General features: G+C 76.1%; 59 protein-coding genes (1 of these 59 only partly in view). 26 read left to right on the forward strand and 33 right to left on the reverse strand.

The genetic code is table 11. From position 1 onward, the window contains the following. From ACR80Q_RS06640 to ACR80Q_RS06665, 6 genes are all read right to left on the reverse strand, one after another. On the reverse strand, positions 1 to 1,711 hold a 1,711-nt coding region (locus ACR80Q_RS06640; protein ID WP_435376808.1), incomplete at its 3' end, for an HNH endonuclease signature motif containing protein. Positions 1,712 to 1,766: 55 nt separating this feature from the next. After that, on the reverse strand, positions 1,767 to 2,306 hold the full coding sequence (locus ACR80Q_RS06645; RefSeq protein ID WP_435376809.1) for a pyridoxamine 5'-phosphate oxidase family protein: 540 nt from the start codon (positions 2,304 to 2,306) through the stop codon (positions 1,767 to 1,769). 9 nt (positions 2,307 to 2,315) lie between these two features. After that, the gene (gene paaZ, locus ACR80Q_RS06650) at positions 2,316 to 4,346 is read right to left on the reverse strand and encodes a phenylacetic acid degradation bifunctional protein PaaZ (protein WP_435376810.1); all 2,031 of its coding nucleotides are present in this window, start codon (positions 4,344 to 4,346) and stop codon (positions 2,316 to 2,318) included. A gap of 61 nt (positions 4,347 to 4,407) precedes the next feature. Continuing rightward, positions 4,408 to 5,610, reverse strand: a complete 1,203-nt coding sequence (gene pcaF / locus ACR80Q_RS06655) for a 3-oxoadipyl-CoA thiolase (protein WP_435376811.1) — start codon at positions 5,608 to 5,610, stop codon at positions 4,408 to 4,410. Then, positions 5,607 to 7,619 carry a 3-hydroxyacyl-CoA dehydrogenase gene (locus ACR80Q_RS06660; RefSeq protein WP_435376812.1) on the reverse strand — a complete coding sequence of 671 codons (2,013 nt, stop codon included), beginning with the start codon at positions 7,617 to 7,619 and terminating at the stop codon, positions 5,607 to 5,609. Before ACR80Q_RS06660 ends, pcaF begins: the two co-directional genes overlap by 4 nt. Before the next feature lie 102 nt (positions 7,620 to 7,721). Further along, entirely contained in the window at positions 7,722 to 8,330 is a 609-nt protein-coding gene (locus tag ACR80Q_RS06665) for a TetR/AcrR family transcriptional regulator (protein ID WP_435376813.1), read from the reverse strand. A gap of 246 nt (positions 8,331 to 8,576) precedes the next feature. Between ACR80Q_RS06665 and paaA the strand changes: the two genes are divergently transcribed. From paaA to ACR80Q_RS06700, 7 genes are all read left to right on the forward strand, one after another. After that, complete coding sequence (paaA, locus tag ACR80Q_RS06670) at positions 8,577 to 9,602, forward strand: 1,2-phenylacetyl-CoA epoxidase subunit PaaA (protein ID WP_435376814.1); 1,026 nt, start codon at positions 8,577 to 8,579, stop codon at positions 9,600 to 9,602. Then, the gene (gene paaB, locus ACR80Q_RS06675; protein ID WP_435376815.1) at positions 9,599 to 9,898 is read left to right on the forward strand and encodes a 1,2-phenylacetyl-CoA epoxidase subunit PaaB; all 300 of its coding nucleotides are present in this window, start codon (positions 9,599 to 9,601) and stop codon (positions 9,896 to 9,898) included. Before paaA ends, paaB begins: the two co-directional genes overlap by 4 nt. Next, positions 9,895 to 10,716, forward strand: a complete 822-nt coding sequence (gene paaC / locus ACR80Q_RS06680; protein WP_435376816.1) for a 1,2-phenylacetyl-CoA epoxidase subunit PaaC — start codon at positions 9,895 to 9,897, stop codon at positions 10,714 to 10,716. Before paaB ends, paaC begins: the two co-directional genes overlap by 4 nt. 11 nt (positions 10,717 to 10,727) lie before the next feature. Continuing rightward, a complete protein-coding gene (gene paaD / locus ACR80Q_RS06685; RefSeq protein WP_435376817.1) occupies positions 10,728 to 11,258 on the forward strand; it encodes a 1,2-phenylacetyl-CoA epoxidase subunit PaaD in 531 nt (176 codons plus the stop codon). A gap of 4 nt (positions 11,259 to 11,262) precedes the next feature. Then, on the forward strand, positions 11,263 to 12,390 hold the full coding sequence (locus ACR80Q_RS06690; RefSeq protein ID WP_435376818.1) for a 2Fe-2S iron-sulfur cluster-binding protein: 1,128 nt from the start codon (positions 11,263 to 11,265) through the stop codon (positions 12,388 to 12,390). Between the two features lie 45 nt (positions 12,391 to 12,435). Further along, complete coding sequence (locus ACR80Q_RS06695; protein ID WP_435376819.1) at positions 12,436 to 12,603, forward strand: hypothetical protein; 168 nt, start codon at positions 12,436 to 12,438, stop codon at positions 12,601 to 12,603. Between the two features lie 70 nt (positions 12,604 to 12,673). Then, positions 12,674 to 15,253: a beta-glucosidase gene (locus ACR80Q_RS06700; RefSeq protein ID WP_435376820.1), complete on the forward strand. Its 2,580-nt coding sequence runs from the start codon at positions 12,674 to 12,676 to the stop codon at positions 15,251 to 15,253. A 106-nt stretch (positions 15,254 to 15,359) separates the two neighbouring features. Here ACR80Q_RS06700 and ACR80Q_RS06705 read toward each other — a convergent pair whose 3' ends face one another. The 8 genes from ACR80Q_RS06705 to ACR80Q_RS06740 form a co-directional block, all read right to left on the reverse strand. Continuing rightward, positions 15,360 to 15,536, reverse strand: coding sequence for a CsbD family protein (locus ACR80Q_RS06705; RefSeq protein WP_435376821.1), 177 nt, complete (start codon positions 15,534 to 15,536; stop codon positions 15,360 to 15,362). A gap of 106 nt (positions 15,537 to 15,642) precedes the next feature. Beyond that, positions 15,643 to 16,215, reverse strand: a complete 573-nt coding sequence (locus tag ACR80Q_RS06710; RefSeq protein WP_435376822.1) for a hypothetical protein — start codon at positions 16,213 to 16,215, stop codon at positions 15,643 to 15,645. After that, positions 16,212 to 16,919: a hypothetical protein gene (locus tag ACR80Q_RS06715; protein WP_435376823.1), complete on the reverse strand. Its 708-nt coding sequence runs from the start codon at positions 16,917 to 16,919 to the stop codon at positions 16,212 to 16,214. The genes ACR80Q_RS06710 and ACR80Q_RS06715 overlap by 4 nt, the downstream gene beginning before the upstream one ends. Then, the gene (locus tag ACR80Q_RS06720) at positions 16,916 to 17,278 is read right to left on the reverse strand and encodes an Asp23/Gls24 family envelope stress response protein (RefSeq protein ID WP_435376824.1); all 363 of its coding nucleotides are present in this window, start codon (positions 17,276 to 17,278) and stop codon (positions 16,916 to 16,918) included. The genes ACR80Q_RS06715 and ACR80Q_RS06720 overlap by 4 nt, the downstream gene beginning before the upstream one ends. Further along, on the reverse strand, positions 17,271 to 17,450 hold the full coding sequence (locus ACR80Q_RS06725) for a DUF2273 domain-containing protein (RefSeq protein ID WP_435376825.1): 180 nt from the start codon (positions 17,448 to 17,450) through the stop codon (positions 17,271 to 17,273). Before ACR80Q_RS06725 ends, ACR80Q_RS06720 begins: the two co-directional genes overlap by 8 nt. 58 nt (positions 17,451 to 17,508) lie before the next feature. Then, complete coding sequence (locus tag ACR80Q_RS06730) at positions 17,509 to 17,847, reverse strand: hypothetical protein (RefSeq protein WP_435376826.1); 339 nt, start codon at positions 17,845 to 17,847, stop codon at positions 17,509 to 17,511. Then, complete coding sequence (locus tag ACR80Q_RS06735) at positions 17,844 to 18,164, reverse strand: Asp23/Gls24 family envelope stress response protein (RefSeq protein WP_435376827.1); 321 nt, start codon at positions 18,162 to 18,164, stop codon at positions 17,844 to 17,846. The genes ACR80Q_RS06730 and ACR80Q_RS06735 overlap by 4 nt, the downstream gene beginning before the upstream one ends. Next, complete coding sequence (locus ACR80Q_RS06740) at positions 18,161 to 18,643, reverse strand: Asp23/Gls24 family envelope stress response protein (RefSeq protein WP_435376828.1); 483 nt, start codon at positions 18,641 to 18,643, stop codon at positions 18,161 to 18,163. Before ACR80Q_RS06740 ends, ACR80Q_RS06735 begins: the two co-directional genes overlap by 4 nt. Before the next feature lie 192 nt (positions 18,644 to 18,835). Here ACR80Q_RS06740 and ACR80Q_RS06745 point away from each other — a divergent pair, with 192 nt between their 5' ends. From ACR80Q_RS06745 to ACR80Q_RS06755, 3 genes are read left to right on the forward strand one after another with little or no spacing between them, the layout of a single operon-like run. Then, a complete protein-coding gene (locus ACR80Q_RS06745; RefSeq protein WP_435376829.1) occupies positions 18,836 to 19,438 on the forward strand; it encodes an RNA polymerase sigma factor in 603 nt (200 codons plus the stop codon). Then, on the forward strand, positions 19,426 to 19,872 hold the full coding sequence (locus ACR80Q_RS06750; protein ID WP_435376830.1) for a hypothetical protein: 447 nt from the start codon (positions 19,426 to 19,428) through the stop codon (positions 19,870 to 19,872). The genes ACR80Q_RS06745 and ACR80Q_RS06750 overlap by 13 nt, the downstream gene beginning before the upstream one ends. Before the next feature lie 52 nt (positions 19,873 to 19,924). Then, positions 19,925 to 20,608 (forward strand): TIGR00266 family protein, encoded by a 684-nt coding sequence (locus ACR80Q_RS06755; protein WP_435376831.1) that lies wholly within the window; start codon positions 19,925 to 19,927, stop codon positions 20,606 to 20,608. A 102-nt stretch (positions 20,609 to 20,710) separates the two neighbouring features. Here the strand turns inward: ACR80Q_RS06755 and ACR80Q_RS06760 are convergent, their stop codons facing one another. Beyond that, positions 20,711 to 22,201: a DEAD/DEAH box helicase gene (locus ACR80Q_RS06760; protein ID WP_435376832.1), complete on the reverse strand. Its 1,491-nt coding sequence runs from the start codon at positions 22,199 to 22,201 to the stop codon at positions 20,711 to 20,713. A gap of 215 nt (positions 22,202 to 22,416) precedes the next feature. Between ACR80Q_RS06760 and ACR80Q_RS06765 the strand changes: the two genes are divergently transcribed. Together ACR80Q_RS06765 and ACR80Q_RS06770 are read left to right on the forward strand one after the other, a co-directional pair. Continuing rightward, positions 22,417 to 23,490, forward strand: a complete 1,074-nt coding sequence (locus ACR80Q_RS06765) for an FUSC family protein (RefSeq protein ID WP_435376833.1) — start codon at positions 22,417 to 22,419, stop codon at positions 23,488 to 23,490. Continuing rightward, positions 23,487 to 24,275, forward strand: coding sequence for a RibD family protein (locus tag ACR80Q_RS06770; protein WP_435376834.1), 789 nt, complete (start codon positions 23,487 to 23,489; stop codon positions 24,273 to 24,275). The genes ACR80Q_RS06765 and ACR80Q_RS06770 overlap by 4 nt, the downstream gene beginning before the upstream one ends. Here the strand turns inward: ACR80Q_RS06770 and ACR80Q_RS06775 are convergent. From ACR80Q_RS06775 to ACR80Q_RS06795, 5 genes are read right to left on the reverse strand one after another with little or no spacing between them, the layout of a single operon-like run. Next, positions 24,165 to 25,178, reverse strand: coding sequence for a lysylphosphatidylglycerol synthase domain-containing protein (locus ACR80Q_RS06775; protein ID WP_435376835.1), 1,014 nt, complete (start codon positions 25,176 to 25,178; stop codon positions 24,165 to 24,167). The two genes, ACR80Q_RS06770 and ACR80Q_RS06775, sit on opposite strands and share 111 nt — an antisense overlap. Beyond that, positions 25,175 to 26,029: a methyltransferase domain-containing protein gene (locus ACR80Q_RS06780; RefSeq protein WP_435376836.1), complete on the reverse strand. Its 855-nt coding sequence runs from the start codon at positions 26,027 to 26,029 to the stop codon at positions 25,175 to 25,177. Before ACR80Q_RS06780 ends, ACR80Q_RS06775 begins: the two co-directional genes overlap by 4 nt. Further along, positions 26,026 to 27,141 (reverse strand): glycosyltransferase family 4 protein, encoded by a 1,116-nt coding sequence (locus ACR80Q_RS06785; protein WP_435376837.1) that lies wholly within the window; start codon positions 27,139 to 27,141, stop codon positions 26,026 to 26,028. Before ACR80Q_RS06785 ends, ACR80Q_RS06780 begins: the two co-directional genes overlap by 4 nt. Then, the gene (locus ACR80Q_RS06790; RefSeq protein ID WP_435376838.1) at positions 27,132 to 27,602 is read right to left on the reverse strand and encodes a 6-pyruvoyl trahydropterin synthase family protein; all 471 of its coding nucleotides are present in this window, start codon (positions 27,600 to 27,602) and stop codon (positions 27,132 to 27,134) included. Before ACR80Q_RS06790 ends, ACR80Q_RS06785 begins: the two co-directional genes overlap by 10 nt. Further along, on the reverse strand, positions 27,599 to 28,669 hold the full coding sequence (locus ACR80Q_RS06795) for a zinc-dependent alcohol dehydrogenase (RefSeq protein ID WP_435376839.1): 1,071 nt from the start codon (positions 28,667 to 28,669) through the stop codon (positions 27,599 to 27,601). The genes ACR80Q_RS06790 and ACR80Q_RS06795 overlap by 4 nt, the downstream gene beginning before the upstream one ends. Between ACR80Q_RS06795 and ACR80Q_RS06800 the strand changes: the two genes are divergently transcribed. After that, a complete protein-coding gene (locus ACR80Q_RS06800; protein WP_435376840.1) occupies positions 28,649 to 29,218 on the forward strand; it encodes a CDP-alcohol phosphatidyltransferase family protein in 570 nt (189 codons plus the stop codon). The genes ACR80Q_RS06795 and ACR80Q_RS06800 overlap by 21 nt on opposite strands. Continuing rightward, a complete protein-coding gene (locus ACR80Q_RS06805; protein WP_435376841.1) occupies positions 29,215 to 29,379 on the forward strand; it encodes a hypothetical protein in 165 nt (54 codons plus the stop codon). The genes ACR80Q_RS06800 and ACR80Q_RS06805 overlap by 4 nt, the downstream gene beginning before the upstream one ends. Positions 29,380 to 29,415: 36 nt before the next feature. On the opposite strand, the gene ACR80Q_RS06810 is transcribed toward ACR80Q_RS06805, so the two are convergent. Next, positions 29,416 to 29,895, reverse strand: coding sequence for a DUF2231 domain-containing protein (locus tag ACR80Q_RS06810; RefSeq protein ID WP_435376842.1), 480 nt, complete (start codon positions 29,893 to 29,895; stop codon positions 29,416 to 29,418). Between the two features lie 21 nt (positions 29,896 to 29,916). Then, the gene (locus ACR80Q_RS06815) at positions 29,917 to 30,708 is read right to left on the reverse strand and encodes an MOSC domain-containing protein (RefSeq protein ID WP_435376843.1); all 792 of its coding nucleotides are present in this window, start codon (positions 30,706 to 30,708) and stop codon (positions 29,917 to 29,919) included. 98 nt (positions 30,709 to 30,806) lie between these two features. On the opposite strand from ACR80Q_RS06815, the gene ACR80Q_RS06820 reads away from it, so the two are divergent. Then, the gene (locus tag ACR80Q_RS06820) at positions 30,807 to 31,934 is read left to right on the forward strand and encodes a GGDEF domain-containing protein (RefSeq protein WP_435376844.1); all 1,128 of its coding nucleotides are present in this window, start codon (positions 30,807 to 30,809) and stop codon (positions 31,932 to 31,934) included. 64 nt (positions 31,935 to 31,998) lie between these two features. Here the strand turns inward: ACR80Q_RS06820 and ACR80Q_RS06825 are convergent, their stop codons facing one another. After that, a complete protein-coding gene (locus tag ACR80Q_RS06825) occupies positions 31,999 to 32,532 on the reverse strand; it encodes an MOSC domain-containing protein (RefSeq protein ID WP_435376845.1) in 534 nt (177 codons plus the stop codon). A 48-nt stretch (positions 32,533 to 32,580) separates the two neighbouring features. Here ACR80Q_RS06825 and ACR80Q_RS06830 point away from each other — a divergent pair, with 48 nt between their 5' ends. Then, positions 32,581 to 33,525, forward strand: coding sequence for a helix-turn-helix transcriptional regulator (locus tag ACR80Q_RS06830; protein WP_435376846.1), 945 nt, complete (start codon positions 32,581 to 32,583; stop codon positions 33,523 to 33,525). Then, positions 33,522 to 34,517: a helix-turn-helix transcriptional regulator gene (locus ACR80Q_RS06835; RefSeq protein WP_435376847.1), complete on the forward strand. Its 996-nt coding sequence runs from the start codon at positions 33,522 to 33,524 to the stop codon at positions 34,515 to 34,517. Before ACR80Q_RS06830 ends, ACR80Q_RS06835 begins: the two co-directional genes overlap by 4 nt. 53 nt (positions 34,518 to 34,570) lie before the next feature. Here ACR80Q_RS06835 and ACR80Q_RS06840 read toward each other — a convergent pair whose 3' ends face one another. Both ACR80Q_RS06840 and ACR80Q_RS06845 read right to left on the reverse strand, forming a co-directional pair. Next, the gene (locus ACR80Q_RS06840; protein WP_435376848.1) at positions 34,571 to 35,377 is read right to left on the reverse strand and encodes an N-formylglutamate amidohydrolase; all 807 of its coding nucleotides are present in this window, start codon (positions 35,375 to 35,377) and stop codon (positions 34,571 to 34,573) included. A gap of 85 nt (positions 35,378 to 35,462) precedes the next feature. Next, the gene (locus ACR80Q_RS06845; protein ID WP_435376849.1) at positions 35,463 to 36,119 is read right to left on the reverse strand and encodes a nucleoside/nucleotide kinase family protein; all 657 of its coding nucleotides are present in this window, start codon (positions 36,117 to 36,119) and stop codon (positions 35,463 to 35,465) included. 104 nt (positions 36,120 to 36,223) lie between these two features. Here ACR80Q_RS06845 and ACR80Q_RS06850 point away from each other — a divergent pair, with 104 nt between their 5' ends. Together ACR80Q_RS06850 and ACR80Q_RS06855 are read left to right on the forward strand one after the other, a co-directional pair. Then, positions 36,224 to 36,523 carry a putative quinol monooxygenase gene (locus tag ACR80Q_RS06850; protein ID WP_435376850.1) on the forward strand — a complete coding sequence of 100 codons (300 nt, stop codon included), beginning with the start codon at positions 36,224 to 36,226 and terminating at the stop codon, positions 36,521 to 36,523. A gap of 98 nt (positions 36,524 to 36,621) precedes the next feature. Next, positions 36,622 to 37,437, forward strand: a complete 816-nt coding sequence (locus ACR80Q_RS06855; RefSeq protein WP_435376851.1) for a maleylpyruvate isomerase N-terminal domain-containing protein — start codon at positions 36,622 to 36,624, stop codon at positions 37,435 to 37,437. Here ACR80Q_RS06855 and ACR80Q_RS06860 read toward each other — a convergent pair. The 6 genes from ACR80Q_RS06860 to ACR80Q_RS06885 form a co-directional block, all read right to left on the reverse strand. Next, positions 37,397 to 37,819: a GntR family transcriptional regulator gene (locus ACR80Q_RS06860; RefSeq protein ID WP_435376852.1), complete on the reverse strand. Its 423-nt coding sequence runs from the start codon at positions 37,817 to 37,819 to the stop codon at positions 37,397 to 37,399. The genes ACR80Q_RS06855 and ACR80Q_RS06860 overlap by 41 nt on opposite strands. Beyond that, positions 37,816 to 38,862, reverse strand: coding sequence for a hypothetical protein (locus tag ACR80Q_RS06865; protein WP_435376853.1), 1,047 nt, complete (start codon positions 38,860 to 38,862; stop codon positions 37,816 to 37,818). Before ACR80Q_RS06865 ends, ACR80Q_RS06860 begins: the two co-directional genes overlap by 4 nt. Positions 38,863 to 39,314: 452 nt before the next feature. Beyond that, positions 39,315 to 40,976 (reverse strand): MFS transporter, encoded by a 1,662-nt coding sequence (locus tag ACR80Q_RS06870; RefSeq protein ID WP_435376854.1) that lies wholly within the window; start codon positions 40,974 to 40,976, stop codon positions 39,315 to 39,317. A gap of 132 nt (positions 40,977 to 41,108) precedes the next feature. Further along, positions 41,109 to 42,950: a serine/threonine-protein kinase gene (locus ACR80Q_RS06875; protein ID WP_435376855.1), complete on the reverse strand. Its 1,842-nt coding sequence runs from the start codon at positions 42,948 to 42,950 to the stop codon at positions 41,109 to 41,111. A 92-nt stretch (positions 42,951 to 43,042) separates the two neighbouring features. Then, positions 43,043 to 43,354 carry a hypothetical protein gene (locus tag ACR80Q_RS06880; RefSeq protein ID WP_435376856.1) on the reverse strand — a complete coding sequence of 104 codons (312 nt, stop codon included), beginning with the start codon at positions 43,352 to 43,354 and terminating at the stop codon, positions 43,043 to 43,045. A 93-nt stretch (positions 43,355 to 43,447) separates the two neighbouring features. After that, complete coding sequence (locus ACR80Q_RS06885) at positions 43,448 to 43,573, reverse strand: hypothetical protein (RefSeq protein WP_435376857.1); 126 nt, start codon at positions 43,571 to 43,573, stop codon at positions 43,448 to 43,450. Between the two features lie 210 nt (positions 43,574 to 43,783). Here ACR80Q_RS06885 and ACR80Q_RS06890 point away from each other — a divergent pair, with 210 nt between their 5' ends. From ACR80Q_RS06890 to ACR80Q_RS06900, 3 genes are all read left to right on the forward strand, one after another. Further along, positions 43,784 to 45,241, forward strand: coding sequence for a S8 family serine peptidase (locus tag ACR80Q_RS06890; RefSeq protein WP_435376858.1), 1,458 nt, complete (start codon positions 43,784 to 43,786; stop codon positions 45,239 to 45,241). A gap of 70 nt (positions 45,242 to 45,311) precedes the next feature. Continuing rightward, complete coding sequence (locus ACR80Q_RS06895) at positions 45,312 to 47,822, forward strand: putative bifunctional diguanylate cyclase/phosphodiesterase (protein WP_435376859.1); 2,511 nt, start codon at positions 45,312 to 45,314, stop codon at positions 47,820 to 47,822. Between the two features lie 62 nt (positions 47,823 to 47,884). Next, on the forward strand, positions 47,885 to 48,565 hold the full coding sequence (locus ACR80Q_RS06900) for a cyclase family protein (protein ID WP_435376860.1): 681 nt from the start codon (positions 47,885 to 47,887) through the stop codon (positions 48,563 to 48,565). Between the two features lie 15 nt (positions 48,566 to 48,580). On the opposite strand, the gene glsA is transcribed toward ACR80Q_RS06900, so the two are convergent. After that, complete coding sequence (gene glsA / locus ACR80Q_RS06905; RefSeq protein ID WP_435376861.1) at positions 48,581 to 50,005, reverse strand: glutaminase A; 1,425 nt, start codon at positions 50,003 to 50,005, stop codon at positions 48,581 to 48,583. A 150-nt stretch (positions 50,006 to 50,155) separates the two neighbouring features. On the opposite strand from glsA, the gene ACR80Q_RS06910 reads away from it, so the two are divergent. Together ACR80Q_RS06910 and ACR80Q_RS06915 are read left to right on the forward strand one after the other, a co-directional pair. Continuing rightward, positions 50,156 to 50,884, forward strand: a complete 729-nt coding sequence (locus ACR80Q_RS06910) for an arsenate reductase/protein-tyrosine-phosphatase family protein (protein ID WP_435376862.1) — start codon at positions 50,156 to 50,158, stop codon at positions 50,882 to 50,884. After that, positions 50,881 to 51,591, forward strand: coding sequence for an arsenate reductase ArsC (locus ACR80Q_RS06915; protein ID WP_435376863.1), 711 nt, complete (start codon positions 50,881 to 50,883; stop codon positions 51,589 to 51,591). The genes ACR80Q_RS06910 and ACR80Q_RS06915 overlap by 4 nt, the downstream gene beginning before the upstream one ends. A 30-nt stretch (positions 51,592 to 51,621) precedes the next feature. On the opposite strand, the gene ACR80Q_RS06920 is transcribed toward ACR80Q_RS06915, so the two are convergent. Continuing rightward, entirely contained in the window at positions 51,622 to 52,692 is a 1,071-nt protein-coding gene (locus ACR80Q_RS06920; RefSeq protein WP_435376864.1) for an ArsO family NAD(P)H-dependent flavin-containing monooxygenase, read from the reverse strand. Between the two features lie 45 nt (positions 52,693 to 52,737). Between ACR80Q_RS06920 and ACR80Q_RS06925 the strand changes: the two genes are divergently transcribed. Continuing rightward, entirely contained in the window at positions 52,738 to 53,508 is a 771-nt protein-coding gene (locus tag ACR80Q_RS06925; RefSeq protein ID WP_435376865.1) for a hypothetical protein, read from the forward strand. Positions 53,509 to 53,593: 85 nt separating this feature from the next. After that, positions 53,594 to 55,140: the 5' portion of an HNH endonuclease signature motif containing protein gene (locus ACR80Q_RS06930; protein ID WP_435376866.1), read on the forward strand. It continues 124 nt past the right edge of the window; only the first 1,547 of its 1,671 coding nucleotides appear in the window; the start codon lies at positions 53,594 to 53,596; the stop codon falls past the right edge of the window.

Consider the following 55,140-nt stretch of genomic DNA (forward strand, 5'->3'; position numbering starts at 1 on the left):
GGTCGTGGGGCTGGTCGTCGGGCGGGTCCTTGGGGTCCTCGGGGTCGTCGTCCGGGGTGGGGTCGTGGTGGAGGCGGGTGAGGAGGTCGTGGGTGTGGTGGTGGGGGGCTCGTCGGGGGCGTTGGAGGGGGTCGATTCGGGTGGGTGGGATGGCTTCGGGGATGCCGTCGGGGCTCATCTGGATGGTCCAGGTGCCGTCGTGGACGGCGGTGTGGTGGGAGCCGCAGAGCTGGCAGGTGTTGGCCAGGGTGGTGGGGCCGCCGTCGGCCCAGTGGACGATGTGGTGGGCGTCGCAGTGCGCGGGTGGGGCGCCGCAGCCGGGGATGATGCAGCCGCGGTCGCGGGCGGCCAGGGCCCGGCGCAGGTGGACGTCGGCCAGGCGGGCGGTGCGGCCCAGGTCCAGCAGCTGCGAGCCCAGTGGTTGGCCGTCGCGGTCCCAGACCACGCGTTGCAGGACGGCGTCGCACGCGATCCGCCGGACCGTGTGGGGGTCCAGCCGCGTCCCGGCCTCCGTCCACGCCCGACCCACGAACGCCGGACCACTGGCTGCCGGACCACTGGCTGCCGGACCACTGGCTGCCGGACCACTGGCTGCCTGGTCACTGGTGAGGCCGGTGAGCTGTTCGGTGGTGGTGTGGACCACGACGCGGGGCCGCTCGCCGCGGACCGGGCCCGCGACGCCGAGGGCGGTGTCGGCGACCTGGACCAGGGCGTCCGCGCGCCGTTCCCGGGCCTGGCGTGGGTCCCGGACGCCGTCCTGGCTCGGCGTCGGGGCGGAGGCGGCGTCGACCGCGGCCCGCAGGGTCGCCCCGGCGGCGGGGTCCAGCGCGAAGCGACCCAGCAGCATCCCGGTGGAGTCGGTGGTCCAGTCCAGGAACCGGCGCTCGTGGGAGCAGGGGTCGAACCGCTCGGCCACCTCCGGCGCGAGCTCGCGCAGCAGGACCGCCGCGTCCTGCTTCAACGTCAGGGCGTGCCGCGACGGCGCCAGGCCCGCGAAGAACCCGGCGATGGTGACCCGGTCGGTGTCCTGCGTGCGCAGGTGGACCGGGATCTGGTCCAGGCACTGGACCGCGACGTCCACGTGCTCCCGGGTGATGTCCCCGACCGCGAGCAGGGGCTCCATCTCCCGCAACGACCCCGACGGGCCCAACGCCCGCGCCGCGGCCACGTCCGCCCGCGCCTGCCGCGGCGTCACCGGGGCACTGGTCCGCAGGAACGACTCCGTCGAGGACCCGATCCCCGACCGCGACCCCCACCGACCACCCACCCGCGAGCAACCAACACACAGACCGTCCACCCGTGCCGACCCCGAACGCCCGTTGGCTGCTCCGGTCGTCGGCTCGTCCGCGCGACGCCGGTCGACCTCCGCGACCGCCCGCAGGAACACCGCGTCCAACCCCGACCGCAACCGCGCCAACCCCCCGCTCAGCTGCAGCAGGTCCACCTCCGACACCCGCCACGCGACGTCCGCGGCCAGCGCCTCGTGCAACGCCGCGACCTCCGCCGCCAGAGCCACCACCCGCTCCGCCACCCCCGACCCACCCACCCCCGAACCCGCCCCCGCCCCGGCCGCCCCCGCCCCGGCCGCCCCGGCCGCCCCGGCCGCCTCCGGCCCAGCCGCCTCCGACGGGCCGGCCGCCGGCTCACCCAGGCACGGCACCCCGAGCAGCGACTCATCCGTCACCTGCTCGCCGGCCACCCCCGAGGACATGACCCGAAGCTACGCACCACCCCGGACACAACCCCTGCGTCGAGGGGGGGCGGACTCAGATCCCCGGCAGCCCGTCCACGCTCGTCGCGTTCTTCGTCCGGCGGTACTCCGCGAGCCCGTCGGGGCCCTTCTTCTGTGCGTGCGCGCGGAGCAGGTCCCGCTCGCCCGTCACCTGCATCACCGGCACACCCCACCCGCAGGCGTCGCTGATGCGGGTCACCGCGACGTCCACCACGGCTCGCGTCCCCGGGTGCGCCGGGAGCCGGGCCGTCACCTCGTCGAAGACCGCCTCGCCCGGCAGCACGACGGTGCCGCGGCCGTGCAGCCTGACGATCCGCGGGTGGGCGCCGAACGAGGCGAACATCAGGCAGACGCGGCCGTTCTCGCGCAGGTGCGCGATGGTCTCGACCCCGCTGCCCGTGTAGTCCACCCACGCCACCCGGTGCGGCCCGAGGACGACGAGGCTGTCGTGCCCGCGCGGCGACACGTTGACGTGCCCGTCGGGCGCCAGCGGTGCCGTGGCGACGAACCACATCGGCTGGGCGCCGATCCACGTCGTCAGGCGGTCGTCGAGGGCCTCGAACACCTTCGCCATGGCGCGAGCCTAGGCGTCGTCCCCTGCCGGCTGCTTGAGCACCATGGTCAGCAGGGTGTAGGTCGCGCACATCTCGTCGCGGTCGTTGGTGACGGAGGCGTCGAAGCGGACCTCGCCGTAGTCGGTGTGCTCGCGCGGGTTGAGCGCCTTGCAGGTCAGCGCGACCCGGATCCGGTCGCCGACCCGCACCGGGGTGGTGAAGCGCAGGTTCTCCAGGCCGGTGTTGGCCAGCACCGGTCCGGGTGCGGGGTCGACGAACAGCCCGGCCGCCCGGGACAGCACCCAGTACCCGTGCGCGACGATCCCGCCGAAGATCGGGTTGGCGGCGGCGGCCGCGGGGTCGGTGTGGGCGTAGAAGGTGTCGCCGCTCATGGCGGCGAACCCGCTGATGTCCTCGGCGGTCACCTCGTGCCAGTCGCTGGTGAACCCGTCGCCCACCTGCAGCTCCGACATCGACAGCCGGAACGGGTGCGGGCCGTCGGTGCGCCGCCGCGAGCCCGGCACCCACTGCCCGGTGACCGCGGTCAGCATGTCGGGGCTGCCCTGGACCGCGGTGCGCTGCATGTGGTGGAAGATCCCGCGCACGCCGCCGAGCTCCTCGCCGCCGCCGGCCCGGCCGGGACCGCCGTGGACCAGGTGGGGCAACGGCGCGCCGTGCCCGGTCGACTCCTGGGCGTCGTCGCGGTCCAGGACGTGGATGCGGCCGTGGAACGGCGCCGCGCCGAGCACGACCTGACGGACGAACCCGGGGTCGTGGCTGACGACGCTGGCCACGAGCGACCCCCGGCCCAGCGCCAGCAGGTCGACGACCTCCTCGGCGCTGTCGTAGGCCATGAGTGACGCGACGGGCCCGAACGGCTCGACGTCGTGGACGGGGGCGAAGCGGGCGTCGTCGACGGCGAGCAGGACCGGGGCGAGGAACGCGCCGTGCTCGTAGCCCTCGACGACGGTGTCCAGCGACCCCGTCACCATCCGACCGCCTGCGGCGATGGCCCGGACGGCGTCGCGCACGGCGTCGCGCTGCTCGTGGTCGACCAGCGCCCCGACCCGGGTGGCGGGGTCGCGGGGGTCGCCGACCGTGGCCGTGGACAGGCGCGCGGCCAGTGCCTCGGTCACGTGGCCCAGGAGCGACGACGGGACGAACGCGCGCCGGATCGCGGTGCACTTCTGCCCGGCCTTGGCCGTCATCTCGCGCGCGACCTCCTTCACGAACAGGTCGAACTCCGGGCTGCCGGCGACGGCGTCGGGACCCAGCACCGCGGCGTTGAGCGAGTCGGCCTCGGCGGTGTAGCGCACCCCGCGCCGGACGACGGCCGGGTGGGCGCGCAGCAGCGCCGCGGTGTCGGCGGACCCCGTGAAGCCCAGCAGGTCCTGGGAGTCCAACGCGTCCAGCAGCCCCTCGTGGCCGCCGACCAGCAGCTGCAGCGCGCCCTCGGGCAGGATCCCGGTGCCGATCGCGAGCCGGACCATGCGCTCGGTGACGTACGCGGTCTGCTCCGCGGGCTTGACGATGGACGGGACGCCCGCGATCAGGGCCGGCGCCAGCTTCTCCAGCGCTCCCCAGACGGGGAAGTTGTAGGCGTTGACCTGCACCGCGACGCCCCGCAGCGGGGTCCAGACGTGCTGGGCCAGGAACGTGCCGCCACGGCTGACGCGCTCCACCGGACCGTCGGTGGCGACGACGTCGTTGGGCAGGTTCTTGCGCGCGGTCGACGACATCCCGAGCATCGTGATGATGCCGCCGTCGACGTCGATCGCGGTGTCGCGCGCGGTCGAGCCGGTCGCGTAGGACAGCTCGTACAGCTCGTCGGTGTGCTGCTTGAGCGCCAGCGCCAGCTCCTTCACGAGCATGGCGCGCTCGTGGAACGTCAGGGCCCGCAGCGCGGGACCGCCGACGGTGCGTGCGTGGGCGACGGCGTCCGCGGCGGGCGCCGGCGCCGTGGAGATGCGGGCGACCTCCTCACCGGTGGCGGCGTCCAGCAGCGGGGCGCCGCCGTCGGTCGGGGTGCGCCAGGATCCGGCGACGTAGCTCTCGAGCATCGTTGCTCCTCGGTGCGGTGGGACGGGAGGTGGGGCAGGACAGGAGGACGGGGCGCCGACCTCAGCGTTCGAGCAGCAGGGCGACGCCCTGGCCGACCCCGACGCACATGGTGACGACGGCCCGACGGGAGTCGCGCTCGGCGAGCGCGCGGGCCGCGGTCAGGGTCAGCCGGGCCCCGCTCATGCCGAGCGGGTGCCCCAGCGCGATGGCCCCGCCGTGCGGGTTGACGTGCTCCGCGTCATCGGGCAGACCGAGGCCGCGCAGCACCGCGAGCGCCTGCGACGCGAAGGCCTCGTTCAGCTCGACGAGGTCCACGTCGGCGACCGTCAGGCCGGACCGGCCGAGCAGCTTCTGCACCGCGGGGACCGGGCCGATCCCCATCACCCGGGGCGGGACGCCGGCGCTCGCGGCGCCGGTGACCCGGGCCAGCGGCGTCAGGCCGTACCGCTCGACCGCGTCGGAGGAGGCCAGCAGCAGGGCCGCGGCGCCGTCGTTGACCCCGGAGGCGTTGCCGGCGGTGACGCTGCCCCCGGCACGGAACGCGGGCCGCAGCTTCGCGAGGGTCTCGGCGGTCGTGGCGGCGCGGGGGTGCTCGTCGGTGTCGACGACGACCGGGTCGCCTCGCCGCTGCGGCACCGGGACCGGGACGATCTCGCCCGCGAACCAGCCGTCGGCCTGCGCGGCGGCCGCGCGCTGCTGGCTGCGCAGCGCGAACGCGTCCTGGTCCTCGCGGGAGACGCCGTGGTCCTCGGCGACGTTCTCGGCCGTCTCGCCCATGGCCTCGGTGCCGTGCTGCTCGGCCAGGCGGTCGTTGACGAAGCGCCAGCCGATCGTGGTGTCGTGTATCTCGGCGCGGCGGTCGAAGGCGGTCTCGGCCTTGCCCATGACGAACGGGGCGCGCGACATCGACTCGACCCCGCCGACGACGACCAGGTCGGCCTCGCCGGCGCGGATCTGCCGCGCCCCGGTGGCGACGGCGTCGGCCCCGGAGGCGCACAATCGGTTGACGGTGATGCCGGGCGTGGTCACCGGCAGCCCCGACAGCAGGACCGCCATCCGGGCCACGTCACGGTTGTCCTCGCCGGCCTGGTTGGCGCAGCCGAGCACGACCTCGTCGACGGCGTCCCAGTCGGCGCCGGGCTGGCGCTCGCGCAGGGCGCTGATGACGTGCGCGGCCAGGTCGTCGGGGCGGACCGACGCGAGCGCGCCGCCGTACCGACCGATCGGGGTCCGGACGCCGTCGACCAGGAACGCCTCGCTCATGACTGCTCCTCCACCGGTGCTGCTGCTTCTGCTGGTCCTGCCGGGGCCCGTCCGAGGGTCTTCGTCCGACCCCGTACCTCGGCGACGAGGCTGCCGTCCTCGCGGGTGACGGTGATGTCGTACAGCCCGTTGCGCCGGCCCCCGCCGTAGCGGGCGCGCTCCACGGCCGTCGCGGTGAGGACGTCGCCGAGGCGGCCCGCCGTCAGCCACAAGACGTCGAGCCCGGCGCCGACCGTCAACGGGCCGTGGCTGTTGCAGGCGACCGCCAGGGCGGTGTCGGCGACCAGGCAGACCACACCGCCGTGGACGATGTCGAAGCCGTTGAGCATGGCCTCGGTCACCGTCGCCCGGACCTCGCCCCGGCCCTCGCCCGCGCTCACCAGCTCGATCCCGAACCCGGCCGACACCCGGTCCCGGGCCAGCATCGCCCGGGCCCGCAGGGTGGGGCTGACCCGGTAGCGGCCGGTCGGCTCGGCGGTGTGCAACGCGTCGAGCACGCCGACCACCCAGCCCTCGCCGAGCGAGCGGCCCCAGGCCAGCGGGCCCTGGGGGTGACCGGCGCCGTGCTCCATCGCGAGGTCCACGTCCGGCCCGGTCGCCACCCCGGCCTCGACGGTGTCGTGCCCGGCGTTGACGAGGGCCGCGGCGGTGCGGGCCACGACCAGGCCGGGCGAGTCCGGCAGCGGGGAGACCGCGACGCCTGCCGGCGCCAACGCTGCGGCCAGGGCCTCGAGCGAGCCGGGTGGGCAGCCGGGGGAGGCGACCGCCCCGACCCGGGTGCACGTGGCCTGGTCGCGGACGGCGTCGACGAGCACGGTCGGTCGCCTGGTCGCGGCCTCCACCTGGGCCGCGGTCCGTCCGTCCGTCAGCCGGACGTCGAGGTCGTGACCGGCAGGAGGTGCCGGGGCGTCGGAACCCTCGGCGCGTGAGAGGAGGACGGTCAGGCCGGGGCCTGGCCGCCACCGGACCGCGGTCGCCGCGCCGGGACCGGCCACGTCGCTGTGTCCGCGCGGGTCGCTCGGCTCGTTCGCGTCGTTCGCGTCGTTCGCGTCGTTAGCGTCGACGGTGGCGGGCTCGGGGGCCGGCTGGTCGTCGTCGTGGCGGTAGAAGCCGCGACCGCTCTTGCGGCCCAGGTCGCCGCGCGCGACTAGGGCGTCCTGCACCGGCGACGGCGCGTACCGGGGGTCGTCGCCCATGGCCTGCCACACGCTGCGGTTGACGGCCGCGTTGACGTCCTGGCCGATCAGGTCGGTGAGCTCCAGCGGCCCCATGGGGAACCCGCCCGCCTCACGGAGCAGCGAGTCCACCGTGGCCGCGGTCAGCGTGCCGGGTCCGGGGCCACCGCCGGCGGCCTCGGCGCCGTGGGTGGCCAGCAGCCGGAACGCCTCGCCGTAGAACGGGCGGGCCACCCGGTTGACGACGAACCCGGGGGTCGAGGTGCACGCCACCGGCACCTTGCCCCAGCGTCGGGCCAGGTCGGCGAGCGCGGCCACGACCGCCGGGTCGGTGCGGTCGCCGTGGACGACCTCGACCAGGCGCATCAGCGGGGCCGGGTTGAAGAAGTGCAGACCCGCCACGCGACCGGGGCGGGCCAGCGGGGCGGCCAGGTCCGTGACCGACAGGGACGAGGTGTTGGACGCCAGGACCGCCTCGGGGCCGACGACGGCCTCCAGGGCGTGCAGCAGCTCGTGCTTGACCGCGAGGTCCTCCACGACGGCTTCGACGACCAGGCCGCAACCGGCCAGCTCCTCGGTCGAGGACACCGCCCGCAGCCGTGACGCGACGGCCTCGGCCTGCTCGCGGGTGGTACGGCCCTTGTCGGCGGAGCGCAGCAGCCGGGCGGTCACCTGCTCGACGGCCTGCGCCGCGGCCCCGGGGCGGACGTCCAGCAGCAGGGTGGGGTGCCCGGCGGTCGCGGCGACCTGGGCGATCCCCGCGCCCATCGTGCCGGCGCCGACCACCCCCACGACCGTCCCCGGGGGCAGGGCCGGGGGTGCGGTCGAGGTCACGGCGTCCTCCTGGGGGTGGTCGGGTCGGCGGGCGGGCGTAATTCCTGAACGCATGGTCGGGAAGGCAGTCAACGCCCACCGGCCGCAGGCGTCAAGCGACCCTCAGTCCCGCGCGCGCAGCCCGTCGACCAGCATCCGCGCCAGCGTGTCCGCGATCTGGGCGCCGTCGATGTCCCCACCCGGCCGGTACCACTCGGTGACGGAGTTGACCGCCCCGAACACCAGGCGCGTCACCAGCCCGGGGTCCACCGAGGGGTCGAGGTCGCCGTCCGCGACGGCCTTGGAGGTGAGGGCGGCGGTGCGGGCGTCCAGCTCGCGACGCCGCTCCAGCGCCCACAGCTCGGTCGCGGTGTTGCCCCGTACCCGCAGCAGCAGCGTCACGTAGGGCAGGTTGTCGACCAGGACCTGCACGCTGCGCCGGACCACGCACTCCAGCCGCTCGACGGCCGGGCCGTCGTGCTCCTCGGCCTCCGCGACGGCGTCGTCGAGCAGGTCGATGCCGCGCGAGACGGCCAGCCGGAGGAACTCCTCCTTGCCGGCCACGTGGTGGTAGAGCGCGGCCTTGGTCAGGCCGGTGGCGCGCGCGAGGTCCTCCATGGACGTCGCGTCGTAGCCGCGGTCGATGAACTGCGTCGCCACCAGCTCGACGAGCTCGTCGAGGCTGTGCCGTGCAGGTCGTCCGCGACCGCGTGTCGGATCCGTGGTCGTCATGCGCCCTCCCTTGGCTGACGGTAGCCCGCGAGGAGCGCCCCTGCCCATGGTCAGCGCCCGAGTCGCGGTGTTCGTCCCCGACTCGTCGGGGTTCGGGGCGCCGTCGGGGTGGTCGTGCCGCCGCCGCTGCGGCCGGGTCGCTGAGCGCTACCGTCACGAGCAGGCCGTCCTGTCGCCCTTGACAGCAGGGCCGCGCCGACGGACCATAATTACCGAACGAGCGGTCGGTTAATGAGGAGGACGATGATGACCACCACCACCACCGACACCGGTCTGAGCGCGCAGGAGCAGGCGCGGTTCGACGCGGTCGTCGCCGAGGACGGACGCATCGAGCCCCGCGACGCCATGCCGGAGGGGTACCGCAAGACCCTGGTCCGGCAGATCGCCCAGCACGCCCACTCCGAGATCATCGGCATGCAGCCCGAGGGCAACTGGATCACCCGGGCCCCGAGCCTGCGCCGCAAGGCCATTCTCTACGCGAAGGTGCAGGACGAGGCCGGCCACGGGTTGTACCTGTACTCCGCCGCGGAGACGCTGGGTGCCGACCGCGCCGACCTGCTGGACGCGCTGCACGAGGGTCGTCAGAAGTACTCCACGATCTTCAACTACCCCACGCTGACCTGGGCGGACACCGTCGCCATCGGCTGGCTCGTGGACGGTGCCGCGATCATGAACCAGGTGCCGCTGTCGCGGTGCTCCTACGGCCCCTACGCCCGGGCGATGATCCGGGTCTGCAAGGAGGAGTCGTTCCACCAGCGACAGGGCTTCGAGGGCATGCTCACCCTCGCCCGCGGCACCGAGGCGCAGAAGGCGATGGCCCAGGACGCCCTGGACCGGTACTGGTGGCCCTCGCTCATGATGTTCGGCCCGCCCGACGACGCGTCGCCCAACAGCGCGCAGTCGATGGCCTGGGGCATCAAGCGGTTCAGCAACGACGAGCTGCGCCAGCGCTTCGTCGACGCGACCGCGCCGCAGGCGGACTTCCTGGGCCTGACCATCCCCGACCCGGAGCTGCGCTGGAACGCCGAGACCGGCCACTACGACTTCGGCACGCCGGACTGGGACGAGTTCATGCGCGTGGTCAAGGGCGACGGCCCGTGCAACCGCCAGCGCGTCGAGTTCCGCAAGGCCGCCCACGAGGAGGGCGCCTGGGTCCGCGAGGCCGCCGCCGCGCACGCCGCCAAGCGCGCCGCCGTGCCGACGCGACGCGCCGTCGCGACGGAGCACCCGACCCAGGTCGTGGCGGCCGCAGGGACGGGTCGGGTCGCATGAGCGGTGTCGCACCGGCCGACCGCGAGCCGCTGTGGGAGGTGTTCGTCCGCAGCCGCCGCGGGCTGTCCCACACCCACGCCGGCAGCCTGCACGCGCCCGACGCGCACATGGCCCTGCGAAACGCACGCGACGTCTACACCCGCCGCCAGGAGGGCGTCAGCATCTGGGTGGTCCGCTCCGAGGACGTCACCGCCAGCAGCCCGGACGAGAAGGACGCGTTCTTCGACCCGTCCGGCGACAAGCCCTACCGGCACCCGACCTTCTACGTGGTCCCCGACGAGGTGCAGAACCTGTGAGCGGTGACGTCGTGCCGCCGGCTGTGGCCGCGGGAGACCGGGACGCCGTCGAGACGTCGGACCTGGCCACGTCGGACCTGGCCACCTACACCCTGCGCCTCGGCGACGACGCGCTCGTCCTGGCCCAGCGGCTGGGGGAGTGGGCCGCTCGCGGGCCGACGCTGGAGGAGGACGTCGCCCTGCTCAACATCGGGCTCGACCTGCTGGGCCAGGCCCGCACCCTGCTCGCGCGGGCCGGCGAGCTGGACGGCACCGGCCGGTCCGAGGACGACCTCGCCTACCACCGTGACGAGCGCGAGTTCCTCAACGCGCAGGTGATGGAGCTGCCCAACGGCGACTTCGGCCGCACGCTGGCCCGGCAGCTGCTGGTCAGCGCCTACCAGGTGCCGATGTACGCCGCGCTCGCGGGCTCCGCCGACGAGACCCTCGCCGCCGTGGCGAGCAAGGCCGTCAAGGAGTCCCGCTACCACCTGGACCACGCCGCGAGCTGGGTGGTGCGCCTGGGCGACGGCACCGAGGAGTCCCGGGCCCGCGTCAGCGCCGGCCTGGGCGAGGTGTGGCCCTACGCCGCCGAGCTGTTCGAGCGCGACGACCTGCTGGACCGCTGCGTCGCGGCCGGGGTCGCGCCGGACCCGGGACCGCTGCGACGGCAGTGGGACACCACGGTCGACGCGGTCCTGGCCGACGCCGGTCTCCAGCGCCCGAGGACGACCTGGGCGCCGACGGGCGGGCGTCGGGGCCTGCACACCGAGCACATGGGGTACCTGCTGGCCGAGCTTCAGCACGTGGCCCGCTCCCACCCCGGCGCCAGCTGGTAGGCCCGCGACCCATGGGTACGACGCTGGACCGCGACGAGGCGCTCCGGGTCCTGGAGCAGGTCACCGACCCGGAGATCCCGGTGCTGACGATCGCGGACCTGGGCATCCTGCGTGACGTCCGGGTCGACGCCGACGGCACGGTCCACGTCGACATCACCCCGACCTACTCCGGCTGCCCCGCCATGGACGAGATCCGCGCCGACGTCGGGGCCGCCCTGGCGCGGGCCGGCGTCGAGGTCGTCGACGTCCGCCTGGTGCACCACCCCGCGTGGACCACCGACTGGCTCAGCGAGGACGGTCGCCGCAAGCTGACCGAGTACGGGATCGCCCCACCCGGGCCGCGGCCGGCGGGCGGGCCGGTCCCGCTCGAGCTGGGCTACCGCCCCGGGCTCGAGGGCACCGACGGCACCCCCGCCCCGGCCTGCCCGCTGTGCGGCTCGACCCGCACCGAGGAGCTGGCCCGCTTCGCCTCGACGGCCTGCAAGTCGCTGTGGCGGTGCACCGACTGCCGTGAGCCGTTCGACCACTTCAAGGAGTTCTGACCGCGTGAGCACCAGCACCCCGAGCCCTCCCGGCACGACGAGCGGGGCGTCCCCCGAGCCCACGACCCCGACCCCCGCGGGCTTCCACCCGTTGCGGGTGACGCGCGTGGAGCCCCTGACCGACGAGGCCGTCGCGGTGTCGTTCGCCGTGCCGCCCGAGCTGCGCCCGGTGTTCGCGGCCCGGCCCGGTCAGCACGTGACGGTCCGGGCGGAGCTGGACGGCGTCGACGTCCGCCGCACCTACTCCCTGTGCGGCGAGCCCGGTGCGGAGGAGATCACCGTCGGGGTCAAGGCCATCCAGGACGGCGCGTTCAGCGGGTACGCGACCCGACGGCTGGCCCCGGGCGACGTGCTGGACGTCGGCGCGCCCGGCGGCAGCTTCGGCCTGGACGTCGACCCCGCCCGCACCCGCCACGTGGCGGGAGTCGTCGCCGGCAGCGGCGTCACCCCGGTGCTCGGCATCGCCCGCGCGGTCCTCGCCGCCGAACCGGCCAGCCGCGTCACCCTGCTGCTCGGCAACCGCTCGGCCCGTGACGTGATGTTCGCCGAGGACCTGTTCGACCTGCGCGACCGCTACGGCGCCCGGTTCCGGATGCTGCACGTGCTCTCGCGCGAGGAGCAGGAGTCCGAGCTGCTCAGCGGCCGCATCGACCGGGACCGGCTCGTCGCCATCGCCGGAGCCCTGCTGGACGTCGACGACGTCGACGAGTGGTTCCTCTGCGGCCCGCTGGAGATGGTGACCACGGCCCGGGACACCCTGGTGGAGGACCTGGGCGTGGACCGCGGCTGCGTGCACGTCGAGCTGTTCCACGCCGAGCCGGTCGCCCGCCGGCCCCGGCCGGCCACGGCGGCGGCCACCACGACCACCGAGGTGACGCTCAACGGGCGGCGCAGCACCGTCGAGGTGGACGGCGGCGCGGACACCGTGCTCGACGCGGTCCTGCGGGTCCGCAGCGACGCCCCCTACGCCTGCCGCGGTGGGGTGTGCGGCACCTGCCGGGCCCGGGTGGTCGACGGCGAGGTCGAGATGGACGTCAACTACGCGCTGGAGCCCGACGAGCTGGCCCGTGGCCTGCGGCTGATGTGCCAGTCCCGGCCCACCACCCCGACCCTGTCCGTGGAGTTCGTCTGACGGCACGGCAGGTGTGACGCCCCGGGATCCGGGTACCACCACCCCATGGGTTTCCTGAGCAAGGCGCTGAAGAGCGGTATCGCCGTCAAGGTCGTCAACGAGGCACGCAAGCCGCACAACCAGCAGAAGATCAAGGACGCCGTGTCCTCCTTCCGCAACAAGGGCGGTGGCCCGAACGGGACGACGGGCCGTCCCACCACGCCCCCTCGCTGACCGGACGAACCTCCGCCTCCCCGGTCGACGGGGGTTAGCCACCGCCGACCGGGAGCGGTAGACATCAGGCATGAGCGACACCAGGACCACCGACGGCCCCGACCCCCTCGACCCCGAGAGCGGGAACACCAGCACCCGGGTCGGTCCTGACGAGTACGCGGGCATCCTCGTGCCGGACCCGCAGCCGGAGGACCTGCCCGACGACCCGGACGTCGAGGAGCTGCTGGGCCGCCTCGACCTCCGCCAGCAGGTGCGTCTGCTCACCGGGGCCGACTTCTGGGCGCTGCACCCCGAGCCCGCGGTCGGTCTGCGGCGCATGGTCACCTCCGACGGACCCGCAGGCGTGCGCGGCGAGGCGTGGGACGAGCGCGACCCCTCGGCGAACACGCCGTCCCCGACGGCCCTGGCCGCGACCTGGGACCCGGCCCGGATCGAACGGATCGGTCGGCTGCTGGCCGCCGAGGCCCGCAGCAAGGGCGTCGACGTCCTGCTCGCACCGACCATCAACCTGCACCGCACCCCGTTCGGCGGCCGGCACTTCGAGTGCCTCAGCGAGGACCCCCTGCTCACGGCGGTCATCGCCACCGCCTACGTCCGTGGGGTGCAGTCCCAGGGCGTGGCCGCGACGATCAAGCACTTCGTGGCCAACGACTCCGAGACCGACCGGTTCAGCGTCGACGTCACCGTCGACGAGCGCACGCTCCGCGAGCTGTACCTGGCGCCGTTCGAGCAGGTGCTGGCCGACGCCGCCCCCTGGGCCGTGATGGCCGCCTACAACGGCGTCGGCGGCCGCACCATGACCGAGAGCCCCCTGCTGACCGAGGTCCTCAAGGGCGAGTGGGGCTTCGACGGGGTGGTGGTGTCGGACTGGTTCGCCACGCGGTCCACCGAGGCCGCCGGGGGCGCCGGCCTCGACCTGGCGATGCCCGGCCCGGACGGGCCGTGGGGCGACGCCCTGGTCGCGGCGGTCGAGGCGGGCCGGGTCGGCGAGGACGCCGTCCGCGACAAGGTCCGCCGCCTCCTGCGCCTGGCGGAGCGGGTGGGTGCGCTGGAGGGCACGTTCGCCCCGGTGCCCGAGCCCTGGCCGACCGACCGGGTGGCCGGTGAGCTGCGCTCGGCGGCCGCCGCGGGCTTCGTCCTGGCCAAGAACGACGCCGACCTCCTGCCGTTGCGGCGGGACGCGCTGCGCACGGTCGCGCTCATCGGCCCCGACTCCGCCGAGGGGCGGCTGATGGGCGGCGGCAGCGCGACGGTGTTCCCGGCGTACCCGGTCGGCCCCCTGGAGGGCCTGCGTCGGGTGCTCGGCGAGGACGTCGAGGTCACCCACAGCCCGGGTGTCAGCAGCACCGACCGCACGGCGCCGCTGCCGCCCGCGTGGCTCGACGGCGGGGCCGAGGTCCGGTTCCTGGCCGACGACGGCACCGAGCTGCACCGGGAGACCCGGCACGCGAGCTCGCTGATGTACCTCGGACGCATCGAGGGCGACCTCACCGTCAGCGACGTCAGCCAGGTCGAGCTGACGGCCCGCGTGCGGGTCCCCCACGACGGCCGCTACGACGTCGGCGTCGCGGGGGTCGGCCCGTTCGTGCTGAGCGTCGACGGCGAGACCGTCCTGGACCAGGCCGTCGAGCTGCCCGAGGGCGCCGACCCGATCGAGGGCATGATGCGCCCGCCCATGGCGGTCCGGGCCGTCGAGCTCCGGGCCGACGCGCCGGTCGAGCTCGTGCTGCGCCACGAGCCGGTGTCCGCGGACGGCTTCGGCGACGTGGACACCGCGACCATGACGTTCAAGCTGCTGCTGGCACCGGTGCAGGTCCCCGACGAGGCGCTGCTGGAGCAGGCGGTGGCCGCCGCAGCGGCGGCCGACGTCGCCGTGGTCGTGGTCGGGACGACGGCCGAGGTCGAGAGCGAGGGGTTCGACCGGGTCAGCCTGGCGCTGCCGGGTGGGCAGGACGACCTGGTCCGCCGGGTCGTCGCGGCCAACCCGCGCACGGTGGTCGTGGTCAACGCCGGTGCCCCCGTGCTGCTGCCGTGGGCCGACGAGGTGCCCGCGGTGCTGCTGACGTGGTTCCCCGGGCAGGAGTTCGGCAACGCGCTGAGCGACGTCCTGCTGGGGACGCGTGAGCCCGGTGGGCGGTTGCCCGTGACGTGGCCGTCCTCGCCCGACGGGCTGCCCTCGACGCAGCCGGTCGACGGCGTCCTGGACTACGCCGAGGGGCTCCGGATCGGGTACCGCCGGTACGGCGGCGGGGGCAGCGACGACCACCCGCAGCCGCTGTTCGGCTTCGGTCACGGCCTGGGTTACACGACGTTCGAGCTGGGCGAGGTGGCCGTGACCGGTGACCCGGCGTCCGGCGTCCAGGTGTCGGTGCCGGTGACCTGCACCGGCGTGCGCTCCGGCCGTCAGGTCGTGCAGGTGTACGCCTCGCGCGATGGCGGGCAGGTCGAGCGGGTGCCGCGCTGGCTCGTCGGCTTCGCGCTGGTCGACGTGGCCCCGGGCGAGACCGTGACGGCCGTGGTGGACGTGGCCCGTCGTTCGTTCGAGCACTGGGACGTCGGCACGGGGGCGTGGCAGCTGGAGCCGGGTGCGTTCCGGCTGCACGTGGGGACCAGCCTGGCCACCGTCGACGCCGGCACCGACGTCGGCTGAGCCGTCGCCGGTGGGCGGGGGCGGGCCCGGTGCGGCACGTGCGAGGGCGGGGTCCGCGCCCGGCACGTCGTGCGTGCCGAGCCGGTGCCCCGCCCTCGGGCGGTGATCAGTCCTGGCGGAAGGCGTCCTTGACGTTCTCGCCGGCCTGCTTCAGGTCGGCCTTGGACTGGTCGGCCTTGCCCTCGGCCTCGAGCCGCTCGTTGTCGGTGGCCTTGCCTGCGGCCTCCTTGGCCTTGCCACCGAGGTCCTCCGCCGTGTTCTTGATCTTGTCGCCGAGTCCCATGCGGGTCTCCTTCCTCGGGCCTGACGGCCCACCTGGGGACCGGCACCGTGCCAGGCCCTGATCTGGTGGCCGCACCCCGACCGGGTGCGGCGTCCCGGGACGCCGGTCAGGCGACGCGGGCGTTCTCGACGCGGCTGCGTCGTACGTCCAACCTCACGCGCAGGTGCACGGTTCCCGGGGGGAGCACCACCGCGAGGTCGTCACGGGTCCGGTCCACCGCCGCCCGGACGCCGGCCAGGTCGGCCGCGGCGTCGACCCGGGCCACCAGCTCGAGCACCGTGGTGCCCCGGTCGACGAGCACGTGGCCGCGGGCGGACTCCACCTGCGGGGACCGGCTCAGCTGCTCGGCCGCCGCGTCGGCGACGGCGGGCAGGTCGGCCCGGACCCGGCCGCGCACCGCGTGGTCGCCCGGCAGCCCGATGCGGCGCACCCGACGTCGCCGGGCGTGGGCCAGGAACGAGCGCAGCCCCACGAGCACGGCCAGCACCCCGCCGACGCCCAGCACCCACGGCCACCAGGGGTGGTCCGGCACGCCCCTGAACCAGGCGAGGGAGACCTCCTCGGGGGAGCCGGGCCAGCGACCCAGCCCCCACACCACGAGGAACGCCGACGCGATGACGAGCGCCACCCCGAGCAGGAGCAGCACGACCCGGTCCAGGGCGAGCACGCCGCGGTTCATCGCGGCACCGCCCCGTGGACGCGTACCCGGACCTTGGGCTGCGGCTGGAGGTCGGCCAGCCTCCCGCCGACCCGTCGGGTGAGGTCGGCGGCCAGCGACGCCTCGTCGTGGCTGTCGCGCGGGTCGACGCTGACGTCGACCACCACCCGGCGTCGACCGGCGGACGCGCGGGACGTGCCCACCTCGTCGTCGGCCAGCGCGGCCTCGGCGGCGATGGCGGCGACCCCGCGCCCGTCGAGGTCGACGGGGACGTCGAGCGGGTTGCTCGAGCCGAGCCGGACGGACTGGACGGGTCGCCCGGACAGGGCCGAGGCGACCAGCAGCCCACCCAGCAGCAGGCCGCCCAGCCCGACCACGACCGCGGTCCGGCCCTGCACGACCGAGGTGGCCGAGGCCAACAGCGGCGCCAGCCAGGGGCCCCCGGGGACGAGGACGGTGCCGGCGACCTCGCGGCCGACGAGCAGCTCGCGCAGCACCACGACGCCCAGGCCGACCAGGGCGACGCACAGCAGCAGCGCCACCCCGACCGCGGACGGCGTGCCCACGGCCACCGGGGCGGCCGGCACGGCCTCGTTGGCTGGCACCGCTGCCCCGGCCTTCGCGGGCGACCCGGCCGGCGCGGCGGACCCGGCCGGCGCGGGGTCCAGCGGTCGCCCGGTCGGGCCGTCGGGGCCGGTCTCGTCCGTCGTTCCGGTCGTGCTCACAGGACCCTCCTGGCCGTCGGTCGCTCGTCCGGCACCACCACGGTGGCCACGGACACGTCGACGGCGTCGACGACGAGCCCGGTGAGCTCGTGCACCTGGGTCGACACCTCACGCTGCACGGCCGCCGCGACCGAGGCCAGGGGAGCGCCCCAGGCCACGGCGAGGTCCACGTCGAGGCGGACGTGGCCGCCGTCGACCCGGCTGCTCACCTGGGGGAGGTCGTGGCGGGCGATCCGGCCCACGCTGTCGGGCACGACGCCGGCCACGCCCCTGGCGGCCCTGCGCCCCACCGTGTCGACCACCCGCGGGCGGATCTCGAGGTGGCCGCGCTCACGCGGCGGGGCGAGCACGTCACGCACGCGGACGACCGCGGCTGAAGCTGCTGGGGCTGATGTCCCCGTCGCGCCAGGCGCCCAGGCCGTAGCCGACGGCGCCCAGGACGAGGGCGAGCAGGAACCCGGTGAAGCCCCCGGTCGTGGCGGCCAGGGCCAGCAGGATGCCGGCCAGGAGGCCGATGTGAGAGGTGGTCATGAGGTCCTCCGGTGAGGTGGGCGGGGGTGGCGCGGGCTCGGGATCGTCGGGCTCTGGGTCACAGGCGGGCGTAGCGGCGGGCGCCGGGGACGTGTCGCGGCAGACGTCGACGGGCGGCCCGGACGGCCCGGTTCATCCGCCGCCGCAGCCCGGAGCGGCGGGAGCGCCGCGAGGCCGGGCCGGGGTGGCCGGCCGGGGCCGGGCCGTGGCGGCGGTCGACCTCGGCCAGGGCGGCCAGGTACTGCTCCACGTCGCCGCCGAGGTCCGGGTGCAGCCGACGGGCGACGGCACGCCGCTCGGTGCGGTGCTGCAGGGTGGGGGCGGGGCTGCCCTGCGACCCGTCGACCGGGGAGGCCGTGCCGTCCCGGTGGGGCAGGAACCGCCGCAGGTGCCTCACGGGCCGGTCTCCGACCGGGGGTCGGCCACGTCCTCGACGGTCACGTCCACCACGCCGGGGCGCACCGCGGCGACGGCCCGCTGGACCGCCTCCGCGGTGGCCCGGACGGGGGAGCCGAGGGCGACGACGACGTGCACCTGGGTACGGCCCTCGCGCAGCCGCACCCCGCTGACGCGACGCCCCGGCAGGTAGACCGCGACCTCCCCGAGGGCACCTCCGTGCAGACCCACCACGCCGGGGACCGCCAGCGCGGTCGCCTCGACGAGGTCGGCCTGGGCGGCGAGGCCACCCGGCGCGCTCGGCTGGACGGTGCTCACTGGACCCGCGAGGCCTCGGGGGTCTCGGCCGCGTCGTCCTCGCCGTTGTCGACGAAGACGTCGTGGACGACGACGTTGACCTCGGTCACCTGCAGGCCGGTCATGCGCTCGACGGCCGTGATGACGTTCTCGCGGATGCCGGCGGCCAGGTCGGCGATGGAGACGCCGTACTCCGCGACGATGTCGACGTCGACGGCGGCCTGCTTCTCACCCACCTCGACGGCGACGCCCTGGGAGTAGTTGGTGCGCCCGCCGGGGATCCGGTCCCGGAGCGAGGCGACCGCACGGGTGGCGCCGCCGCCGAGCGCGTGCACACCGACCACGTCGCGCGCGGCGATGCCGGCGATCTTGGACACCACGGTGTCGGCGATGGTCGTGCGGCCCTGCGCGCTGTCGAGGGCCGAGCCGGTCGACGCGACCGTCCCGGTGCTGAAGCCGGTGGGGGTGCTGGTGTCGCTGGTCTTCGCGGGCTGGGCCATGGGGATCGTTCCTCTCGGGTCGTTCGACGTTCGGACACAGGTGAGTCGGGTCCGGCGGGCAGATCCGCACGCGTTCTCGTCGTGACCTGCGTCACATCCGGTCAGCGTGACGGGCGCGGGCCCGGCCCGGGCGCCGGGGTGGGCTCGCGGACCGCGTTGCGGTGGGTGGGGAGGTGGTGGTCGGGTGGGGCCGTGACAGGCCTGCTCGACGCCGGCCCGGGCCCGGGCCCGGGCGCTGCTGACGGCGCCTCGCGGGCGCAGGACGCGGCGCTCGCCCGGGCCGCCGCCCTGGGTGACCGGGACGCCTTCGAGCGGATCGTGCACCTGCACGGCCCCGGCATGCTCCGCTACGCCCGGAGGCTGCTGTCGGACCCCGGTGACGCCGAGGAGGCGGTGCAGGACGCCTTCGTGGCCGCGTGGCGCTCGCTGGAGCGCTACCGCGGGGACTCGGCCCTGCGCACCTGGCTGTTCGGCCTCACGTCGCACAAGGCGATGGACCTGGCCCGGCGGCGACGCCCGCAACCGGTGGACGAGCACCGGGTGGCGGGCAGGCCCGCGGGCCCGGCGTCGGACCCGTGGGAGCAGGCGGAGGCCGCAGAGCTCGCCCGGGCGCTGGACCGTGCGCTCGCGGAGCTGCCGTACCGGCAGCGGGCGTGCTGGTTCCTGGTCGAGCTGGAGGGCCTCAGCCAGGCCGAGGTCGCCCAGGTCCTGAAGATCGGTCCCGACGCGGTGCGCGGACAGCTGTTCCGCGCCCGTCGGGCCCTGGAGGAGAGGATGGCGCGATGGCGACCATGAGCGAACCGGAGGGCACGAGCGCGCTGGCCCGCGCCACCCGGGCCCTGCAGGACGAGCCCGAGCCCGGCTGGCCCGACCTGGCCGAGCGGGTGAGCCGTCGCCTGCGCTCGGTGAGCCGCCCGGGACGACCGCTCGTGGTGCAGGTGGGCGACGCCGGCACGCTGCGGGTCGACCAGCGGGTGCTCGTCGACACCGTCCGCCGTGCCGTGGCCCGGGTGCCCGGCTGCCGACCCGTGGGGGTCGACGTCCGCTCCCAGGAGCAGGAGGTCACCTCGTTGCGGGTGCAGGTGTGGGCGCGGTACGGCTCGGACGTGCGGGCCGTGGCCACCGACGCGCGGGCCGTGGCCGTCGGGTCGCTCCAGGACGTGCTGGCCCGGCCGGTGCCCGTCGACGTGGACGTCGTCGACGTAGACGTAGACGTCGAAGGGGTCTGAGCCCCCGGTCGGGTCTGGTCGGGCACGGGCGTCGCTGGGTAGCGTCCTCGTCGTGCAGATCAGCGTGCGCCACCAGCCGTCCTTCGCCGTCGTCCGCGTCGAGCTCGCCCCCGGCGAGCAGTTCCGCGGGGAGTCCGGCTGCATGGCCGCCCACTCTTGGGGGGTGACCGTCGACGCGCAGCTGCAGGGCGGTCTGATGAAGTCGCTGTCGCGCAGCGTGCTCGGGGGCGAGTCGATGTTCGTCTCGTCGTTCACCGCGCACCCGCAGCACCCCGGCTGGGTCGACCTGGCGGCCCAGCTGCCCGGCGACGCCGTCGTGCTGGACTGCACCCCCGGCATGCCGCTGGTGCTGACCAGGGGCAGCTGGTTGGCCTCGGCGCCGGGCGTCGAGCTCGACACCAAGTTCGGCGGCAAGGCCAACCTGTTCGGCGGCGAGGGGGCGTTCGTGGTCCGGGCCACCGGCAGCGGCCCGGTGGTGGCGGCCTGCTACGGCGCGCTCGACCGGCACGACCTGCCCGAGGGCGGCGGGTTCACCGTCGACGCCGGGCACGTGGTCGCCTACGAGGACCGGGTCGCGCCCCGGATGCGCAAGGTCAGCCGCGGGCTCGCGTCGACCATGAAGTCCGGTGAGGGCTGGGTGTTCGACTTCCAGGGCCCGGGGACGGTCTGGACGCAGTCGCGCAACCCGTCGGAGCTCGTCGGCTGGCTCGCCCGGATGCTGCCCAGCCGCAGCTGAGCCTGCGCCCCGACGACCTGCGCCCCGGGACGCCGCGAGGGCCCCTCCCTGGTCGGGAGAGGCCCTCGCGGACAGTGGTGCAGGTGGTGCGGGGGAACCGGGTCAGCGGGCGCGGGCCGGACGGCCGGAGCCGCCGCGACGGCGCGAGCCGCCGGTGCCGCCCGTGCCGCCACCGGGGTGACCCCCGCCGGGGCGGGGCGAGCCGTGGTAGCCGGTCGCCGGGTGGCCCGAGGCGGACCCGCCCGAGGTCGCGGCGCGACCGGAGCCGCTGCGACCGCCGCCGGAGCCGCCGGAGGCCGGGGCGCCCGGACGACGGGCCCGGCCCTGCGCGCGCCGGCCGGTACCGGTCTGGCCCTGCTGCGCGGCCATCTTCTCCGCGGGGGAGGTGTACTCCCGTCGCGGGGCGACCTCGCCGACCAGGGTGCTGACGACCGGGCTGCCGGGGGCCACGCGGTCGGCGCGGGCGTTGACCTTGGCCAGGCGCATCAGGGTCTTGACCTCACGCTCCTGGTCGGGCAGCACGAGGGTGACGACGACCCCGTCGGAGCCGGCGCGGGCGGTGCGGCCGGAGCGGTGCAGGTACGCCTTGTGCTCGGTGGGCGGGTCGACGTGCACGACGAGCTCGACGTCGTCGACGTGGATCCCGCGGGCGGCGACGTCGGTCGCCACGAGCACGTTGACCTCGCCGCCGGAGAACGCGGCCAGGTTGCGCTGGCGCGCGCCCTGGGTCAGGTTGCCGTGCAGGTCGACCGCGGGGATGCCCGAGGTGGTCAGCTGCTTGGCCAGCTTCTTGGCGGCGTGCTTGGTGCGCATGAACAGCACGCGACGCCCGGTGCCCGAGGCGAGCTCGCGGATGACGTCCTGCTTGGCGTGCGGGTCGCTGACCGACAGCACGTGGTGCGTCATGGTCGACACCGGCGACTCGGCGGAGTCCACCGAGTGGGTGCGCGGGTTGCGCAGGTAGCGCTTGACGAGGCGGTCGACGCCGTTGTCCAGCGTGGCGCTGAACAGCATCCGCTGGATGCCGGTGGGCGTGGCGTCGAGGATGCGCGTGACGGCGGGCAGAAAGCCCAGGTCGGCCATGTGGTCGGCCTCGTCGAGGACGGTGATGGCGACGCGGTCCAAGAACACCTCGCGCTGGCCCATCAGGTCCTCGAGGCGGCCCGGGCAGGCGATGACGATGTCGACGCCGCGGCTCAGGGCCTGCGTCTGGCGACCCTGGGGCACCCCGCCGAAGACGGTGGTCACGGACAGGCCGTTGGTCTCGCCCAGCGGCTTGAGGACCTCGGCGATCTGGGTGGCCAGCTCGCGGGTGGGGGCCAGGACCAGGGCGCGGGGGCGCTTGGAGATCGTGGCCGATCCGCCCTCGGACAGCAGCCGGCTGACGATGGGCAGGGCGAAGGCCAGCGTCTTGCCGGAGCCGGTGCGACCGCGGCCCAGGACGTCGCGCCCGGCCATGGAGTCCGGCAGCGTGGCGGCCTGGATCGGGAAGGGGGCCTCGATGCCCTGGGAGGCCAGGGTGCGGACGAGGGGGGCGGAGACGCCGAGGTCGGCGAAGCCCAGGGCAGGGGTGTTCGGGTGGGTCTCAGGCATGCGTGAAGAAGTCGCCTCTCAGGCGTCGTCGGGGCGCCGCAGACAAACGACCTCGGCGCCCTGGACGCATGTTCTGCGTCGGCGCCGGTGCAGTGCTCCACGACGGTCGGTCACGCCAGATCGGCGTGCCGCTGTCCCCCATTGTGCACCACGGGCCCGCCCGGACGGTCCACGGCCCCGCTGGCCACCCCGGTCGGGCCTGGGATCATGGCGCGGTGAGCAGCAGCGGGAGGGCCCTCCCCGAGCGGGTGAGGCGCCTGGGGCGCACGTCCCCGCTGCTGGTGCAGTCGGCGCTGGCCGCCGGGATGGCGTTCTGGTTCGCGGAGTCCGTGCTGGGCCACGACCAGCCGTTCTTCGCCCCCGCAGCCGCGATCATCGGTCTGGGTGCGTCGTACCGGCAGCGCTGGCGGCGCACGGCCGAGATCGTGGTCGGCGTCGCCATCGGGGTCGGGGTCGGCGACCTGGTCGTGGCGCTGGTGGGGCCCAGCGTCCTGGTGCTCGTGCTGGCCGTGCTGGTGGCCATGAGCCTGGCCGTGCTGCTGGACGCCGGCGTGCTCATCGTCCTGCAGGCCGGGGTGCAGGCCGCGATCGTGACGACGCTGGTGGCCGCCCCCGACGAGGGCCTGAACCGCTGGCTCGACGCGGTCGTCGGTGGCGTCACGGCCCTGCTGATCGCGTCCCTGTCACCCGTCGGTCCGCTGCGGCGACCTCGCGAGCACGCGGTGGAGGTGCTCCGGACCCTGGCCTCCCTGCTGCGCGACGCCGTGGTGGCCAACCGCACCGACGACGTCGACCTGGCGCGGCGGACCCTGCAGCGGGCCCGTGACACCGAGTACTCGTTGACGCAGCTGCGTGAGGCCACCCAGGAGCGCGCGGACGCGGCGGCGCTGTCGGTGCTGCGACGCGCCCGTTCGCGCCGGGCCCGCCTCGACGCCGACGCCGCCACCGTGCTCGACCTCGCGGTCCGCAACGCCCGGGTGCTGGTCCGTCGCGCCGACGTCGCGGTCGAGCGCGACGACCCGATCCCCGAGGAGGTGCTGCGCCTGGTCTGGGACCTGGCCGGGGTGGTCGAGCACATGGCGGCCGGGTACGACGACCGGGCGCAGCAGCCGGCGCTGCGCCTGGAGCTGGCGGCGCTCGCGGAACGGTCCTCGGCCTTCGACGTGCCGCTCGGGCTGTCGGGGGCGACGGTCCTGGCCCAGAGCCGGTCCCTGCTGACCGACCTGCTCCGGCTGACCGGGCTCAGCGGGACCGACGCCCTCGGGCTCATCCCCAGGATGCACCGGTGACGGGGGTCTCGTCCGAGCCGGGTGGTCCCGGGCTCGGTGGTCCCGAGCCCGGTGGCGCCGAGCTGTACCGGCCCGTGCTGGCCGGCGGCGCCCGGTACGCCATGGCCCAGCTCGGGCAGAGCCTGGACGGCTGCATCGCCACCCGCACCGGTGACGCCGTGTTCGTCACCGGCGAGGTCGACCGGGCGCACCTGCACCAGCTGCGGGCCTACGTCGACGCCGTCCTGGTGGGGGTGGGCACCGTGGTGTCCGACGACCCCCGGCTGACGGTCCGGGCGGTGACCGGCGCCGATCCCCACCGGGTGGTGCTGGACCCGACCGGTCGTTGCCCCCGGACCGCCCGGGTGCTGGCCGACGGGGCGGGCGCGACGTGGGTCCTCGGCGAGACGGCCGCCGCCGGGGTGGGACCGGTCCCGGCCGGGGTCAGGGTCCTCACCCTGCCGCTGGAGGACGGGGGCCGCTTCGCCCCGGCCGCGGTGCTGGACGCGCTGGCGGGTGTGGGGCTGGGCCGGGTGCTGGTCGAGGGCGGCGGGCGGACGGTGTCGGCGTTCCTGCGGGCGGGTGTGCTGGACCGGTTGCACCTGAGCGTCGCCCCGGTGCTGCTCGGCACCGACGGGACGACGGGGATCGGGTTGCCGGGCCCGGCGCTGGCCCGGGACGCGGTCAGGCCGCCGTCACGGTCGTTCCGTCTCGGGGACGACGTCTGCTTCGACCTCGACCTGCGTGCCCTCCGGGTCCTGGACCGCCCGACGCCGGGGACGCAGCAGCGGGACCAGACCGGGTAGCGCCGAGACCAGCGAGAGCAGGCCGTAGCCGACCGCGGCGGCCACCCCGTCGGCCGACGCGAGGCCGACCGCGGCGAAGCACAGGGCCGCCCCGGCCTCCCGGGCCCCCCAGCCGGCGACCGTCAGCGGGATGCCGGAGACGAGCAGGACGACGAGGACGGCCGGGACCAGCACGTCCCACGGTGCGGGCTCGCCGCCGGTCACCCGGGCGGCGAGGAGGAACAGCGCGACGAAGCAGACCAGCACGCCGAGCGACAGCAGGACCGCGAACCCAAGCGGCACGGCGAGGGCGCGCAGCGACGGCGTCGCCACGTCGCGCGGGCCGGTCCGCCCCCCGGCCGCGGCGTCGCGACGGGGGCTGCGACCGACGTCACGGCGCCACGGTTGCCAGAGCCCGACGGCGACGAGGGCGACCACGCCGAGCACCAGCGCGAGAACCGTCACGGTCGCGCCGTCGACCCCGTCGGACACCCGCAGCAGCTCCGGGCGGGCCAGCAGCGTGACGGCGGTGGCGGCCACCAGGACGAGCTGGCCCACGGTCCGTTCGAGGAACACCGCCCGCGCCGCCGGCAGCAGGCCGACGTCGCTGCCGTGCCGTCGCGCCCGGTCGACGTCACCGACGACCCCGCCGGGGACCACCTGGTTGACGAGCTCGCTGCGGAAGTACTCGGCCAGGGCCGAGGGCCAGGTCAGCCCGGCCCCCAGGGCCCGGGACAGCAGCAGCCAGCGGGTCGCGGCGAGCGAGCGCCACAGCAGCCCCAGCAGCAGGGCCAGGGCCACCGGCCCGGGGGCCAGCACCGCGGTCCCCGCCCGGACCGCCTGCTCGCCGACGACCAGCGCCACGACGACCAGCGCGACGACGCTGGCCGTGACCCGCAGCGCCAGCCGTGCCCGCGGGCTCACGGGGGCAGGAGCAGGACGTCGACGTGCTCGACCGCCACCGTCAGGCCGGCGCGCCCGAGCAGCTCGGTCCTGGCCCGGCCCCACCGGTCCAGGTGGTCGTCGTGGGCCTGCGCGGCCGCCACGTAGCCGTCGCCCCAGGCCCGGACCAGGGCGTCGTCGGCCCCGGGCTCCAGCAGCCACGGCGTCCGACGCTCCACGACGGTGGCACCGTGGCGGCCCGCGGCCGTGCGCAGCAGGTCCAGCCCCGCGGGTCCGGCGGCGCCGTCGGCGGTGGCGGTCGCGTGCACGGCACGGGCGGCCCGGGCGTCGTCGGGGTGCTCGGGGGACAGCCGCACCTCTCCGGTCACAGTGATGGAGGCGAGCAGCGGGACCCGCGTCGCGGTCAGCACGTCGACCAGGCGGTGCAGGTCGTCGGGGGTGAGCACGTCCAGCAGGGCGGAGCAGACGACGGCGTCGACGTCGGCCAGCAGGTCGGCGTCCAGGTCGGCGACCGTGCCGACCCGGGCGACGGTGGCGGTGCCCGGGGCGGCGCGGGACGTCGCCACGGCCAGCAGCTCGGGGTCGGGGTCCAGCAGGGTCCACCGGGCGGGACCCGGCAGCCGCTCCGCGCACCAGCGCTGCATGGCGCCCGCGCCGCAGCCCAGGTCGAGCAGGTGCAGGCCGCTCCGGTCCATGGTCGCCACGTCGCCCAGGAGCCGGCGGAGCAGGTCGGCGGACCGGGCCCGGTCGTCGGCCGCGACGCGCAGGTCGAGCCAGCGCGTGTCGTAGCCACCGCCGGCTTCCCCGGCTTCCCCGGCTTCCCCGGTCGCCCCGGTGGGTCCGGTGGGTCCGGCGCCGCGGAGGACGGTCACCGGAAGGCCTCGCGCACGGCGTCCGCGGTCCGGTCCCACCCGGACAGGGTGCCGGCCCGGGCGCGGGCGCGGGCCCGCAGGTCGGTGCGGAGGTCGGCGTCGCCCAGCCAGCGGTGCAGCGCGTCGGCCAGGTCGTCGGTGTCGCCCGGGGCCACGAGCAGCCCGGGCGGCCCGGTCGGTGTCGTGCCGAGCGCCTCCGGCAGGGCGCTGCCGGTGGTGGCCAGCACAGGGCGGCCTCGGGCCAGCGCCTCGGTGACGACCATCCCGAAGGTCTCCACGGCCGACGGCACGACCAGCAGGTCCGCCCACCGCCACTGCTCCTCCAGCGCCTCGCCGACCAGCGGTCCCGTCAGGACGACGCGGGTCCCCAGGCCGGCCGCCTCGACCCGGCTCCGCAGCCGGCCCACCTCGTCGGGCTGCGGGTGCGGGCCCACCAGCCGCAGCTCCCAGCCCAGGTCGGTGTCCGGGGCCATGGTCAGGTCCAGCCCGTCGAGGGCCTCCAGCAGCCGCCGCTGGCCCTTGCGCGGGCTGACGGCGCCCAGGCACAGCAGGTGGGCGCCGGTCAGGGTGGCGTCGGGGTAGGACGGTGCCGGGGTCGTGCCCGGGGTCGCCACGACAGGCGGTCGACGCAGCCGGTGGTCCTCCAGCCAGCCCGCGGCCCACCGGCTGGGGACCACGACGACGTCCGCCGCGGCCAGGACGCGTCGCTCGGCGGCGTCGCGGGCGTCGGCGGTGGCGGCGTCCAGCCCGGTCTCCGACGCCAGCGGCAGGTGCAGGACGACGCCCAGGCGGAGCCGTCGGGCGTGAGGCACGACCACGTCCGGCGCGGCGCCGGCGACCAGGCCGTCCACCAGCACCGGGGCGCCGTCGGCCAGGCCCGTCAGCACCTCGTCCAGGGCGCGGGCGTCGGCCGTGGACGGCGCCGGCCAGGAACCGGGGACCGGGTGCCAGCCGGGTGGGCTCCCGGCGGCGGCGAGCGCGTCGCGGACCTGCCGGTCCCAGACGTTGCCCCCGCTGGGGGAGTCGACGTCTCCGGGGACGACCAGGGCCGGTGCCGGACCGCCGTCCGGTACCGCCACGCAGTCCGCCGGCACCGTGCGGCTCAGGCCCACGGCCACACGGCGGGCCCGGGCCTCGGCTCGCGCAGCCTGACCGTGACGGCCGCGGCGGCCCGGGGGTTCTCGCCGAGCTCCACCCGCAGCGACGTCAGGTCCTCGCCGCGGCCCCGCAGCGCGCCCGCGGCGGCGCGGTCGAGCAGGCGGCGGGCCACGAACGAGGCCAGCACCTCGGTCGTGGTGAGCACCCCGGCGAGCTCCGGGTGCTCGTCCAGGTTCGTGTACGACAGGTCGGACAGGACCTGCGCCAGCTGCTCGGCCGCCGCCCCGATGTCCACCACGATGCCGTCGTCGTCCAGGCCGTCGCAGCAGAACGTGGCCCGCACCACGTAGGTGGCCCCGTGCAGGGCCTGCGCCGGGCCGAACACCTCACGGGGCAGGGAGTGGGCGACCATCATGGAGTCCTCGACGGTCACGGTGTGCTCGAGGAGAGGGCCGACCCCTGCGCTGCTGCTCATGCCCCGTAGGCCACCACGGCGCAGCGCCCGTCGCCACCGCGAGCCGCACCAGCACCCCCGGGGCTCGCCCCGGTCCCGGTGGTCCCCAGCAGCGCGGGCAGCCGCTCCGGCAGGTCCTCGAACGGGACGTCCTCGCCCAGCAGGTGGTCGAAGCCGGGGTCGGCGAGCAGCCGCAGCGCCAGGTCCAGCCGCGCGCCGTGGCTGCGGCGGTCGCGGCGGACCCTCGCCACGGCCCCCACCTGGCTGGGGCGGATCCCGACCCGACGGCTGTGGACGTCCTCGCCCAGCGGCACCGTGGGGGAGCGGGTGCCGAACCACGACACCTCGACCACCTCGCCGTCGTCGGGGGCCAGCCGCAGCGCCAGCGCGAGCCCGGCCGCGCTGGCCGAGGTGTGCACCACGACGTCGTACGTGCCGACGTGCTCGGCCCCGGCCAGCTCCTCGGGGTGCCGGTAGCCGACGCCGAGGACCGACGCGGTGAGCGCGCGCTGCCGCTGCGGGTCGACCAGGTCCACGCTCGTGCCCGGGACCCCGGCGGCCAGGCGGGCCACGGACGCCCCGACCGTCCCCGCGCCCACCACCGCCACCCGGTCGCCCAGGGTGACCCCGGCGTCCCAGACCACGTTGAGGGCGGTCTCGACCGTCCCGGCCAGGACGGCCCGGCGGGCGGGCACGACCTCGGGGACCGGGTGCACGGCCGCGGCCGGGACGACGAACCGGTCGTGGTGCGGGTGCAGCACGAACACGTCGCGCCCCAGCAGGGCGTCCGGCCCCACCTCGACGGTCCCCACGGCCAGGTAGCCGTAGCTCACCGGCCCGGGCAGGTCGCCCACCTGGAACGGGGCCCGCATCCGTGCGGCGTGCTCGGGAGGAACCTCTCCCATGAGCACCGCGCGCTCCGTCCCCCGGCTGAGCCCGCTGAACCGGGTCCGCACCAGCACGTCGTCGGGTCCGGGGGCCGGGAGGCGGTGCTCGCGGAGCGCCGTGACGCCGGGACGTTCGACCCACAGGGAGCGGGCGGTGCCGGGGGAGGCCAGGGTGGGCTCGTGCTGACGGGTGCTGTCCACCGGGCGAGCCTGACACCGGCGGACCGCGTCACGCTCGTCAGGGCGGGGCTCCTGGTCGTGGTCGCCGTGCTGGTGCTGGTCCGGCCCGCCGCCGGGGACCCCGCGGCGACGGGGTGGGCGTGGCTCGTCGTGGCCCTGGCCGCGCCGATGCTGCTGCTGGACGCGGTCGACGGGGCCGTCGCGCGGCGGACCGTCGTCACCGCGCGCGGGGCCCGGCTCGACATGGAGACCGACGCGGCGGCCGTGCTGGTGCTGGCGCTCGCCGCGGCCCCGGTGGTGGGGGTGTGGGTCGTGCTGGCGGGCGTGCTGCGGTACGGCTACGCCGGGGCCGGTCTGGTGCTGCCGGCGCTGCGGGCACCGCTGCCGTTCTCGCAGGCCCGGCGGGTGGTGGCGGGGGTGCAGGGCCCGGCCCTGCTGGCCGCGGTCGTGCCGGTCGTGCCGGTCACCTGGGCGGTGGCGGCGTGCGCCGTGGCGGTCTCGGCCCTGCTGTGGTCCTTCGGTCGCGATGTCGCGGGCCAGCTCCGCGGGGCCTACCGTCGGGTGCCATGAAGGTCCTGCTGATCGTCCTGCTCGCCCTCTGGCTGGGGCTCACCCTCGTCGGCCTGCTCATCGAGGGCCTGTTCTGGCTGCTCGTGATCGGCGTGGTGCTGTTCCTCGTCACCGCCGTCTGGGGCTGGTTCAAGGTCAGGGCCGTGGTCGCCCGCGACTAGGGCGGCCGAGCGGCGCCCGACCGCAGTCGGCCCTGCTCAGCCCTGGTCGAGGACGTACCCCCAGACCTGCTCGGCCCCGGTCTCGCCGGCGAGGAACGTGAACACCGTCGCCACCACGCCCAGGGCCGCGGCGACCCACGCGGTCACCCGCGGCCAGCGCGTGGTCGTCCCCAGCCGGCTGGTCAGCACCAGCGACACCACCGAGGCCACCGCGAACGCGATGCCCAGGTTGACCACGTACAGGCCGTGACGGCCGTGCTCGAGCAGCAGCGCCGACGGCTCCTCGTACCCGAGCTGCACCTCGAGGGCGTTGCCGGCCTGCTGCGCGACCACGGCCGCCAGCGCCGCGGCCACGGCGCCCGCCGTCACCAGCGGGCCGTAGGCGGGGGCCCAGCTCCGCCGGGCCGCGACGAGCACCGCCCCCAGCGTCGACAGCGGCACGAGCACCACCACGGCGTGCACCACGAGCGGGTGCAGCGGCAGGCCGTTGAACGAGGAGAACAGCGTCGGCAGCATCCCCGCAGTCTGCCTCGCGGCTCAGGCGACCCGCACGGGGTCCCCGACGGCGACCGACCCCGGGGCGACGACCTCGGCGTCGACGCCGAAGCGGACCTCACGCTCGACGAGCCGGTCGGGGACCAGCAGGCCCAGGGGGTCCCAGTCCTCGCGCGTCCCGTGCCCCGGTCGCAGCCGGACCACGGCGCAGCGGGGGACCGTGGCCCGGACCGCCAGCTCCGTCCCGCCGACCAGCAGCCGGGCCCCCACCCACCGGTCCTCGGCGAACGGTGGGGCGTCCCCGGTGTCCACGACCAGGTTCGCTCGCCACCGCTCGGCGTCGTCCAGCAGGGCGGAGGTGGCGGTGGGCAGCCCCGCGCGGGCGGCGACCTCGCGCAGGGACGACGTCGTCACGACGGTCACCCCGCCCGCGTAGACGACGTCGCGGGGTGCCGCCTCCGTCAGGACCACCGCCCGCCCCAGGTACGCCGACAGGGCCTCCCCCCACGGCCCGTCCAGCACCGTCAGCTCGGGCTCACGGCCCCAGTAGTCGGCCCGGACCCGCACCGACCCCGTGACGGGAGCGGAGACGGGGTCGGCCCCGGGGACGTGGAGCGTGAGGACGTCCACCGCCGGCTGCCGGTCGGTCGTGACCTCCACCCGCAGCGCCAGCAGCGACGGGTTCTCCACCGTGCGCAGCACCCGGCGGGCGACGGGGTCGAGGAGGGCGAACCGGCGGTCGCCCTCGGGGCCGTTGCCGGTCAGCCGGAACGAGCGCGGGCGGTGGCGTGAGCCACCCTTCAGCGGGCTGAGCCCGAGGGCGGCGACGTGCACGCGGAGAGGGTACGACCCCGCGCGACGCTCCCGGGCGCGGGACAGGACGCCCGCCCCCGGTGCACGATGACCTGGTGGCGGCGCAGGGTAGTGCAGAGGTGACCGACAGCGACCGTCGGGTCGTCGGTCGGCACGACCACCCCCAGCCCTTCACGGGCATCCGGAGCACCTGGGGCGACGGGCTGCTCATCGCCATCGCGGGCCTCATGCTCCTGTACTGGACCTACGTCGTGATCCACCTGCTGGACGAGCAGGACGAGCACAACGTGGTGCTGGCCTGGGTGGACGGGCTCAGCGGGGTGGCGGCGGTGGTCGTGCTGGCGCTGCTGGCCCTGCTGCGTCCCGACCGCGGCGGCCGGCTGCTGCTGACCGCCCTGCTGTCGACGGCGGCGGCGGCCAACGCCGTCGCGCACCTGTGGGTGAGCCAGGACCTCGTGAACACCGTGCTCGTGGTCATCGTGCTGCTCGTGGTGGCGGCCGGCATCACGTCGAGCCCCGTCGCGGCCGGGCTCGTGGCCGCGCTGTGGCTGGGCTGGTTCGCCGCCACGAGCGGCCAGGTCTCCGACCCCGACTGGACCCGGCACCTGTCCGACGTGGCCGTGGCCACCCTGGCCGGGCTGATGCTGCACGTCGGGCGCCGCATGACGATGCTCAAGCTGCTGCGGGCGCAGGCGGAGCTGGAGCGGCTCACCGAGCACGACGACCTGACGGGGCTGGCCAACCGGCGCGGGTTCTTCGCGGTGATGCGGCGGGCGCTGACCCAGGCCGAGCGGGGCGGGGGCCGTCGTCTGGTGGTCCTGTACTGCGACGTCGACGGTCTCAAGCTGGTCAACGACACCCGCGGCCACGAGGCGGGTGACGCGCTGCTGGTGTCGGTCGCGGACCGGCTGCGTGCGGAGTTCTCCGACGCCGAGGTCGTCGCGCGGCTCGGCGGGGACGAGTTCGGCGTGGTGCTGCTGACGGCGGACGGCGCGGACGCGCCGGCCGAGGCGGCGGCCCGGGCCCGACGGGTGCGTGACGACACCGTCGACGCCGTCTGGTCCCTGTCCGTGGGGGCCGCGTCCAGCGACGAGCTGCGGCGCCCGCCGCCGGCCGGCCCGGGCGGGCGACCCCCCGGCCCGGGCGGGACCTGGCCCGGTCCGGACCTGGTCGGGGCCGTGGTGGGCCTGGCCGACGAGCGGATGTACGAGGCCAAGCGGTCCCGGCCGGAGCGTCCCCGCCCCTGACGGCCGCACCGGCACGGCCGCCCGGACCGACGGCCGCCCGGACCGACGGCCGCCCGGGCCTCCGTCAGAGGACCGGGGGCGACCCCGACCCCTGCTCCAGGACGACGACCTCGTCACCGGCCCGGACCGTCCCGCCCACCTCGACCACCGCGAACACCCCGACGCGGCCGACGGGCACGCCGTCGGCGTCCAACGACAGCCCCACCCGGTCGGTCGAGGGGTCCTCGTGCCGGGGGAACCGGAGGCCGGTGACCACCAGGACCGCCACCGGTCCCAGCCGCAACCGGGTCCGCAGCGGCAGCGACAGCAGGTCCACCCCCCGGGTCGTCACGTTCTCGCCCAGGTAGCCGTCGGCCACGTCGGCGCCAGCGGCACGCAGCAGGTCGTAGCGCTCCACGCCCACCAGGTGCACCTCGCGGGACCGCCGGGTGCCGGCGTGCAGGTCGCCGACCGCGCCGTGGGAGGCCCGCAGGGTCAGCGCGTCCACGGCGGGCTTCGCGAACCCGCGCTCCGGCCTCGCGGCGACGCTGCGCACGGCCAGGACCACCGCCCCGTCGTCACGCGCCACGCCGTCGTCCACGTCCCTGCGCTCGCCCACGTCCCCACCATCGCGCACTCCGGCCCCGGTGTGGGCCACAGTGGTGCCGTGGCAGCAGGAGGACGGGACCAGCGCGGACCGATGGAACGGCTCACCCAGATCCTGTTCGTCCTGTCGCGCTCGCCCGGGCGCACCGCCACGACCGAGCGTCTGCTGGAGCACGTGGAGTACGGCTCGGACCGGCCGGAGGACCGCCGTCGGCAGCTGACGCGCGACATCCGCCACCTCACCGACCTGGGCTGGGAGATCGCCGCGGTCGGCGACGAGGGCGAGGCGGGGCGCTACCGCCTCGTCGCCGGCGACCTGCGGCTGCGGGTCGACTTCTCCGCCGCCGAGCAGGCCGAGCTGCAGCGCGCGGCCCGGGTCGCCCAGCTGTCCGGGATCGCCGCCGACCTGGGGCCGGGGCCGGATGCCCCCCGCTCGTTCGTGCCCCGCACCGACCACGTCGCCGCGCTCGACACGGTCCAGCGGGCCGTCCAGGCGCACTGCCTGCTGGGCTTCGACTACGGCGGCCGACCTCGGCAGGTGCACCCGCACCGGGTCCACCTGCGCACCGGTGGGTGGTACCTGCGGGCCCGTGAGGTCGACGGCGACGACGTCAAGACGTTCCGGCTGGACCGCCTCGTCGACGTGGTCCTGGGGCAGCCCGGCACCGCCGAGGTCCCGCCGCCCGACGCCCACCTGCGCATCGACCCGATCGCCTGGCCGGTGGACCCGCCGCTGGTGGCGGCGGTGGCCACGACGACGGAGCACGTGCCCCACGTGACGTCGATGTTCGCCGGGCCCGACCCGGACGCCGTCACGACCGAGGCCGACCCGGGGGCGGCGGGTGGTCACGAGGGTGAGGTGGTGCTGCGGGTCCCGGTGACCAACCGCTCGGCCTTCCGGGGCCGGTTGTTCGAGCTGGGCAGCCGGGTGCGGCTGCTGGGGCCGGCCGAGCTGCGCGACGAGGTCCGCGAGCACCTGGTGGCCGTGGCGGAGGGTCGGCGGTGAGCGGGTCGGTGGCGCTGTACGCGCGTCGGCTGGCCCACGTGCCCGGGGCGCTGCGGCTGCTGCGCCTGCACCCCGACGGCCTGCCGATCGCCCGGGTGGCCGAGGAGCTCGAGGTGCCCGAGACCCAGCTCCGTGAGGAGCTCGAGGTGTTCTTCCTGGCCGACGTCGTCGACACCGGCTCGGTCGGGCTGCGCTCGTGCGCGCTGGAGTTCCTGGCCTCCGGCCCGGACGGCGGGCTGGCCGAGGCCGACCTGGCCGACGCGCAGGTCGTCCGGCTCACCGACGACAGCCCGTTCGACGAGCTGGGGGTGGCGTTCCTGTCCGCGTCGGACCTGGGCGTGCTGTACCGGGCCGCGTCGGAGCTGTCGGCGCTGGAGCCCGACAACGAGGTGCTGGCGGCGGCCGTGGCCCGGTTGGGGACCTCCGTGCTCGGCGGGGTCGAGGGTCGGGGCGGGTTCATGGCCGACGTGGCCGCCGACCTGAGGACCGCGGCGACGCAGCACCGCCGCGTCCGGATCACCTACGCCCGCGCCTGGCAGCCAGGGGTCGTGGAGCGCGTCGTCGAGCCGTGGCGGGTGGTCAGCACCCGCCGCGGCTACGAGGTCGACGCGGGCCCGCTCGACGCCGACGGGGGACTGCGCACCTACCTGGTGTCGGGGGTCCGGGCGCACGAGGTCCTGGACGAGACGTTCGCGCGGCCCGCCGACGCCGACGACCGGATCGCCGCCGCGCGGCGCGAGGTCCCCGTCCGGCTCGTGGTGCCCGCCGACCGGGTGTGGGTCGCCGAGCGGTTCGCGGAGTCGGTGACGGTCGAGCAGTCCGACGCCGACGGCGTCCAGGTCGTGGCCGGGGTGCTGCCCCCGGTCCGGGACCGGGTCGGGCTGCTGCTGGCGGTCGCGGGCGGCGGGGCGTTCGTCGTCGACCCGCCCGACCTGCGCGACACCGACCGCGAGACGGCACGCCGGTTGCTGGAGCACCACGGGCTCGCCTGAGGCCGCCGGCACGCCGCAGGGTGTCGACCGGGCCCGCGGCGGCTGACCCGGGCTCAGGCCGGTGGTGCGTCGGTGACGGCGTCGACGAGCCGGGTCAGCCGCTCGGCGACCTCGCCCAGGCCGTCCGTCGGCTGCAGGTGGCCGTCGAGGTAGACGTCGCGGCGGACCTCCACCATGAGCGAGGCGACCCGCAGGTCCCGCTGCCAGTGGCGCATCGGCGTGTACGTCCCGGCGAACGGCTGGTCGAGGTCGACGTCCAGCCCGGCGAAGGCCTCCCGGGCGGCCGCCCGCAACCACGCCGGGGTGTGCTGCGGGTCGGTGCCCAGGCAGACCTGCGGTCGCCGCGCCGCCCGCTCGGGGTCGCCCGCGGTCTCGTAGGGCAGGGGCTCGGCCGGGAAGGAGTGGACGTCGAGTAGCACCGCCCGGCCGCACACCCCGAGCCGGTCGTGCACGAGGTCGGCGACGCCCTCGGCGTGGGGGCGGAACCAGGTCGCCAGCAGGTCGGCCTCGTGGCCGGCGTCGGGTCGGCGCAGCACCCGGCCGTCGGACGTGCGGGTGTAGACGGCCCCCATGCCGACCGCCCGCATCGGCTCGCGGACGTCGGGGAAGCGCTCGGGGTCCACGACCAGGCGCGACCACGGGTTCACCCACCGCCAGGGCCGCACCCGGGCGGCTCCGGCGGCGGCCGCGGCCAGCAGGTCGGTGGCGGTGTCCGTCATCCGGTCCAGCTCCTGCTCCAGGTCCGGGTCGTCGAGCAGGAGCCCGGCGCGGGCGACCGCCGGCACCGCGCGTAAGGCGTGCGGGACGTGCAGGACCACGGGCGAGCGGGGGTCGCCGGGCAGCAGCGGGGGGCGGGGCACGGGTCGGACGCTATCGACCGGCGTGCGCACGGCCGGCTCGGCCCAGCGGCGCCGGGCTTCACCGGCTGCGCTGCCCCGCGACGGCTCACCCCAGCAGGGCCGGGCGACCGGGGTGGTCGTGCCTCACCACCAGGTCGGCACGGTCGGCCGGGTCGCACTCGTCGACGTACCGCGCCCACGCCCCCGGCCGTGGGTCGCCCACGTCGGGGAAGCGCCGGGCCAGCGCCGCGGGCGAGGTGATGAGGTGCACCGCGACGTCCAGGCCGCCGCCCAGCTCCCACCGCAGCAGGTGGGGCCCGTCCACGAGGAGCAGGGCGCCCGGTGCGGCGGGGCGGACGCGCTCGCGGGCCGCCCTGTCGGTGAACGGGTCGCGCAGCCGCGGCAGCCACGTCATGACGGCCGGGTCGGCGACCGGGTCCAGCACCTCGCGCCGCAGCGCCGCCCAGTCCACCCACCGGTCGAACGCGGCGTCCACGTCGTGCGGTCCCCACTCCAGGCGCACCGAGCGCCGGTGCAGGAAGTCGGCCGCGCGCACCCGCAGCACGGCCACGCCCTGCGCCAGCGCGGTCTCCGCGACGGCGCCGGCGACCGCGTCCGTCTCGGCGTCCACGGCACCGTCCACACCGAGCCTCACCGCCACCCCGGCGGACCTGGCCGGGGCGAGCAGCGGTGCGGCCCGCTCGACGGCGAGGGCCGCCAGCCCCTCCGGGGTGAGCGGCCGCACCGCCGAGACCTCGCCCACACCCACCACGGTAGGGCGGCCCGTCCTCGGGCCCCGCCGTGGCCCGTCCACCGGGTCAGGACCCACCGCGGGCCCTCGACGCGGGCCGTCACTACCGTGGGCCCATGACGGACACCGTGGTCCTGGTGGTCGGGTTCACCGCCCGCGACGACAGCGTCGACGAGCTCCGGGAGCGCCTGCTCGGGATCGTCGACCGCACCCGCGCCGAGGACGGCTGCCTCCGCTACGACCTGCACAACCACCCCGACGACCCGCTGAGGCTGACCTTCGTCGAGGAGTGGGCCACGCCGCGGGCCCACGCCGCGCACGACCTCACGCCGTGGGTGCTGGACCTCCGCGAGCACCTGCCGGGCCTGCTCGCGGACCCGGTGCAGGTCACCCGCCTGAGCCGGCTCGAGCCGTGACCGACCAGCCGCCGCGGGACCGGCCGCAGGGTTCCGGGCCGCAGCGGGAGCAGCCGCCCGGGCCCGGGGCGCCGTCCCCGACGCGACCACGGCACGACGTGGCGCTCACGAGTGCCTGGCTGGGCGACGGCACCCGGTTGCTGGTCGACGCGGTGGCCGGGCTCCCGGACGACGGGCTGCGGGGACGCAGCCGGCTGCCCGGCTGGTCACGCGCGCACGTCGTCGCCCACCTGGCTCGCAACGCCGAGGCGCTCGGCCGGTTGGCGGCCTGGGCCCGGACCGGGGTCGAGACGCCGATGTACCCCGACCCGGCCACGCGTGAGGCGGACATCGAGCGGACGGCGCAGCAGCCCCCGGCCGCGCTCCGGCGGGACCTGTCCGCCAGCGCTGCCGACCTGGACCAGGCGCTCGCCGGTCTCGACGAGCCCGCCTGGCAGGCCACGGTGCGCGCCGGTGCGGCCGGGCGCGAGGTGCGGGCGACCGTCCTGCCGTGGCTGCGCGTCCGCGAGGTGTGGCTGCACCGGGTGGACCTGGACGAGCCCGGCACCGACGGGGCCGCCGTCCTCGGTGCCGCGCCGCCCGCCCTGCTGGACGAGCTCCTGGCGGACGTCACCGGCACGTTGTCCGCCGACCCGGCGTGCCCGCGCCTGCTCCTGGAGGCCGACGACCGCGACGTGGTCGTCCCGCTCGGCCCGGACGGGCCCGCCCGCGCCGACCACGCCGCAGCCGACCATGCCGCCGCCGACCACGCCGCCGCCACCGCCCGCGCCGACCAGGTCGATGCCGCGGACCGCGTCGACCCGACGGTGGTCCGCGGCAGCACCGTCGGGCTCCTGCTCTGGCTCACCGGGCGCTCCGACGGGCGCGGTCTCGTCAGGGCCGGGGCGCTGCCCCCGTTGCCCCGGTGGCTGTGAGGGCGGCCCGGACCGCGTCCAGCAGGTCGACGTCCGGCGCGCCCGTCAGGCGGCCGTCGGCCACGTAGCGGCGGGCCAGGCCCGCCACCGCGTCGCGTCGTCGGACGTCGACGTCCGCCGGTGCCCCGGCGGCGGCGGGCAGGACCCGGGTCCCGCCCCCGCGTGACCCGCTGACCAGCCCGGCCGCCTCGAGCTCGCGGTAGGCGCGGGCCACCGTGCCGACGGCCAGCCCGAGGTCGCGGGCCAGCTGCCGGATCGGCGGCAACCGGTGCCCGCCGGGCAGCGCACCGTGCCGGACCGCCTGGTCCAGCTGGCGGCGCAGCTGCTCGTAGGGCGGGGTGGGGTCGGTGAGGTCGACCGTCAGCTGCAGGTCCCCGCTCACCGCACCCCACCGGTGGACGCCAGCGCCGGCTGCCGCGGGCCGACGAGCAGCACGACCAGGCACCAGAGCAGCACCGCCGCGGCGAGGCCGGCGACCACCAGCAGGCCGGCCGCGACCAGGGCCCACCACTCGGGTGCGCACCCCACGGTGCCCCCGACGGCCGAGGCGGCCAGGGCGGAGGTGCCGGCCAGGGGCAGGGCCAGCAGGACGCCTAGGCCGGCGACCACCAGCGGGCCGGCCGCGACCAGGGCCCACCACTCGGGTGCGCACCCCGCGGTGCCCCCGACGGCCGCGACGGCCAGGGCGGAGGTACCGGCCAGGGGCAGGGCCAGCAGGACGCCCAGGCCGGCGACCACCGACCGGGCGGCCTGCGCCCGGAGCTCGTGGTCGGCCGCCACCGCCTGCGCCGGTACCTCGGGCCAGCCCGGGGTGCGGCCGGGCAGCAGCGGCGGGCGGGCCACCGTGGTGCGCAGCACCAGCAGCGCCAGCAGCGTCCCCACCCCGACCAGCAGCAGGAGCGGCACCGTGTAGTACGAGCCGGGCCACGGGCCGCGCGAGGACGTCTCGACCGCCGAGCAGGAATGCGTGAGCCAGCGCCCGGGGCGACCGAGGTCGTCGGGGGAGCCGAGGGCGCTCGTCACGACGGCCAGCACCGTCAACGTCACGCCGGTCGTCAGCACGGCGGCGCCCAGCCGACGTGGCAGGTAGTCCGTGACCCGTCGCGCGGTAGGCGAGGCCCGGCGTCTCGGCCCGTCGGGCGGGCGCACCACCAGCTCGGCGGCGAGCACCCCGACCAGGAGGCCGAGGGCGGCCACGGGGGCGGCGAGGAGCAGACCCAGGCCGAGCGTGTCCTCGACCACCAGGTACCCGGCCGCCACGCCCCCGACCGCGGCGCCGAGCAGGCGCAGCAGGCCCCGCCGGCCCTCGAGCCGGCGGGCCAGACGCATCCGCGAGTCCTGGCTCGCCCGCGTCGCGGCGAGGAGCAGCACGACGACGGCCACGACCGGCACGACCAGCACCGGGACCAGCAGCAGGAACCTCACGCGACGCCTCCGACTTGTACCTGTTGGTGGGTACAAGTCGAGCGTGACGCCTCGCCGCCACTTGTGTCAAGCGGTTGGAACAAGGAGTCGGTCCCCGTCGAGGGTGTCCTCGAGCGCGCGGATCACGGGCCAGGCGCCCTCGCTGGTGCTGGACCCCACCGTCCAGGTCAGGGCGGGGCTCCACCATCGCGGCCACCGTCGGCGCGGGCAGGACGCGGCCCTCGTGCAGGGCGGCCCAGAAGCGGTGCAGGTCGGCTACCGGTGCGTGCAGCCCGCCGTCACCCACCCCGCTCAGGGGCAGGTGCACCACGTTGGTCCGGTCGTCGTCCAGGCCCAGGTAGCCCGTCGCCGTCCCGGAGGCTCGCTCGGCCAGCAGCGCCAGGACCACGTAGCCGGCGATGCAGGATCAGCGAAATCACCACGAGCGCCGTCATGGCCCTGGGCCGCCTCGGTCATCCTCCGAGGCCAGGAGGCGAGGCCGTGCTGTCCACCGGTTTGTCGTGTCCGGCCTGGTGCTGGGGCAGCCCCCGGGTGAGGGCCAGGGCCACCACCGCCACCAGCGCCAGCACGGCCAGGGCCGCGCGCAACCCGGCCAGTCGCGCGGCGGTGTTGTCCGCCACCACCGCCTCCGCCGTCACACCGGTGACCCCGGCGTCGGCGAGCGCGGCCTCGAGCTGGGAGTCGGGCACGAAGGGCACGCCGGAGGACAGCTCGACCTGGGCGGTGGAGACGAGCTCGTCCGGGACGTCCGGGTCGTCGGCGATCCCGGTGAAGAACGACGTGGTCAGGGCCGACACCAGCACGGCCCCGGCCACGGCGGTCCCCAGCGACGCGCCCAGGAACGCGACGGTGTTCTGCAGCCCGCCCACCTCGCCGCTCTGCTCGTCGGGCACCGAGGAGACGGTCACGCTGCCCAGCTGCGAGGCGAGCGCACCGACCCCGAGCCCGGCCAGCAGGAGCGGCACCGTCACGACCTCGGGGCCGACGCCGACCTCCAGCGCCGCGAGCAGGGAGACCGTCCCGGCCAGGACGGCCGCGAAGCCGAACCGCACGACGCGTCGTGGGGACGCGTGCGGGAAGACCTTGGGCACCCCGACCGCGGTGATGAGGAGGGCCACCGACAGCGGCAGGATCCGCACGCCGGTCTCCACCGCGGTCAGCCCCAGCGACACCGACAGGAACAGCGGGATGACGAAGAAGAGCCCGGCCTGCACCAGGTACTGGAAGAAGAAGGACGTCAGCCCGGCGCGCAGCCGGGGCACCCGGAGGATGGCCGGGTCCACCAGGGCCGCCCCGCCGCGCGCCACCTGGCGCTCCTGCCAGCGGAGGAACCCGACCACGACGAGGCCGCCACCGAGCAGCAGCCACACCACGGGGGACAGCCCCCACCAGACGGGGGCCCCGGAGGTCGGTCGCACCACGCCCCACGACCCCGCCCGCAGCACCCCGAAGACGACCAGCCCGAGACCGACGCTCGACAGCAGGGTCCCGACCACGTCCAGACGCACCCCGGGCTCGGCCGGGGAGTCGGCCATCCGCCGCGCCAGCAGGAGGATGACCAGGACCAGCACCACCTCGCCCGCGAACACCCACCGCCAGGACGCGTAGGTGGTGAGCAGCCCGCCGACCAGCGGCCCCGCCGCCACCGCGACCGCGCCCGCCGCCGCCACCAGGCCGTAGGCGCGGGGGCGCGCGTCGCTGGCGAAGTTGGTCGCCACCAGGGCCACGATCGCGGGCATGATCAGCGCGGCGCCGATGCCCTCGAGCAAGGACCAGCCGATCAGCAGGACCACGAGGTCCGGGGCCAGTGCGGTGGTCAGCGAACCCGCGCCGTAGACCACGCAGCCGATGGAGAAGGCCCGCTTGCGTCCGAGGATCTGCCCGACCTTGCCGCCGGTGATCATGAGGGACGCCATCACGAGGGTGTAGGCGGTGATGGCCGACTGGATGCCGGTGACGGTCGTCCCGAGGTCGTCGGCGACCGTGGCGATCGACACGTTCATCACCGAGCTGTCCAGCGACATCAGGAACTGCCCCGAGGCCAGCGTCAGCAGGACCACGCCGGAGCCGGTGGCGACCGCGGCCTGGTCCGGGCGACCCGGGAGGGTCGTCACGGCCTGCGGGACGAACGCAGCAGGCGGAGCAGGGTCATGCCCGGTCCTCTCGTCGCGAGGGGGCACCACGGTCGCGCCGGGCCGGTGCGGGCGCGTCATCCGCAGCGGAGGACCCGCCGGCGACGCGCCTGCTCAGCCCGCGGGCTGGAAGGAGGCCGCGATGTCGTCGAGCACCGGCAGGCTCTCGTCCCACTCCTCCTGGGGCACCGACCAGTAAAGGGCGAACGCCTGGTCGTCGGCCACGACCGCACGGTTGAGCACCCGGAGCGTCCCGCCGGACGCCTCCCAGGTGAACTGCCAGTCGGCGGCGTCGAAACCGCGGAAGTCTGCGGCCTGGATGCTGATGCGCTCGTAGCCGTCCAGCCGCTCGGCCACCGCGGGCTCCTGCTGCTCCCAGTCCGTCACCGGGTCACCCGCCGGCTCGCCGCCCTCCTCCACGAGCAGGTACCGACGGGACCCCGGGTCGGTGAACCGCGTCCGGGTGTCGCCGTCGGGCTCCACGACCCAGCCCTCGGGCACGGCGACCTGGAACGCCGGGTCCTCGTGGACCTGGAACCCGGCCGGGGTGGCGGCCGCGTCGGCCTGAGCGGCCTGCGACGCCTCGGCCGCTGCCTCCTCGGCGGCGGCTGCGTCGGCGGCGGCTGCGTCGGCCGCGGCATCGTCGGCCGTCGCCTCGGCGGGGTCGTCGCCGGGGGTCGCCTCGTCCGCCGCGTCCGCCTCGTCCGGCTCGGACGGGGCGGACGCGCTGGGCGTGGCGGCCGGGTCGGCGGCGAGGTCCGCCGGGTCCTGCCGGTCCAGCAGCAGGGCCAGGGCGCCCCCGGCGAACAGCAGCGAGACGACCGCCAGCACCACCGGCAGCGCCCGCGACCGTCGACGCCTCGTGGGGACCGGTGCGGGGGCGGGTCCGGGGGCGGCGGGGGCGGTGGTCCGCGCGGCCGGGCGCGCACCTGTGGCGGCCGCCGGTCGTGCGGGGGACACCGGCTGCGGGTCGCTCGCCCCGACCGGCAGCGGCGGCAGGGCCTGGGTGCGCTCGCCGTCGGCCGGGGCCGTCGGCGGACCCGGGACGGTCCGGGGCAGCGGGGTCGTCTCGTCGGTGCCCGGGGGCCGCGGGTCGGGTCCCGGGCCCTGCGCCAGCGCTGTCGTCAACCGCTCGCGGACCTCGTCCAGCCCCGGCCTTTCCGCCGGGTCCTTGCGCAGCAGGGCGGTGACCACGTCGCCGAGCGGCCCGGTCCGGAGCTGCTCGGGCAGCGGGTCCTGGACCGCGGCGACCATGGTGGCCAGCGCGGTGTCCCGTTCGAACGGCGACCGTCCGTGCAGGGCCGTCGCCAGCGTCACCCCGAGCGACCAGAGGTCGGAGGCCGGGCTCGGCGGTCGGCCGTGGGCCCGTTCCGGGGCCACGTAGCCGGGTGAGCCGATGACGGCACCCGTCGTGGTCTGCGAGGCGTCCCCCTCCAGCGAGGCGATCCCGAAGTCGGTGAGGACGGCCTGCCCCGCGGCGTCGTAGAGGACGTTGGCCGGCTTCACGTCGCGGTGCAGCACCCCGGCAGCGTGGGCCGCGCCGAGGGCGTCGAGCAGTCGCAGACCGACCCGCGCGGCGTCGTGCGGCGTCAGGGGGCCCTGCTCGCGCAGCACGTCGGCCAGCGACCGGGCCGGCAGCAGCTCCATGACGATCCACGGTCGGCCGTCCTCCTCGACGACGTCGTAGACCGTCACCGCAGCGCCGCTGCTGATCCGGGCGGCGGCCCGCGCCTCCCGCAGGGTGCGGCCGCGCAGCTGCGCGCGCTGCTGCTCCTCCAGCGAGGAGGGGTAGGTGACCTCCTTGACGGCGACCTGGCGGTCGAGCAGCTCGTCGTGGGCGGACCAGACCACACCCATCCCGCCGCGCCCGATGGAGGACGCCAGGCGGTAGCGGCCGCCGACCACCCGGGGGGCGGGCTGGTCGGGCTGGACGGGCTGGTCGGGGTCAGGGGTCATCGAGGTCCGGGGTACCCGGTCCCGGTGACTTCTACGCCTGGCCTACCTGCTCGTGGACCTGATGAGGGTGCTCGAGCGGGCGCCGGGACGCCTCACCCGGCGAGGTGGTCCAGGCCGCGTGAGGTCGCGACCTCCTCGCCGCGCTCGAGCTCGTCGCAGGCGTCGCACAGGGCCGCCAGCGGCTGCGGGTCGTCCAGCAGGCCGAGGTCGCCGCCGCACAGGTCGCACAGGTCCACGAAGCGCCAGCCGGTGACGGCGTCGAAGTAGAGGGTCCGACGTTCGGGCCGCGACTCGTCCCGCTCGGCGTCGAACGCCTCGCGGAGGCCGGGTCGCTCGCCCAGACGGGCCAGGGCGGCGTCGTCGTGACGGGCCTGGACGTCGGCTGCGGAGAGGAGGAGGGCCATACGTCGAGGATGAGCCCCGCCCCGGACAGAACCCCGGAGCCCGGCCCGTGTGTCGACCGGTCTCCCGACGGCGACCGGTCGACCACCCGGGGATCAGGCGGGGTCGTCCTCGGTGGGGTAGTGGTCCGGGGTGTCGTGCCCGTGCTCGTGCGACGGCGCGGGCGTGTCCTGGGTGGGCTCGTCCTGGGTGGGTTCGGTACCGGGGGTGGAGTCGGCCACGGTGGTCCCTGTCTGCTCGGCGTGCGACCGGTGCGCCCGGCCGGGTGGTGGGTTCCCGGATGCTCCGCGGTCCAACCCCGGCGACCCGCCCACCGCGCGGTCATCCTCCGTCCGGCGTCGAAAGGTCCAACCGAAGGGTTGATCAAGCCCGTCGTGGCTTCATGCCCGCTGCCGGGCCGACGAAGGCGTGGGTGAGCAGAGGAGGCTCCCATGTCGATCGTCGATCCCTGGACCCAGGTCCGTCCCCAGCGCACCAGCACCCGCACCGCAGCCCCCACCACGAGTCGTCTGGTCGGGGCGGCCGTCACCGGTCTGGCCTGCCTGACGCTGGCGACCCTGGTCACCGGGATCCCCGCCGCCCAGGCCGCCGGGACCGTGAGCGCACCCGACTGGTCCGCGGTCGACGACCCGGGCTCCGCCTGGAGCATCGCCCGGCAGATCGGTGCCCACGAGGTCTGGTCGCAGGTCGACCCCGCCGACCCGGCGCGCGGGCTGACCGGCCACGGCGTGACCATCGCCGTGGTGGACACGGGTGTGGGCGACGTCGAGGGCCTGGGCGATGCCGGCAAGGTCACGCACGCCGTCGACCTGTCCCGCGCCGTCCCCCCGCGCCACCGAGGTCCGGTGGACGGCATGGGCCACGGCACCCACATGGCCGGCCTGGCCGCCGGTCGCGACGACGCGGTCGTCCCCGGGCAGGAGTCCGACCCGCAGCACTTCGTCGGGATGGCCCCGGACGCCGCCGTCGTCGACGTCAAGGTCGGCGGCGCGGACGGTCGGGTCGGCGTGGACCAGGTGGTCGACGGCATCGACTGGGTCGTGGCCCACCGCGAGGAGCACGGCATCCGCGTGCTCAACCTGTCCTACAGCGCCACCACCGCCGACCCCGCCGGGCTCGTGCGCCTGGCCGACGCCGTCGAGGACGCCCGGGACGCCGGCGTCCTCGTGGTCGCCGCCGCCGGCAACGACGGGACGGGCGCGCTGACCATGCCCGCCGCGCACCCTTCCGTCCTCGCCGTCGGGTCCACCGACCACTCCGGCACGGCGAGCACCGCCGACGACGAGGTCGGCGCCTGGACCAACCCCGGCACCGCCCACCGCCGCCCCGACCTGCTCGCACCGGGCCGCTCCGTGGCCGGTCTGCGCCTGCCGGGCTCGCTCGCCGACCGGGAGCACCCCGAAGGTCTCGTCGCCGGCGACCGGAGCGGCCGGCTCTTCCGCGGCACGGGCACCTCGCAGTCGGCCGCAGTGGTCTCCGGGGCGGCCGCGCTGCTCCTGCAGGCCGACCCGACGCTCACCCCAGACGAGGTCCGGGACCTGCTCACGGGCTCCGCGAGGCGGCTCGTGGCCGACGACAGCCCCGCGCAGGGCGCCGGGCTGCTGGACGTCGCCGGTGCGGTCGACCAGGCGCTCGCGGGTCAGCCCGGCGCCTCGTCGGCCTCCGCCCTCGGTCGGGGCGACGTCGACCTGGCGGCCGCCCCCGCCGCGGCCGACCACCGCTGCACCGAATGGGCGGGCCGGAGCTGGGCGGGCCGGAGCTGGACGGGTCGGAGCTGGACGGCGGACGACTGGTCGGGTCGGAGCTGGACGGGTCGGAGCTGGACGGCGGACGACTGGTCGGGTCGGAGCTGGACGGCAGACGGGTGGTCCGGGCGCAGCTGGTCCTGATCAGGCGACACTGTGACCTACCCTCGTCACGATCAGCAACAGCGGCCGTCCGTCGGTCGGAGGTGGTGGGATGGGGACCTGGGCTCGTTGGTCGTCCTCCCGCGCCATCGTGCTGTTCAGCCTCGCGCTGGCCACCGCCTCGGTCCTGCTCCTGCTGGGTCCGTTGCGCGGGGTCGAGGCCGTCACGCCAGGGCTGCCCTGGTGGTTCCTGATCCCCGTCTTCCTCGCCGCCGAGCTGGTCGTGGTCCACGTCCAGGCCCGCCGGGAGTCGCTGTCGGTGTCGTTCCGCGAGCTCCCGCTCGTCCTGGGGCTGGTCTTCCTGTCGCCGCTGGCGCTGGTGGCGGCCAGCGTCATCGGCTCGGCGCTCGGATTCCGCCGCCGCAGCAGCAGCGGCGTGAAGCTCCTCTTCAACCTGTGCCTGTTCGCGCTGGAGGCCGCCCTCGCGTCCACGCTCTACCACCTGGCCCTCGGGGGCGAGGACCCCACCAGCGTCCGGGGCATCGTCGCCGCGCTCGCCACGGTCGTGGTCACCGACCTGGTCTCCGCCGCCGCCGTCACCACCGTCGTCTACCTCAAGGTCGGTGAGTTCGACGACGGGGTCCTGGCCGAGGCGGTCACCACCGGCCTCGTGGCGGCCCTGACCAACAGCAGCCTCGGCCTGCTGCTCGTGGTCCTGCTGGCCACCCGGCCGGTGGCGGTCGTGCTGCTGATCGGCATCCTGCTCACGGTCGCCCTCGCCTACCGCGGCTACTCGGCGCTGGGTCGCAGCCACGCCCGGCTGGAGTCGCTCTACCGGTTCACCCGCACGGTGCAGGACGAGGTCGAGGCCGGCGCCGTCCACGACGTGGTGCTGCACCAGGTCCGCGACGTCCTGGCGGGGGAGACCGCCGAGCTGGTCGTGCTGCCGGGGCGGGAACGCCCGGGGCCCGGGGTCCGGCTCGTGCTGAGCGGCGACACCGTGGAGACCTCGACGGCCGTCCCCGCGGCGTGGTTGGCCCCGGCGCTGCTCGGCGAGCCGGTTCGGGTGCGCGGTGGCTCCCCGCCCGGGCCCCGCGACGCGCTCGCGGCACCGATGGTGGTCGACGGCAGGGTCGACGCCGTCCTGACGGTCGTCGGCCGCCCGCACCACCTCGGCCCGTTCTCCGAGGAGGACCTCCGGCTGCTGGAGTCGCTGGCCAACCACGCGGCGGTATCCCTGCAGAAGGCCCGGCTGCTCGACCGGCTGCGGGACGAGGCCGAGCGGCAGCAGTACCTGTCGCTGCACGACGCCCTCACGGGACTGCCCAACCGGCGGCACGCCCTGCAGGCCATCACCGGCGAGCTGGCCAGGTCCGAGCGGGCCGGCGTCCTCGTCCTGGACGTCGACGGCTTCACCGACATCAACGAGGTCTTCGGCCACGACGCCGGGGACACGCTTCTGGTCGAGATCGGCCGCCGGCTGCGCTCGGTCAGCCCGCTCGGCACGGTCGCCCGGCTCGGCAACGACGAGTTCGTCGTGGTGCTGCACCACGTGACCGACGTGCGCGCGGCGGGCCGCGCGGCCCGACAGCTGCTGGGTGTCGTCCAGGACTCGTTCAGCCTCGGTGGTGCTGCCGTCGACCTGCGGGTGGACGCCGGGCTGTCGGTGGCGCCCGACCACGGCACCGACGCCGAGCAGCTGCTCCAGCGCGCCGACACCGCGATGTACGCCGCCAAGCGCGAAGGGGTCGGCCTGCGCACCTGGGACCCGCTGACCGAGGGCGACAGCGCCCGCCGGCTCACCCTGCTCCGGCACCTGCGCGAGTCCATCGAGGCGGGCGACCTCGAGGTCGTCTACCAGCCCAAGGTGGAGCCGACCGGGGGGCGGGTCGTCGGGGCCGAGGCGCTGTGCCGCTGGACCCACCCCGCCCACGGTCGGGTCGAGCCCGACGAGTTCGTGAGCCTCGCGGAGCACTCCGGCCTCATCCACCCGCTCACCGAGCACGTCCTGCGGACGGCGCTGGGGCAGTGCACCCGCTGGCGGTTGTCCACCCCCGGGCTGTCCGTCGCGGTCAACCTGTCCGCGCGCAGCCTGCTCAACCCCGCGCTCCCGGCGCAGGTCCGGGACGCCCTCGACGAGGCGCACCTGCCGAGCAGCGCGCTCACGCTGGAGCTCACCGAGACGGCGATGATGACTGACGTCGACAGTGCGCTGGAGGTCCTGCACGCGCTGGCCGACCTCGGCGTGACGTTGTCGATCGACGACTTCGGCACCGGGCACTCGTCGCTGGCCTACCTCAAGCTGCTGCCGGTGGGAGAGGTCAAGGTGGACCGGTCCTTTGTGGCGGGGGCGCGCGAGGACGTCGGCGACGCGGCCATCGTCGGGGCGGCGGTCGACGTGGGGCACACCCACGGCCTGGTCGTGGTCGCCGAGGGCGTCGAGGACGAGGCCACCCGGGGCCTGCTGGCCCGGCGGGGCTGCGACGTCATCCAGGGGTACCTGATCAGCCGACCGCTGCCGGCCGAGGCCTTCTCGGTCTGGCTCAGGGACCACCCCCAGCCGGCGCTGCCGTCCAGCGGGCCCGGGCACCCCGGCAACGGGACCGTGGGGCTCGGCTGCTGAGCACCGGCCGCGGCCCCGCGCCCGCCGCGGTCCGGTGGCGTGATCCGGGGCACGATGACCTCGTGGACGCGGTGTCGGTGGTGGCGGTCGTCGACCTGTCCGTGCCGGTCGGCCCCACCACGTTCGTGCACCCCGGCGACCCCGCCACCCGCCTGGACGTGCACGCCACGGTGGCCCGGGACGGGTACAACCTGCTGCGGGTGAGCATGGGCTCGCAGACCGGGACGCACGTGGACGCGCCGTTCCACGTCGACGCCGCGGGGGCCCGCGTCGACGAGCTGGACCTGCGTCTGCTCACCGGCCCGGCCGTCCTCGTCGACGCGACCGGTCTGCCGCCGCACGGCCGCATCACCGCCGCGCACCTGGACCCGGTGCGGGGCGCCCTGCGGCCGGGTGTCGTCGTGCTGCTGCGCACGGGCTGGTCGTCGCACCAGGGCACGCCCGCCTACCTGCAGCACCCGGCGCTGGACCCGGCGGCGTGCGCGGAGCTGCTGGCGGCCGGGGTCCGCACGGTGGGCATCGACGCCCCGAGCCTCGACCCGACGGGCGCGGAGGACGCGACGGCCGCCGACCTGCCCTGCCACCACCTGCTCGCGGCCGCGGGCGGGGTCATCGCCGAGAACCTCACCGACCTGCACCGGGTGCTGGAGCTGACCGACCCGCTGGTCTGCCTGTTCCCGGTCCGGCTGCAGGGCGCGGACGGTGCCCCCGTGCGCGCCGTCGCCCTGCAGCTGGCCCGCTGACCCGGCCGGTCAGCCTCACCCCATCCGGGCCAGCACCTCGTCCTCGGCCGCCCGCAGCGCGGCGTCCAGGTCGTCGAGGGTGTCGTCGGGGGTCTGCCCCTCCCACGGCGGCCGGTCGCCGCGCTCGCGGTCGACCAGGCGCACGTGCACGTCGCAGTCCACCAGGGAGTCGACCGCCTCCTGCAGCAGCTCCACCGCCGGGGGGTGCAGCCAGCCGATCGCGCTCAGGTCGACGGTCAGCCAGTGCGGGGTGTCCCAGCCGGCGGCGGCCTCCAGCAGCGCCGTGCAGGCGCTGTCGGCCGTCAGCAGGGTGAGCGGGCCCTGGAGCCGGACCAGGTGCAGCCGCGAGGCGTGCTCGTCCAGGACCTTCTCCTCCTCCGACGTCCGCCCGGCCGTGGACCGGGCGTCGGGCCCGTCGAGGCGGACCGTCACCGGCAGGCCCCGCCCGCCGGGCCGGAACTCGTGCATCCCGAGCTCCTCCGACAACCGGGTGCAGGCCTTGAACCCGCGCACGCTGTTGCCGTTCTCGTCCAGCGGCGGGCTGTAGGAGCCGATGGCGAGCTGCCCGGGCTGCACGGCGACCATGCCGCCGGCCACCCCCGACTTGGCCGGCAGCCCGACACGCACGAACCAGCCCCCGGCCCCGTCGTACATGCCGCACGTGCCCATGATGCTGAGCACGGTCGGCACCAGGTCGGGGTGCACGACCTGCTCGCCCGTCACGGGGTTCCGACCGCCGGAGGCGAGCGTGGCCCCCATGACGGCCAGGTCCCTGGCGTCGACCAGCAGCGAGCACGCGAAGACGTACACGTCGAGGGCGTCCTCGACCTCGTAGGGCAGCGTCCCGTTGTCCTTCATGAGCCACGACAGCGCCCGGTTGCGCGCACCGGCGCCCTTCTCGGACTCGCTGACCCGCTCGTCGTCGTCCAGCTCGCGCCCGGCGAACGCGGACAGCCCCGCCCGGATCCGGTCCTTTCGGGCCCGGGCGCTGTCCCCGTCGACCAGGCACCCGGTGAGGATGGCGCCGGCGTTGACCATCGGGTTGGGCGGGCGGCCGGTGGTGGCCTCCAGGACCAGGGCGTTGAACGGCTCCCCGGTGGGCTCCACCCCGACGGCGGCCATCACGGCCTCGGGCCCGGCGTCGGTCAGGGCGAGGGCGTAGACGAAGGGCTTGACCACCGACTGGACCGTGAACGTCTGCTCGCTGTCGCCGACCTGGTGCACCTGCCCGTCGGCCGTGGCGATCGCCAGCCCGAACTTGTCCGGGTCGGCCTGCGCGAGCAGCGGGATGCTGGAGCGCATCTCACCGCCCTGCTCGTCGCGCAGGTCGTCGTGGATGCGCTGCAGCCGCGTGAGCATCGGGTGGACGGGGCTGCTGGACCTGGTCTTCTCGCTGCTGGCCTTCGTGCGGCCGGACTTCGTGCGGGACGTAGGAGGCATGCCCGCCATCACACACCCTCCGAGGCGCCGCGGCCCCTCGCGACGTCGTCGGGGGCAGGTGCTCGTCCAGTCAGCACCACCGCCGGCGGGTTCCCAGAAGTATCTCAACGATGGTTGCCTCAACTCTGGTCGAGAGTCTACGGTCGTGTCGTGAGCGACGACGTGGCCCGCCGGGCGACCGTGCACGCAGCCCTGGCCGAACCGACCCGGTTGCGCCTGGTCGACCTGCTGACGCTGGGTGACCTGGCGCCGGGGGAGCTGGGGCGGCTGGTGGGTCTGGGCAGCAACCTGCTGGCGCACCACCTGCGGGTGCTCGACGACGCGGGCGTGGTGCAGCGGGTCCGGTCCGAGGGCGACGGCCGGCGCAGCTACGTCCGGCTGGTGCTCGACGACCCGGTCGTCGCCCGGCTCGTGCCCGGCGTCGGGGCCGAACCCGACCCGGTGGCGCGGGTCGTCTTCGTCTGCACCCAGAACTCCGCCCGCTCGCACCTCGCCGCGGCCGCGTTCGAGCAGGTCAGCGACGTGCCCGTCGCCTCGGCGGGCACCCGCCCGGCGGCCCGGGTCAACCCCGTGGCCGCCGCGGTGGCCGCCCGGCACGACCTGGACCTGTCGCGACGGACGACCTCGCACGTCGACGACGTGCTGCGCGAGGGCGACCTGGTGGTGTCCGTCTGCGACGCCGTGCACGAGGAGCTGGTCCCCTCGCCCGGCCGTCCCGCCCTCCGCGGGGCACGGCCCTCACCGCAGGTCCACTGGTCCGTCCCCGACCCGGTCCGGGTCGGCACCGAGCAGGCGTTCGAGGCCGCGCTCACCCAGATCACCGCCCGGGTCGACCGGCTCGGGCGGGCCGTCACGTCGTCCCTGGAGAACCGCTCATGACCACAGGCAGCACCACAGACCCGACCACGGACCCGACCGCAGACCCGACCGGACGTCCCAAGCTGAGCGACCTGGTCCTCTCCCTCGACCAGCAGGTCGCGCTCCGGACCGCCGCCGGTCGGCTGGCCGACGACTTCACCGGCGTGTTCGGCGCCGAGACCATCGAGAAGTTCCTCGTCACCTCCTACGACCAGTTCGCCGGCCGGGCCACCGTCGCCCGGTTCCTGCCGCTCATCGCCGAGCGCTTCGCCCGGCAGCGGCTGCAGGCGCTGGCCAAGGTCGAGGGCCTGCACGACGACGGCCTGCCGACCGTGCTGTTCCTGTGCGTGCACAACGCCGGTCGGTCCCAGATGGCGATGGGCTTCTTCCAGCACCTGGCCGGGGACCGGGCCGTGGCCTGGTCGGGCGGCTCCGAGCCCGGCACCCAGGTCAACCCCGCCGCGGTCGAGGCGATGCGCGAGCGCGGGATCGACATCTCCGCCGAGTTCCCCAAGCCCTGGACCGACGAGACCGTCCGGGCGGCGGACGTCGTCGTGTCGATGGGCTGCGGGGACGCCTGCCCCATCTTCCCCGGCAAGCGGTACACCGACTGGGTGCTGGAGGACCCGGCCGGTCAGGGCGTCGAGTCGGTCCGGCCCATCCGCGACGAGATCGAGCGGCGGGTCCGCGTCCTGCTGTCCGAGCTGGACGTGCCCGCCCGCGCCTGAGCCGCCACCGTCCCGGGCGGCCCTCGGTGCTCACCCGCCGCCGAGGGCCGCCACCACCGCCTCGACCGTGGCCCGGGCCGTCCGGCCGACGCCGATCAGCGTGGCCGACGCGGGCCCGGTCCAGTCGCCGTAGCCGACGAACCACAGGCCCTCCTCGCCGAGGCAGCGCGTGCCGTCGGTCTGCGGCGGGTGGCCGAGCCGGAGCCCGCTGACGTGCCGCAGCGCGGCCCGGAACCCGGTCGCCCAGATGATGGTGTCGACCTCGCGGCGGCTGCCGTCGGCCCAGGTGGCCCACGCGCCGTCCAGACCGGTGAAGCCCGGCACGGCCGCCAGGCCCTTCTCGTCGCGGGCCCTGCGGACCGCCGCGGTGGCCACGACGTCGCCGAGCGAGGCGACCCCGCCGGTGTCGGGGTGTCCCGCGGCCAGGGCCTGGGCGCGAGCCGTGGCGGTGGCGAACAGGACCCGGCCGTCGACGTCGTCGGGCAGGAACCTCGCCGGCTCGCGGGTGGCCCACGTGGTCCCGGCGACGTGCACCAGCTCGGCGGCGATCTGGGCGCCGGAGTTGCCGCCCCCCACGACCAGGACGCGCTCGCCCGCGTGGTCGCCGGCCCGGTGGAACCCGACGGCGTGGAGCTGCCGCCCGGGGAACCGGGCCGCCCCCGGCACGTGGGGCACGAACGGCGCGGTCCAGGTGCCGGTCGCGCTGACCACGTGCCTCGCCCGCTCCTCGCCGGACCCGGTGACCAGCCGCCAGGTGCCGTCCGTGGCGCGGGTCAGCCCGTTGACCCGGACGGGGCGGCGCACCGGCAGGTCGTAGCGCTGCTCGTAGGCGCGCAGGTAGTCGACGACGTGGTCGCGCCCCGGGTAGGCCTCCCGTCCGCCGGCGGGAACGGGCATGGGCCAGCCGGGCAGCGAGGAGTGGTCGGCGGGGGAGAACAGCTGCAGCGCGTCCCAGGTGTGCGGCCACGCGCCCCCCGGCCCGTCGGAGGCGTCCAGCACCACGTGGTCCAGACCCGCGCGGCGCGCGTACCAGGACACCGCGAGCCCGGACTGGCCGCCGCCGACGACGACGAGGTCGTGCACGTGACCCTGGTCAGACATCGTCGCGAGCCTACGGCGGACGGCTCGGCCTGCCAGGGTGGGCGGGTGCAGCGAGGCAGCCGGACCGGTCCCCTCCGCAGCGGCGTGGACGCCGCCGACCGGTCCCGGGTCGCGGCCGTGCTCGGCGTCGAGGTGCGCGACGAGGACGCCCGCTGGGTGCTCGACCCCCGCGGCACGCCGTTCCAGCGGCTGGAGTGGCAGGGCGACTCGGCCCTGGACGCCGTCGTGGCGGTGCACCGGTGGGGAGGTCCCGCCTGCTGTGCCGACCTCGGCACCGCCGACCTCGTCTCCGACGCGGCCCTGGCCCGGTCGGCGGCCGTCGCCGGGCTCCCGGCCCTGCTCGACTGGGACACCGGTCCTGGTCGGCTGGCCGACTGCGTCGAGGCCTCCGTCGGGGCGGCGTGGCACCTCGGCGTGGCCGCGGCCGCGGTCACCACGGCCCGTCTGGTGCACCAGGGCGTCACGGTCGCCGACGTGGCCGCCCGCCCGGGTGTCGCGGACGTCCCCGACGCGCTCGAATGCGATGCCCTCACCCCGCCCGCGCACGTCGGCTCGGCCGTGATGGAGGCGGCGGCGGCCGACCACCTGATCGCCCGGGCCGACCTGGCCGGGGCCGACGAGGGGGGCCTGAGCACCGTACGGGCGAGGCTGCTCGACGGGGAGCGGGTGCTGCAGGTCGCGGCCGACCACGGCTGGCTGCCCGGGTGCGGTCGTCACCCCCACCACCTGCTCGACCACGTGCAGGCGCGGGTGGGTCTGGTCGCGCTCGTCCGCGGTCTGCCGGCGGGGCTGCGGGAGGCCGACCGGCTCTGGTGACGCCGGGACCGCGCCGTGCGCCCTCGTCCACAGGGGCGGTGACGGGTCTCGCGTTGTGTCCGCGGGTGGCCGTACCTTCGTACACATGTTCGAGCACGTGTCGCCCGTCGAGGTCGTGGCCGTCCTGGCCGAGACCGACGTCGAGGTGCTCCCGACCCCCGTGCTGGCGCGCGTGATGGCCGACGCCGCGGCGGTCGTGGCGTGGGCGGAGTCGATGGGTCTGGCGGCGGTGGCCGAGCTGCGCAGCCGCCGCCAGGCCGAGCACCAGCAGCTGTGCGAGGAGCTGGGTGCCGTGGGCCGCGACAGCCGGGCGGAGGACTCCGACGAGGTCGACCGCTTCTGCGCCGTCGAGGTCGCCGCCGTGCTGCAGCTGTCGCAGCGCGCCGCGACCGACCGCGTCGCGCTGGCCGACGACCTCGCCACCCGGTTGACCGCGACCATGCGTCAGCTGGGGGTGGGCCGGCTCGGGCTGCCCCAGGCCCGGGCGATCCGCGACGCCGTCTCCTTCCTCGACCCCGACCAGGCGCGTGCCGTCGAGAGCGACGTCCTGCCGGAGGCCGGGTCCCGGACCACCGGCCAGCTCGCCGCCGCGGCGCGCCGTGCGGCGACCCGCCTGGGCCCGGCGGCGGCCGCGGCCCGCTGCGCCGAGGCCCGGGCCGCCCGGCGGGCCGACGCCTGGGGCCTGGACGACGGGGTGGCCGCGCTCCGGGTCGTGGGGCCGGCCGAGACCGTCGCGGGCGCCTGGGCCCGGGTGGATGCGCTGGCCCGACAGGCCCAGGACGCAGCGCGGCAGGCCCTGCGGCGGCTCGAGGTCCGCGAGGGCGTCGCGCCCGAGGGCGACGTCGACTGCGGCGTCCCGTCGTTGGACCAGCTGCGCGCCGACACGGTGCTCCGGTTGCTCGCGGGCACCCACGACCTGACGGAGCAGCCGAGCCCGTTCATCACGGTGGGCGTCGACGTCCTCGTGCCGGTGGGCACGGTCCTGGGCGCCTCGGACGCGCCGGCCGAGCTCGCCGGCCACGGACCGTTGCCGGCTGCCGTGGCAAGGGCCCTGGCGGCGGGCGCAGGGTGGCGCCGGGTCCTCGTCGCGCCCGACGGGACCGTGGTCACCGGGTGCGGCGCGGCGACCGGTGCCGAGGTCGCGGACGGCGTGGTCACCGGCGACGGACCTGGCGACCAACTCACGGGCGACCACGTCACCGGCGACGGACCTGGCGGGCACGTCACCGGCGACGGACCTGGCGAGCACGTCACCGGTGACGCACGTGGCTCGGTGGCCGGAGGGGCGGGTCCACCGGTGGTGCCCCCCGACGGTCGCCACCGGAGGACGACCTACCGACCGAGCGCCGAGCTGGCCCGAGCCGTCCGGGCGCGGGACGTGACCTGCCGGTTCCCCGGCTGCCGGCGTGCAGCGCTCCGGTGCGACCTCGACCACACCGTGCCCCACCCCGACGGACCGACCGCGGGCTGCAACCTGGCCTGCCTGTGCCGGCTGCACCACCGCGTCAAGCACCGGGCGGGCTGGCGGCTCGAACAGCTGTCGGGCGGCAGGCTGCGGTGGACCTCACCGTCCGGGATGGTCATGACGACCGACCCGCCCGCGGTGGCGCCGTGCCCCCCGGGGGTGCGGTC

Source organism: Aquipuribacter aurantiacus, from assembly GCF_051216895.1.
In the GTDB taxonomy this organism is placed as follows: domain Bacteria; phylum Actinomycetota; class Actinomycetes; order Actinomycetales; family JBBAYJ01; genus Aquipuribacter.

Excerpts from the sequence above, each read along its gene's own strand:
- ACR80Q_RS06645 (WP_435376809.1), bottom strand. The coding sequence starts at position 2,306 with ATGGCGAAGGTGTTCGAGGCCCTCGACGACCGCCTGACGACGTGGATC.
- paaZ (WP_435376810.1), bottom strand. The coding sequence starts at position 4,346 with ATGCTCGAGAGCTACGTCGCCGGATCCTGGCGCACCCCGACCGACGGC.
- pcaF (WP_435376811.1), bottom strand. The coding sequence starts at position 5,610 with ATGAGCGAGGCGTTCCTGGTCGACGGCGTCCGGACCCCGATCGGTCGG.
- ACR80Q_RS06665 (WP_435376813.1), bottom strand. The coding sequence starts at position 8,330 with ATGACGACCACGGATCCGACACGCGGTCGCGGACGACCTGCACGGCAC.
- paaA (WP_435376814.1), top strand. The coding sequence starts at position 8,577 with ATGACCACCACCACCACCGACACCGGTCTGAGCGCGCAGGAGCAGGCG.
- paaB (WP_435376815.1), top strand. The coding sequence starts at position 9,599 with ATGAGCGGTGTCGCACCGGCCGACCGCGAGCCGCTGTGGGAGGTGTTC.
- paaD (WP_435376817.1), top strand. The coding sequence starts at position 10,728 with ATGGGTACGACGCTGGACCGCGACGAGGCGCTCCGGGTCCTGGAGCAG.
- ACR80Q_RS06695 (WP_435376819.1), top strand. The coding sequence starts at position 12,436 with ATGGGTTTCCTGAGCAAGGCGCTGAAGAGCGGTATCGCCGTCAAGGTC.
- ACR80Q_RS06700 (WP_435376820.1), top strand. The coding sequence starts at position 12,674 with ATGAGCGACACCAGGACCACCGACGGCCCCGACCCCCTCGACCCCGAG.
- ACR80Q_RS06705 (WP_435376821.1), bottom strand. The coding sequence starts at position 15,536 with ATGGGACTCGGCGACAAGATCAAGAACACGGCGGAGGACCTCGGTGGC.
- ACR80Q_RS06710 (WP_435376822.1), bottom strand. The coding sequence starts at position 16,215 with ATGAACCGCGGCGTGCTCGCCCTGGACCGGGTCGTGCTGCTCCTGCTC.
- ACR80Q_RS06725 (WP_435376825.1), bottom strand. The coding sequence starts at position 17,450 with ATGACCACCTCTCACATCGGCCTCCTGGCCGGCATCCTGCTGGCCCTG.
- ACR80Q_RS06740 (WP_435376828.1), bottom strand. The coding sequence starts at position 18,643 with ATGGCCCAGCCCGCGAAGACCAGCGACACCAGCACCCCCACCGGCTTC.
- ACR80Q_RS06750 (WP_435376830.1), top strand. The coding sequence starts at position 19,426 with ATGGCGACCATGAGCGAACCGGAGGGCACGAGCGCGCTGGCCCGCGCC.
- ACR80Q_RS06760 (WP_435376832.1), bottom strand. The coding sequence starts at position 22,201 with ATGCCTGAGACCCACCCGAACACCCCTGCCCTGGGCTTCGCCGACCTC.
- ACR80Q_RS06790 (WP_435376838.1), bottom strand. The coding sequence starts at position 27,602 with ATGAGCAGCAGCGCAGGGGTCGGCCCTCTCCTCGAGCACACCGTGACC.
- ACR80Q_RS06805 (WP_435376841.1), top strand. The coding sequence starts at position 29,215 with ATGAAGGTCCTGCTGATCGTCCTGCTCGCCCTCTGGCTGGGGCTCACC.
- ACR80Q_RS06810 (WP_435376842.1), bottom strand. The coding sequence starts at position 29,895 with ATGCTGCCGACGCTGTTCTCCTCGTTCAACGGCCTGCCGCTGCACCCG.
- ACR80Q_RS06850 (WP_435376850.1), top strand. The coding sequence starts at position 36,224 with ATGACGGACACCGTGGTCCTGGTGGTCGGGTTCACCGCCCGCGACGAC.
- ACR80Q_RS06875 (WP_435376855.1), bottom strand. The coding sequence starts at position 42,950 with ATGACCCCTGACCCCGACCAGCCCGTCCAGCCCGACCAGCCCGCCCCC.
- ACR80Q_RS06880 (WP_435376856.1), bottom strand. The coding sequence starts at position 43,354 with ATGGCCCTCCTCCTCTCCGCAGCCGACGTCCAGGCCCGTCACGACGAC.
- ACR80Q_RS06890 (WP_435376858.1), top strand. The coding sequence starts at position 43,784 with ATGTCGATCGTCGATCCCTGGACCCAGGTCCGTCCCCAGCGCACCAGC.
- ACR80Q_RS06895 (WP_435376859.1), top strand. The coding sequence starts at position 45,312 with ATGGGGACCTGGGCTCGTTGGTCGTCCTCCCGCGCCATCGTGCTGTTC.
- glsA (WP_435376861.1), bottom strand. The coding sequence starts at position 50,005 with ATGCCTCCTACGTCCCGCACGAAGTCCGGCCGCACGAAGGCCAGCAGC.
- ACR80Q_RS06915 (WP_435376863.1), top strand. The coding sequence starts at position 50,881 with ATGACCACAGGCAGCACCACAGACCCGACCACGGACCCGACCGCAGAC.
- ACR80Q_RS06920 (WP_435376864.1), bottom strand. The coding sequence starts at position 52,692 with ATGTCTGACCAGGGTCACGTGCACGACCTCGTCGTCGTCGGCGGCGGC.